52 protein-coding genes (2 of these 52 cut by a window edge) are annotated in these 57671 nt (G+C 63.0%); 18 read left to right on the forward strand and 34 right to left on the reverse strand.

The window, feature by feature from the left end; genetic code table 11:
* From AC0L3D_RS10075 to AC0L3D_RS10085, 3 genes are all read right to left on the reverse strand, one after another.
* On the reverse strand, nucleotides 1-276 hold the start of the coding sequence (locus AC0L3D_RS10075) for a 3-hydroxyacyl-CoA dehydrogenase (protein ID WP_419696068.1). Its footprint begins 672 nt before the window's first position; the window shows 276 of its 948 coding nt (coding positions 1-276); the start codon lies at nucleotides 274-276; its stop codon lies off the left edge, out of view.
* Nucleotides 277-287: 11 nt separating this feature from the next.
* A complete protein-coding gene (locus tag AC0L3D_RS10080) occupies nucleotides 288-1094 on the reverse strand; it encodes an SDR family oxidoreductase (RefSeq protein ID WP_473644103.1) in 807 nt (268 codons plus the stop codon).
* Between the two features lie 150 nt (nucleotides 1095-1244).
* Entirely contained in the window at nucleotides 1245-1916 is a 672-nt protein-coding gene (locus AC0L3D_RS10085; RefSeq protein ID WP_091597522.1) for a GntR family transcriptional regulator, read from the reverse strand.
* A gap of 146 nt (nucleotides 1917-2062) precedes the next feature.
* Between AC0L3D_RS10085 and AC0L3D_RS10090 the strand changes: the two genes are divergently transcribed.
* The 8 genes from AC0L3D_RS10090 to AC0L3D_RS10125 all read left to right on the forward strand — a co-directional run bounded on the left by AC0L3D_RS10090 (nucleotide 2063) and on the right by AC0L3D_RS10125 (nucleotide 10838).
* On the forward strand, nucleotides 2063-2650 hold the full coding sequence (locus AC0L3D_RS10090; protein ID WP_473644105.1) for an amino acid synthesis family protein: 588 nt from the start codon (nucleotides 2063-2065) through the stop codon (nucleotides 2648-2650).
* Nucleotides 2643-4451 (forward strand): alpha/beta fold hydrolase, encoded by a 1809-nt coding sequence (locus AC0L3D_RS10095; RefSeq protein ID WP_473644107.1) that lies wholly within the window; start codon nucleotides 2643-2645, stop codon nucleotides 4449-4451. Before AC0L3D_RS10090 ends, AC0L3D_RS10095 begins: the two co-directional genes overlap by 8 nt.
* Complete coding sequence (locus tag AC0L3D_RS10100) at nucleotides 4448-5500, forward strand: LLM class flavin-dependent oxidoreductase (RefSeq protein ID WP_128245437.1); 1053 nt, start codon at nucleotides 4448-4450, stop codon at nucleotides 5498-5500. Before AC0L3D_RS10095 ends, AC0L3D_RS10100 begins: the two co-directional genes overlap by 4 nt.
* Nucleotides 5497-6972: an aldehyde dehydrogenase gene (locus AC0L3D_RS10105; protein WP_473644109.1), complete on the forward strand. Its 1476-nt coding sequence runs from the start codon at nucleotides 5497-5499 to the stop codon at nucleotides 6970-6972. Before AC0L3D_RS10100 ends, AC0L3D_RS10105 begins: the two co-directional genes overlap by 4 nt.
* 56 nt (nucleotides 6973-7028) lie before the next feature.
* Nucleotides 7029-8033, forward strand: a complete 1005-nt coding sequence (locus tag AC0L3D_RS10110) for an ABC transporter substrate-binding protein (protein WP_473644111.1) — start codon at nucleotides 7029-7031, stop codon at nucleotides 8031-8033.
* Between the two features lie 69 nt (nucleotides 8034-8102).
* Nucleotides 8103-8963 carry an ABC transporter permease gene (locus tag AC0L3D_RS10115; RefSeq protein ID WP_473644113.1) on the forward strand — a complete coding sequence of 287 codons (861 nt, stop codon included), beginning with the start codon at nucleotides 8103-8105 and terminating at the stop codon, nucleotides 8961-8963.
* A 1-nt stretch (nucleotide 8964) separates the two neighbouring features.
* The gene (locus AC0L3D_RS10120; RefSeq protein ID WP_473644115.1) at nucleotides 8965-9765 is read left to right on the forward strand and encodes an ABC transporter permease; all 801 of its coding nucleotides are present in this window, start codon (nucleotides 8965-8967) and stop codon (nucleotides 9763-9765) included.
* Nucleotides 9762-10838, forward strand: coding sequence for an ABC transporter ATP-binding protein (locus tag AC0L3D_RS10125; RefSeq protein ID WP_023800441.1), 1077 nt, complete (start codon nucleotides 9762-9764; stop codon nucleotides 10836-10838). Before AC0L3D_RS10120 ends, AC0L3D_RS10125 begins: the two co-directional genes overlap by 4 nt.
* A 17-nt stretch (nucleotides 10839-10855) precedes the next feature.
* On the opposite strand, the gene AC0L3D_RS10130 is transcribed toward AC0L3D_RS10125, so the two are convergent.
* Nucleotides 10856-11344 carry a cupin domain-containing protein gene (locus tag AC0L3D_RS10130; protein ID WP_128171848.1) on the reverse strand — a complete coding sequence of 163 codons (489 nt, stop codon included), beginning with the start codon at nucleotides 11342-11344 and terminating at the stop codon, nucleotides 10856-10858.
* An 80-nt stretch (nucleotides 11345-11424) separates the two neighbouring features.
* On the opposite strand from AC0L3D_RS10130, the gene AC0L3D_RS10135 reads away from it, so the two are divergent.
* Both AC0L3D_RS10135 and AC0L3D_RS10140 read left to right on the forward strand, forming a co-directional pair.
* A complete protein-coding gene (locus tag AC0L3D_RS10135) occupies nucleotides 11425-12363 on the forward strand; it encodes a LysR family transcriptional regulator (RefSeq protein ID WP_473644117.1) in 939 nt (312 codons plus the stop codon).
* A 283-nt stretch (nucleotides 12364-12646) separates the two neighbouring features.
* The gene (locus AC0L3D_RS10140; RefSeq protein WP_473644119.1) at nucleotides 12647-13543 is read left to right on the forward strand and encodes an arginase family protein; all 897 of its coding nucleotides are present in this window, start codon (nucleotides 12647-12649) and stop codon (nucleotides 13541-13543) included.
* 87 nt (nucleotides 13544-13630) lie between these two features.
* Here the strand turns inward: AC0L3D_RS10140 and AC0L3D_RS10145 are convergent, their stop codons facing one another.
* From AC0L3D_RS10145 to AC0L3D_RS10165, 5 genes are all read right to left on the reverse strand, one after another.
* On the reverse strand, nucleotides 13631-14623 hold the full coding sequence (locus tag AC0L3D_RS10145; protein ID WP_473644121.1) for an ABC transporter ATP-binding protein: 993 nt from the start codon (nucleotides 14621-14623) through the stop codon (nucleotides 13631-13633).
* Nucleotides 14620-15642 (reverse strand): ABC transporter ATP-binding protein, encoded by a 1023-nt coding sequence (locus AC0L3D_RS10150; RefSeq protein ID WP_473644123.1) that lies wholly within the window; start codon nucleotides 15640-15642, stop codon nucleotides 14620-14622. The genes AC0L3D_RS10145 and AC0L3D_RS10150 overlap by 4 nt, the downstream gene beginning before the upstream one ends.
* Nucleotides 15632-16606, reverse strand: coding sequence for an ABC transporter permease (locus AC0L3D_RS10155; RefSeq protein WP_128171845.1), 975 nt, complete (start codon nucleotides 16604-16606; stop codon nucleotides 15632-15634). Before AC0L3D_RS10155 ends, AC0L3D_RS10150 begins: the two co-directional genes overlap by 11 nt.
* Entirely contained in the window at nucleotides 16606-17634 is a 1029-nt protein-coding gene (locus tag AC0L3D_RS10160) for an ABC transporter permease (protein WP_287226308.1), read from the reverse strand. Before AC0L3D_RS10160 ends, AC0L3D_RS10155 begins: the two co-directional genes overlap by 1 nt.
* 121 nt (nucleotides 17635-17755) lie before the next feature.
* Entirely contained in the window at nucleotides 17756-19429 is a 1674-nt protein-coding gene (locus AC0L3D_RS10165) for an ABC transporter substrate-binding protein (RefSeq protein ID WP_473644125.1), read from the reverse strand.
* 299 nt (nucleotides 19430-19728) lie between these two features.
* Between AC0L3D_RS10165 and AC0L3D_RS10170 the strand changes: the two genes are divergently transcribed.
* The 3 genes from AC0L3D_RS10170 (at nucleotide 19729) to AC0L3D_RS10180 (ending at nucleotide 22587) form a co-directional block, all read left to right on the forward strand.
* On the forward strand, nucleotides 19729-20454 hold the full coding sequence (locus tag AC0L3D_RS10170) for a LuxR family transcriptional regulator (RefSeq protein ID WP_287171679.1): 726 nt from the start codon (nucleotides 19729-19731) through the stop codon (nucleotides 20452-20454).
* A 153-nt stretch (nucleotides 20455-20607) separates the two neighbouring features.
* On the forward strand, nucleotides 20608-21507 hold the full coding sequence (locus tag AC0L3D_RS10175) for a proline iminopeptidase-family hydrolase (protein ID WP_023800432.1): 900 nt from the start codon (nucleotides 20608-20610) through the stop codon (nucleotides 21505-21507).
* Nucleotides 21508-21657: 150 nt separating this feature from the next.
* Nucleotides 21658-22587, forward strand: coding sequence for a LysR substrate-binding domain-containing protein (locus AC0L3D_RS10180; RefSeq protein ID WP_023800431.1), 930 nt, complete (start codon nucleotides 21658-21660; stop codon nucleotides 22585-22587).
* On the opposite strand, the gene AC0L3D_RS10185 is transcribed toward AC0L3D_RS10180, so the two are convergent.
* The 16 genes from AC0L3D_RS10185 to AC0L3D_RS10260 form a co-directional block, all read right to left on the reverse strand.
* On the reverse strand, nucleotides 22574-24037 hold the full coding sequence (locus AC0L3D_RS10185; protein WP_023800430.1) for an amidase: 1464 nt from the start codon (nucleotides 24035-24037) through the stop codon (nucleotides 22574-22576). The genes AC0L3D_RS10180 and AC0L3D_RS10185 overlap by 14 nt on opposite strands.
* Nucleotides 24038-24085: 48 nt before the next feature.
* Nucleotides 24086-24907, reverse strand: a complete 822-nt coding sequence (locus AC0L3D_RS10190; RefSeq protein ID WP_473644127.1) for an FAD binding domain-containing protein — start codon at nucleotides 24905-24907, stop codon at nucleotides 24086-24088.
* A 10-nt stretch (nucleotides 24908-24917) separates the two neighbouring features.
* Nucleotides 24918-27305, reverse strand: a complete 2388-nt coding sequence (locus AC0L3D_RS10195) for a xanthine dehydrogenase family protein molybdopterin-binding subunit (RefSeq protein ID WP_473644156.1) — start codon at nucleotides 27303-27305, stop codon at nucleotides 24918-24920.
* Nucleotides 27306-27307: 2 nt separating this feature from the next.
* Entirely contained in the window at nucleotides 27308-27796 is a 489-nt protein-coding gene (locus AC0L3D_RS10200; protein WP_023800427.1) for a (2Fe-2S)-binding protein, read from the reverse strand.
* A 13-nt stretch (nucleotides 27797-27809) separates the two neighbouring features.
* On the reverse strand, nucleotides 27810-28916 hold the full coding sequence (locus AC0L3D_RS10205; RefSeq protein ID WP_128167576.1) for an ABC transporter ATP-binding protein: 1107 nt from the start codon (nucleotides 28914-28916) through the stop codon (nucleotides 27810-27812).
* The gene (locus AC0L3D_RS10210) at nucleotides 28913-29812 is read right to left on the reverse strand and encodes an ABC transporter permease (protein WP_023800425.1); all 900 of its coding nucleotides are present in this window, start codon (nucleotides 29810-29812) and stop codon (nucleotides 28913-28915) included. Before AC0L3D_RS10210 ends, AC0L3D_RS10205 begins: the two co-directional genes overlap by 4 nt.
* 2 nt (nucleotides 29813-29814) lie before the next feature.
* The gene (locus AC0L3D_RS10215) at nucleotides 29815-30690 is read right to left on the reverse strand and encodes an ABC transporter permease (RefSeq protein ID WP_473644129.1); all 876 of its coding nucleotides are present in this window, start codon (nucleotides 30688-30690) and stop codon (nucleotides 29815-29817) included.
* A gap of 72 nt (nucleotides 30691-30762) precedes the next feature.
* A complete protein-coding gene (locus tag AC0L3D_RS10220; protein ID WP_473644158.1) occupies nucleotides 30763-32073 on the reverse strand; it encodes an ABC transporter substrate-binding protein in 1311 nt (436 codons plus the stop codon).
* A 365-nt stretch (nucleotides 32074-32438) separates the two neighbouring features.
* Nucleotides 32439-34349, reverse strand: coding sequence for a CocE/NonD family hydrolase (locus AC0L3D_RS10225; protein WP_473644131.1), 1911 nt, complete (start codon nucleotides 34347-34349; stop codon nucleotides 32439-32441).
* A gap of 20 nt (nucleotides 34350-34369) precedes the next feature.
* Entirely contained in the window at nucleotides 34370-35365 is a 996-nt protein-coding gene (locus AC0L3D_RS10230; RefSeq protein WP_091597380.1) for an ABC transporter ATP-binding protein, read from the reverse strand.
* A gap of 56 nt (nucleotides 35366-35421) precedes the next feature.
* Nucleotides 35422-36384 carry an ABC transporter ATP-binding protein gene (locus AC0L3D_RS10235; RefSeq protein WP_091597382.1) on the reverse strand — a complete coding sequence of 321 codons (963 nt, stop codon included), beginning with the start codon at nucleotides 36382-36384 and terminating at the stop codon, nucleotides 35422-35424.
* Nucleotides 36381-37304, reverse strand: coding sequence for an ABC transporter permease (locus AC0L3D_RS10240; RefSeq protein ID WP_413468470.1), 924 nt, complete (start codon nucleotides 37302-37304; stop codon nucleotides 36381-36383). The genes AC0L3D_RS10235 and AC0L3D_RS10240 overlap by 4 nt, the downstream gene beginning before the upstream one ends.
* Before the next feature lies 1 nt (nucleotide 37305).
* Complete coding sequence (locus AC0L3D_RS10245) at nucleotides 37306-38283, reverse strand: ABC transporter permease (protein ID WP_091597385.1); 978 nt, start codon at nucleotides 38281-38283, stop codon at nucleotides 37306-37308.
* Between the two features lie 58 nt (nucleotides 38284-38341).
* The gene (gene ggt / locus AC0L3D_RS10250) at nucleotides 38342-39952 is read right to left on the reverse strand and encodes a gamma-glutamyltransferase (RefSeq protein ID WP_023800417.1); all 1611 of its coding nucleotides are present in this window, start codon (nucleotides 39950-39952) and stop codon (nucleotides 38342-38344) included.
* Nucleotides 39949-40809: an alpha/beta hydrolase gene (locus AC0L3D_RS10255; RefSeq protein ID WP_473644132.1), complete on the reverse strand. Its 861-nt coding sequence runs from the start codon at nucleotides 40807-40809 to the stop codon at nucleotides 39949-39951. The genes ggt and AC0L3D_RS10255 overlap by 4 nt, the downstream gene beginning before the upstream one ends.
* 12 nt (nucleotides 40810-40821) lie before the next feature.
* Nucleotides 40822-42423: an ABC transporter substrate-binding protein gene (locus AC0L3D_RS10260; RefSeq protein WP_473644134.1), complete on the reverse strand. Its 1602-nt coding sequence runs from the start codon at nucleotides 42421-42423 to the stop codon at nucleotides 40822-40824.
* 232 nt (nucleotides 42424-42655) lie between these two features.
* On the opposite strand from AC0L3D_RS10260, the gene AC0L3D_RS10265 reads away from it, so the two are divergent.
* On the forward strand, nucleotides 42656-43450 hold the full coding sequence (locus tag AC0L3D_RS10265; RefSeq protein ID WP_473644136.1) for an IclR family transcriptional regulator: 795 nt from the start codon (nucleotides 42656-42658) through the stop codon (nucleotides 43448-43450).
* A 14-nt stretch (nucleotides 43451-43464) separates the two neighbouring features.
* Here AC0L3D_RS10265 and AC0L3D_RS10270 read toward each other — a convergent pair whose 3' ends face one another.
* From AC0L3D_RS10270 to AC0L3D_RS10300, 7 genes are all read right to left on the reverse strand, one after another.
* Nucleotides 43465-45318, reverse strand: coding sequence for a CHASE2 domain-containing protein (locus AC0L3D_RS10270; protein WP_473644138.1), 1854 nt, complete (start codon nucleotides 45316-45318; stop codon nucleotides 43465-43467).
* 81 nt (nucleotides 45319-45399) lie between these two features.
* Nucleotides 45400-46116: a FecR domain-containing protein gene (locus AC0L3D_RS10275; protein ID WP_027152473.1), complete on the reverse strand. Its 717-nt coding sequence runs from the start codon at nucleotides 46114-46116 to the stop codon at nucleotides 45400-45402.
* A gap of 95 nt (nucleotides 46117-46211) precedes the next feature.
* Entirely contained in the window at nucleotides 46212-47426 is a 1215-nt protein-coding gene (locus AC0L3D_RS10280; protein ID WP_473644140.1) for a tetratricopeptide repeat protein, read from the reverse strand.
* A 371-nt stretch (nucleotides 47427-47797) separates the two neighbouring features.
* Nucleotides 47798-47965 carry a hypothetical protein gene (locus AC0L3D_RS10285; RefSeq protein ID WP_023800410.1) on the reverse strand — a complete coding sequence of 56 codons (168 nt, stop codon included), beginning with the start codon at nucleotides 47963-47965 and terminating at the stop codon, nucleotides 47798-47800.
* A 15-nt stretch (nucleotides 47966-47980) separates the two neighbouring features.
* Nucleotides 47981-49168 carry a magnesium transporter gene (locus AC0L3D_RS10290; RefSeq protein WP_023800409.1) on the reverse strand — a complete coding sequence of 396 codons (1188 nt, stop codon included), beginning with the start codon at nucleotides 49166-49168 and terminating at the stop codon, nucleotides 47981-47983.
* A 346-nt stretch (nucleotides 49169-49514) separates the two neighbouring features.
* Complete coding sequence (locus AC0L3D_RS10295; protein ID WP_023800408.1) at nucleotides 49515-50327, reverse strand: SDR family NAD(P)-dependent oxidoreductase; 813 nt, start codon at nucleotides 50325-50327, stop codon at nucleotides 49515-49517.
* A complete protein-coding gene (locus tag AC0L3D_RS10300) occupies nucleotides 50324-51220 on the reverse strand; it encodes a sugar phosphate isomerase/epimerase family protein (protein ID WP_473644142.1) in 897 nt (298 codons plus the stop codon). Before AC0L3D_RS10300 ends, AC0L3D_RS10295 begins: the two co-directional genes overlap by 4 nt.
* Before the next feature lie 121 nt (nucleotides 51221-51341).
* Here AC0L3D_RS10300 and AC0L3D_RS10305 point away from each other — a divergent pair, with 121 nt between their 5' ends.
* The 4 genes from AC0L3D_RS10305 to AC0L3D_RS10320 all read left to right on the forward strand — a co-directional run bounded on the left by AC0L3D_RS10305 (nucleotide 51342) and on the right by AC0L3D_RS10320 (nucleotide 54383).
* Nucleotides 51342-51713, forward strand: a complete 372-nt coding sequence (locus AC0L3D_RS10305; RefSeq protein ID WP_473644144.1) for a hypothetical protein — start codon at nucleotides 51342-51344, stop codon at nucleotides 51711-51713.
* A 613-nt stretch (nucleotides 51714-52326) separates the two neighbouring features.
* Complete coding sequence (nuoH, locus tag AC0L3D_RS10310) at nucleotides 52327-53313, forward strand: NADH-quinone oxidoreductase subunit NuoH (RefSeq protein ID WP_023800393.1); 987 nt, start codon at nucleotides 52327-52329, stop codon at nucleotides 53311-53313.
* A 23-nt stretch (nucleotides 53314-53336) separates the two neighbouring features.
* A complete protein-coding gene (locus AC0L3D_RS10315) occupies nucleotides 53337-53903 on the forward strand; it encodes an NADH-quinone oxidoreductase subunit I (protein ID WP_023800392.1) in 567 nt (188 codons plus the stop codon).
* 39 nt (nucleotides 53904-53942) lie between these two features.
* Nucleotides 53943-54383, forward strand: a complete 441-nt coding sequence (locus tag AC0L3D_RS10320) for a CBS domain-containing protein (protein WP_023800391.1) — start codon at nucleotides 53943-53945, stop codon at nucleotides 54381-54383.
* A 23-nt stretch (nucleotides 54384-54406) separates the two neighbouring features.
* Here AC0L3D_RS10320 and nuoG read toward each other — a convergent pair whose 3' ends face one another.
* Both nuoG and nuoF read right to left on the reverse strand, forming a co-directional pair.
* Entirely contained in the window at nucleotides 54407-57016 is a 2610-nt protein-coding gene (nuoG, locus tag AC0L3D_RS10325) for an NADH-quinone oxidoreductase subunit NuoG (protein ID WP_473644146.1), read from the reverse strand.
* A gap of 31 nt (nucleotides 57017-57047) precedes the next feature.
* Nucleotides 57048-57671, reverse strand: partial view of an NADH-quinone oxidoreductase subunit NuoF gene (nuoF, locus tag AC0L3D_RS10330; protein ID WP_473644148.1) — the 3' portion only. It continues 642 nt past the right edge of the window; 624 of the gene's 1266 nt are visible here — the last part of the coding sequence; its start codon lies beyond the right edge, outside the window; the stop codon is at nucleotides 57048-57050.

Raw genomic sequence — 57671 nt, forward strand, 5'->3', positions numbered from 1 at the left:
GTTTTCGGGCGTGTTCTCCTGGATATGGACCGCATCGGCCAGCGCTTCTTCGAGTTCCGCAACGACGGCAATGCGACCAAGCACGACGTCGATTGCCTGCCCCCGCAGCAGATCATTCGCAGCGAGGTCGCCGAGCACGCCGGCGATGTAATCGTGCGCACCTTCGGTCGCGGCCGGCGACTGGTCCCACATCCGCACATCGTGGCCGGCGCGGGCAAAACTGATCGCCCAGGCCCGCCCGATGAACCCGCTGCCGACAATCGCTACTTTCATCATGGTCGGGCTCCTCAAAGGGTTTCGACATTACCGTCGACGCCGAGCGACTGGCCGGAGATGTTGATCGCCGCATCGGACAACAGGAAAGCGACCATCGCGGCGACGTCATAGGGGCTGGTCATGCGGCGCAGCGAGATGTTGTGGAGATAACGCTCCGTCATCTCCTCGTTCGACACACCGAGCTGTCTGGCCCGGTCGGCGATAACCTTGTCGATGCGTGGTCCCTCGATGATGCCGGGCAGGATGGCGTTGACCCTTATGCCGTGCGGCCCGAGTTCCTTGGCAAGGCTTTGCGTGAAACCGATGACGCCGAACTTGGCCGCCGAATAGGGGGTGCGGAAAGCGTAGCCATGGCGGCCGGCGGCGGACGACATCGAGACGATCGAGCCGCCGCCCGCCGCCTTGATCAGCGGCACGGCACGCCTGGCGCAGAGGAACTGGCCGGTCAGGCAGATGTCGATGCAGCGCCGCCACTCCGCCGGATCGATTTCGTCGACGCCGCCGGTCGGCCCGGCGATGCCGGCATTGTTGATCAGCGCGTCGAGGCCGCCGAGCTTTTCCTTCACCGTCTCGAACAGCCGGTCGACGTCGTCGTGGCGCGAGACATCGGCCTTGACCGCGGCGACCAGGGCGATCCTGTCCGGAGCGGCGGCCAGCGCCTCGTCGGAGACGTCGCAAACGACGATGCGCGCGCCGAGCCGCGACAGCGTTTCTGCAATGGCCAGGCCGATGCCGCCGGCGCCTGCCGTCACCAGCACGCGCTGCCCCTTCAGCCCGGTCAGAAAATCATCCGCCGATGTTGGCGCCCCTTTGCTCATCGTGTACCCCTTCTCATTGCAGCCGCCGTTCGCGCAGCGCCATGACAGCGCCCAGAACGACCAAGCCGTACAATATTGCCCCTGAAATTGTGACGAAAGCACTGCCCTCTGCGAGGACGACGGACGATTCCGTAATGTGAAATTTCTGCTTCAGCTGTTGCGAAGGGTCTGTTGCGCAATTCGCCAGGCCTGCTCCACATGCCGCCGGGCCGCGGCTTCGGCGGCATCGCCGTTGCGCGACTTGATCGCGTTCATAATGTCGGTCATTTCGGCAATTGCGGCATCGCGGCGATTCTCCGAAGCGATGGTCATGGAACGCAGCTGGTTGATGCGGACGTTCAGACCCTGGACGATCTCCCAGGCGATGCGCTTGTCGGCGGCATCGAAAAGCACCTCGTAGAATTTTGTGGTCGCCCGCATCACCTCGATCGGATTGGCTGATGCCCACGCCTTGAGCAGCACATCGAACGCGCGCTCAAGCGCGGCGATCTGGCCCTCAGTCGCCGTCAGCGCGCAGGCGCGCGCCGCGATGCCCTCCATCAGAGCGCGCAGTTCGTAAATCTCGTCGGTGCGGCTGAGATCCGGCCTGGCCACCGCGGGTCCATGGCCAGGTATCATCTGGACGAGGCCCTCGGTCTCCAACTGCCGCAGGACCTCGCGCACCACCGAGCGACTGACGCCGAGCTGGTCGCAAAGCGGCCGCTCGACCAACCGTTCGCCAGGCTGGAAGTGAAACCCCATGATCGCGTCGCGCATGCGCTCCAGCGCCAGCGTTCTCAGCGTCTTGGCGGATCGTTCGATCCTCAGTGTGTCATCGGCCAATTCATATACTCCCAGCATCCGCAAGAAACAGATTCGACGATCCGTTGACAAGGTATTTGGTCTTCAATAGTATGGTATACCATAAGACAGCCAGGCAAAAGCGGAACTTTTCCGGATGCCTCAGCCGACCCGACACCGAGGATTCGATGAAGCCGGCCATTCGAAAGATCGTCACCCATGTCGAGAACACGCTAATCGAAGGCGGTAAGGCGGCCCCCCGGCCGCTGCGCCTGATCGGCGTGGCGGCGGTGCTCGACAACCCTTGGGCCGGGCGCGGTTTCACCGAGGACCTTTCGCCCGAGATCCGCGCCTATGCGCCGGTTCTGGGGGAGATTCTGACCCATGAAATCCTCGCAGTTGCCGGATCCGGCGAAGCGATCGAAGGCTACGGCAAGGCCGCAATCTGCGGCACATCAGGCGAGATCGAGCATGCCTCGGCGCTCATCCACACGCTGCATTTCGGCAACCACTATCGGCGTGCCGTCGGCGCCAAGACCTATCTTGCCTTCACCAACCTGCGCGGCGGGCCGAACACGCCGATCATGATCCCGCTCATGGACAAGAACGATGAAGGCCGACGTTCGCACTACCTGACGGTGCACTTCCAGATCGGCGACGCGCCGGCGCCGGACGAGTTGGTGGTGGCGCTTGGCGCCTCGATCGGCGGACGACCGCATCATCGCATCGGCGACCGCTACCAGGATCTCAAGGAGGTCGGCGACCTGCATGGCTGAGCTGACGGACCGTGGCTGGCATCGCGGAACGGCGCCTGACGGCACCGGTTTCATCCGTGCCGGATCCGGCGCGCCGGTCCTTCTCATCCACGGTGTCGGCATGAACGCGGCGATCTGGGCACCCCAGATCGAGCTGATGAAAAACAGATGGGATGTGATCGCCATCGACATCCTGGGACACGGCCGGTCGCCGTTGCCGCCCGAGGACGCCAGCCTTGCCGATTATGCCGGACAGGCAATTCGGCTTCTCGATCACCTTGGCCTGGATGCCGTCTCGATCGTTGGCCATTCAATGGGGGCGCTGGTCGGGCAGGAAATCGCTCTCAATGCACCCGAACGGGTTCGTAGCCTCGTCTCGCTCAATGCGGTTTTTCGCCGCCCGGCGGAGCTTGCGCAGGCAGTGCGCGAGCGCGCCGCCGAACTGAATGGCGCGGAAAACCCGTCGGGGACGGACGCAACGATCGCGCGCTGGTTCGGCAACCCGGTCCCCGACAGCCTGGCCGAGGCGGCAAGGATGACGCGCGTGGCACTGCAAAGCGTCAACTCCGAGGGCTATGCGCGCACCTATCGACTTTTCGCCCATGCCGATGCGGCGCAGGGCGATCGTCTTTCCGGTCTCGCAATGCCGGCCCTGTTCATGACCGGCTCGCAGGACAGGAATTCCTCGCCTGCGATGTCGGCGGCGATGGCACGCCTCGCGCCGCGCGGTCGCTGCGTCGTTCTGGAGGGCGAACGACATATGATGGCCGTAGCCTCGCCTGACGTGGTCACACGGCGCATTGTCGATTTTCTCGAGAGCAACGACGGCGCAAGCACATCGGCGCGACCGGCAATGGACACAGCCTTCGACGCGGGCGAATTCAGGCGGGCGCTCGGTTCCTTCCTGACCGGCGTTACAATCGTCACCGCGATCGGGCCGGAAGGAGAGCCTCGAGGCTTCACCGCCAATTCGTTTACATCCGTTTCGCTCGATCCGCCGCTTGTGCTGGTCTGCATCGCCAAGAAAGCGCTGGGTCATCCGGTGTTTTCGACCTCGAAATGCTTTGCCGTCAACGTGCTCTCGGAGGAACAGCGAGCCGCGTCCGGCGTCTTCGCTTCGAAATCGCAGGACAAGTTCTCGGCTGTCGAGTGGCGCTTCGGCCCGACCGGCAGCCCGCTGCTCGCTGGATCGGTGGCGACGTTCGACTGTGACATGGAGCAATTGGTCGACGCCGGCGACCATTCGATCCTCATCGGCCGCGTTCGCGAATTCTCCCACAATTCATCGCAGCCCCTCGGCTATTGCCGTGGCGCCTACGTCTCGCCCGGCCTCAGCCAGGAAGCACTGGCGGCCGCGCCGCCCGACATGGAGGTCGGCGCCATCCTCGAAGATGAAGGCCGCGTGCTGTTCCTCGAAACCGCCGACGGCTTTTTCGAACTGCCGGCGGGCCGAGGGCTCGGGGCACCCGGCGACACGCGAAGCCTTAGGGGACGCCTCGCTGCGAAAGCCATCGAGGCTCATCTCGGATTCCTGTTTGCGGTCTGGGACGACGCCGCAAGCCCATCGCGAACGCACGTCTACTACCGCGGCACGGTAGCCGCGCCCCACTCCAGCGATCGCCAGGTCCGGCTCGTCGACATCGACAGGATTGCCGGACTGAACATCGCCGACGCTGCCGTGCGCTCGATGCTCGCCCGCTATGTTCGCGAATGTCGGGAGGATGCGTTTGGAGTCTATGTCGGCAACGCGGTCGAAGGTGAAGTCCGTCCGCTCGCCAAGCCGGTAGCAATCAACACTTCCAGTCCGGGTCAACAGATATGAAGTTCTCGCTCTTCGTCCATATGGAACGCTCGGACCCGGCAAAGCCGCATGCCGACCTCATCGATGAGCTTGAGGAACTGGTCGTGATGGCCGAGGCGGCAGGCTTCGAGACGGCCTGGATCGGCGAACACCACGGCATGGAGTTCACCATCTCGCCAAACCCGTTCATCAACATCGCCTATCTCGGCGCCAAGACGAAGCGCATCCGGCTCGGCACAGGAACCGTCATCGCGCCGTTCTGGCATCCGATCAAGCTCGCCGGCGAGGCAGCCATGACCGATGTCGTCACCGGCGGCCGGCTCGACATCGGCATCGCCCGCGGCGCCTACAGCTACGAGTACCAACGCCTGTTCCCTGGGCTCGACGCCTGGGGCGCGGGCCAGCGCATGCGCGAGATCATCCCGGCCATCAAGGGCCTCTGGGAAGGCGATTTCGAGATGTCCGGCGAATTCTGGTCGTTTCCCTCGACCACCTCGTCGCCCAAGCCGGTGCAAAAGCCGCACCCGCCGATCTGGGTGGCGGCGCGCGATCCGAACTCGCACGACTTCGCCGTCTCCAACGGCTGCAACGTCCAGGTGACGCCGCTCGCCTCCGGCGACGACGAAGTAACCAGCCTGATGGAGCGCTTCAACGCGGCGTGCGCGGCGCATCCCGACATGGCCCGCCCCGAGATCATGCTGCTGATGCACACATTCGTTGCCGAAGACGCCGCCGATGCGGAGCAACTGACGAGGGACCTGTCGCTGTTCTACTGCCAGTTCGGCGCGTGGTTCCAGAACAAGAAGCCGGTTCGCCAAGGCATATTGGAAGCGCTCTCCGGCGACGAGATCGCAGCCATGCCGCAATATGCGCCGGACAAAATCCGACAGAACCTGGTCATCGGCGAAGCCGAAGAGGTGATCACCCGGCTTAAGGCATATGAGGCGCTCGGCTATGACCAGTACTCGATCTGGATCGACAGCGGTCTGCCGCACGAGCGCAAGAAGAAGTCGCTGCAGCTGTTCGTCGACAAGGTGATGCCGGCCTTCGGGCATGGGAGGCCGCAATGACCCTTGTGGCCTTCAGCAACTTCATAGATGGGGCGTTCGATACGCCGACAGCCACCTTCGAAAGCATCGATCCATCAACCGGAGCGCCCTGGGCGACGATGCCCGCCGCAACCGAGGCCGATGTCGACCGCGCCGTCGAGGCGGCGCACCGGACGCTGCACTCGGCCGCGTGGGCCTCGCTGACGGCGACGGCGCGCGGCAAGCTGCTGGTGCGCCTCGGCGACCTGGTCGTCGCCAATGCCGGCCGCCTGGCCGAACTGGAAACGCGCGACACCGGCAAGATCATCCGCGAGACCCGCGCCCAGATCGCCTATGTCGGCGACTATTATCGCTACTATGGCGGGCTTGCCGACAAGCATGAAGGCTCGCATGTGCCGATCGACAAGGCCGATATGGACGTCACCATCCGACGCGAGCCGATCGGCGTCGTCGCTGCCGTCGTGCCGTGGAATTCGCAGCTCTTCCTTTCGGCCGTCAAGCTCGGCCCGGCGCTGGCCGCCGGCTGCACGGTCGTCCTGAAAGCCTCGGAGGACGGTCCGGCGCCGCTGCTGGCCTTCGCCGAACTCGTTCATGAGGCCGGATTTCCCGCCGGAAGCGTCAACATACTGACCGGGTTCGGACACGATTGCGGCCGACGCCTGACAAGTCACCCGCTGGTTTCACGCGTCGCCTTCACCGGCGGGCCTTCGACCGCTCGCGCGATTGTCCGCAACACGGCGGAAAATCTCGCCTACACGACGCTGGAGCTGGGCGGGAAAAGCCCGGTTGTGGTTTTCGCCGACGCCGACCTGGACAGCGCGGCCAACGCGGTGGTGGCCGGGATTTTCGCAGCGTCTGGACAAAGCTGCGTCGCCGGCTCCCGACTGCTTGTCGAGCGTTCGATAAAGGCCGAGTTCCTGCACAGGCTGAAGCACAAGGCCGAGGCCATCAAAATTGGTGATCCGCATGATCCGGCCACCGAAATGGGACCACTGGCAACGCCACGCCAGCGGGAATGGATCGAGAAGATCGTTGCCGAAAGCCTCGCCAATGGCGGGACGCTGGTCACCGGCGGGAAAAGGCCCGAGGAGCATCCGCACGGCTTCTACTACGCACCGACCATCATCGATGCCGAGGATTCAGCGCTGCCCTGCGTGCGCGAGGAATTGTTCGGTCCGGTGCTCAGCGTTCTCACCTTCGACACGGAAGCCGAAGCCCTGGCGCTTGCCAACGACACGCCGTTCGGCCTCGCTTCGGGCGTGTTCACCACCAATCTCGCCAAAGCGCACCGCATGGCGCGCGACATCCATGCCGGCATCGTCTGGGTCAACACATACCGCGCCGTTTCGCCGCTCGTGCCGTTCGGCGGCTATGGTCAGTCGGGGTTCGGCCGCGAGGGCGGGCTCGACGCCATCCGCGACTACACGCGCCCGAAATCCGTCTGGATACGGATATCCGACGAGCCGATCCCGGACCCGTTCGTCATGCGATGAGGCAATCGCGCAATTCATAAAAACAAGAAACCAAGCAACCAACAGAGGAGAATGACATGAAACTGATTTTGACCGGCATTTTGGCCGGACTCCTGGCAGCCACTGCCGCACACGCCGATGAAATGGTGTTCACCAGCTGGGGCGGAACCACCCAGGAGGCGCAGACCAAATCCTGGGCTGCTCCGTTCGAAGGCAGTTCCGGCATCAAGGTCCTGCAGGACGGCCCGACCGACTACGGCAAGCTGAAGGCCATGGTGGAAGGCGGCAGCGTCGCCTGGGATGTCGTCGATGTCGAGATGGATTTCGCCATCAAAGCGGCCAAGGACGGCCTGCTCGAGCCGATCGATTTCAACGTCGTGCCGAAAGCCGATCTCGATCCTCGCTTCACCACCGAGCATGCGGTCGGCAGCTTCTACTACTCCTTCGTTCTTGCCTGGAACAAAGGGGCGGTGTCGGCCGAGCCAACCGGCTGGGCCGACATGTTCGACCTGACGAAATTTCCCGGCAAACGCACGTTTTACAAATGGTCGGCACCGGGCGTCATCGAGATTGCGCTGTTGGCCGACGGCGTGCCGGCGGACAAGCTCTATCCGCTCGACCTCGACAGGGCGTTCAAGAAACTCGACACGATCAAATCGGAAATCGTCTGGTGGGACAGCGGCGCGCAGTCGCAGCAGCTGATCGCCTCCGGTGAAGCAGCCTTCGGGCAGCTCTGGAATGGACGGGTCTTCGCCCTCGAGCAGGACGGCGCCGATGTCGGCGCATCCTGGAAACAGAACATGACTGCCGCCGACGTGCTCGTTATCCCCAAGGGTTCGAAGAACAAGGCGAGCGCCATGAAATTCCTGGCCGCTGCGACAAGCCCGAAAAGCCAGGCCATGTTTGCTGAAGCAAGCGGCTACGCCCCCATCAACACGGCAGCCAAGGCCGAAATGCCGGCCGATGTCGTCAAGTCGCTGCCGGACGCCTATGTCGACGGGCAGATCAACCTCGACATGAACTACTGGGCTGAAAACCGCGATAAGATCGCGGAGCGCTGGTACGCCTGGCAGGCCAAATAGCCGCCGACCTCACCCATTAACCGGCGGGGCGTCGCTAGGCGTCCCGCCTGAGCTGCCGGGATCATCGCCATGTCGGGCAATTTGCTTCATCGACAGCCAATCCTCCGAAGGCCAGATGGCGTCGGCGGCGCCTTGCCGGCGCTGACCCTCATCACCCTGTTCTTCGTGGTGCCGGTTGTTGCGTTGCTGTTGCGCAGTGTAACCGAACCCGTGCCGGGCCTGCAGAACTACGCCACCCTGTTTGGCGACGGCACCTATGCGCGGGTCTTCTTCAACACCTTTCTGGTCGCCACCGTCGTCACCGCCGTAACCGTGATCGTGGCGTTTCCAGTCGCCTGGATGCTGGCGATCATGCCGCCTGCCCTCGGCTCGATCATCTTCGGCATCATCATCCTGTCGATGTGGACCAATCTGCTCACCCGCACCTATGCCTGGATGGTGCTGCTCCAACGCACCGGCGTCATCAATCGGACGCTGATGGATATCGGCCTGATCAGCGAGCCGCTGCCGCTGATCAACAACCTGACCGGCGTCACCATCGGCATGGTCTACATCATGCTGCCCTTCATGATACTGCCACTGGTCGGAACGCTGCGCGCCATCGATCCGATGACGCTGCGCGCCGCCGCTCTGTGCGGTGCGAGCCCCTTCGACGCCTTCCGCCGCATTCTGCTGCCCTTGTCGCTTCCCGGAATCGCTGCAGGCGGCCTGATGGTTTTCGTCATGTCGCTCGGCTATTTCGTGACACCGACGCTGCTCGGCGGCACCTCCAACATGATGCTCGCCGCAATGATTGCCCAGATGATCCAGTCCTTGCTCAACTGGGGGCTCGGAAGCGCGGCGGCTTTCATCCTACTTTTGGTGACCATGGCGCTCTACGCGCTGCAGCTGCGCCTCGTCGGCGCCAAGCGCATGACAGGAGGCATTTGAGATGCTGCTCGACTACGACCGGCTGGGCTGGCTGCGCGCAGCACTTCTGGGTTTCACCGGCCTGGTTGCCGCGTTTCTGCTGCTGCCGGTGGTTTTCATCGTGCTTTTGTCGTTCGGGTCGTCGCGGTGGCTGGCTTTTCCGCCACCAAGCTGGACGTTGAAATGGTATGAGGAGCTCTTCGCCGATCCGGCCTGGCTCGAAGCGGCGCTGACCAGCGGGCGCATTGCCACCATGGCCGCGATTCTTGCCGTCGTCATCGGGCTGCTGGCTTCTTTCGCGCTGGTCAGGGGACAGTTTCGCGGGCGCAATACGCTTCGCGGCCTGCTGCTGACGCCAATGGTGCTGCCGGTTGTCGTCTTCGCCATCGCCATCTATGCATTCTTCCTGCGGATCGGGCTCGGCGGCACCACGGTAGGCTTCGTCATCGCCCATACGGTCCTGGCACTGCCCTTCGCCATCATTCCGATCACTGCGGCACTCGAAGGTTTCGACAAATCCATCGAGGATGCGGCGATCGTCTGCGGCGCGAGCCCCTTCGAGGCAAAACTCCGGGTCACCTTGCCGGCGATCAAGATCGGGATTTTTTCGGCGGCGATCTTTGCCTTCCTCGCCTCATGGGACGAGGTGGTGGTCGCAATCTTCATGGCAAGCCCCACCTTGCAGACCTTGCCGGTCAAGATCTGGGGCAGCCTGCGCCAGGATCTCAGCCCGGTCATCGCTGCGGCCTCCAGCCTTCTCGTTCTTCTGACGCTGAGCCTGATGATCGTAACCGCACTCATTCGGCGGAAATTGTCGAAATGACCGAACCGTTCCTCTCCATTCGCGACCTGCGCAAGGCGTTCGGCAGCTTCGTCGCCGTACACGATGTCACCATCGACATACCCAAGGGCGAGTTCCTGACCTTTCTCGGCCCTTCCGGTTCTGGCAAATCGACGACACTTTATGCGATCGCCGGCTTTCAGCACCCGACATCCGGCGACGTTCTTCTCGAAGGCAGGTCGCTGCTGTCGGTGCCGTCGCACAAGCGCAATATCGGCATGGTGTTCCAGCGCTACACGCTGTTCCAGCATCTCACCGTCGCCGAGAACGTTGCCTTTCCGTTGCGCGTGCGCCGCCGTCCGGACGCAGAGGTGAACCGAAAAGTCGCCGAGATGCTGTCGCTGGTACGGCTCGAGAGTTTCGGCGGCCGATATCCTGGCGCGCTTTCCGGCGGACAGCAGCAGCGCGTGGCGCTTGCCAGGGCGCTGGCCTACGATCCGCCGATCCTTTTGATGGACGAGCCGCTTTCGGCGCTCGACAAGAAGCTGCGCGAGGAAATCCAGGCCGAGATACGGCGCATCCATCGCGAAACCGGCGTAACGATCCTTTACGTCACCCACGATCAGGACGAGGCGCTGCATCTTTCGGATCGCATCGCCCTGTTTCGTGACGGGCGCATCGAGCAGATCGGCAGCGGTGAGGACCTCTATCTGAGACCTGCGAGCGAATTCGTCGCCAGCTTCATCGGAAATTCCAATTTCCTGCCGGCCGAGCATCTTGAAACCGTCGACGGCGCCGCCACGATCCGCCTCGCCGATGGCTCGGTCGTCTCCGGCGTCAGGAACGATCGGGAGTTCAGCCAAGGCCAGAAGACCCGGCTGATGGTGCGGCCGGAAGCGTTTCGGCTGAGACCCGGCGCGGCCACGGCCGGGCTTGCGGTCGAATTCATCGACACCGCCTTCTTCGGCGAGCGGCGGCGCGTCATCGCACGCACCGCCGCCGGCCAGGAGATCGACGTCAGGCCGACATCCGACATGGCGCGAGCACAGGAGGGCATCGCCTCGAGCAGACAGATTTATTTCGATCCCGCCGCCGCATTTCTGTTTCCGGCCTGACAGACGATCGTTCGACCTCAGTGCGGCGGATCAGCCGGCGCCTCGATGGTGACGCCGTATTTGGCGGTGATGGCCACGACCTTTGCCATCTCCGGCGTGCCGGCGGCAGTCGCGGCGTCCAATTCCGCGAACATCTGATCAAGGCCGCAACTCGGTGCGCAGAAGACGAGCACGCGAGCTGGCTTGTCGCCGACATTGCGGATGGCATGGCGCCGGCCGCGTGCGCCGAAGAAGAAGCCGCCTGGCGCAACGCGATGGGGCGCGGATTGGCCCTCGAATTCGATGACGAGTTCGCCGCTCAGCACATAAAAGCCTTCATCCTCTCGGGCATGGATGTGCGGTGGCACTCCCGCGCCCGGCGGAACCACGGACTCCCAGAGCGAGAAGGACCCGGCGGTCTCGGCGCCGGTGGCCTTGTAGATATGGGTGATGCCCAAAACGTTGAGCGTCGAGCCGGCCGCCGGCTCGCGCACGAACGCTTCAGCCGCTGTAGCTTTGGCATCCATCGTCGATCTCCTTCGTGGTTCAGGTCGTTCACCAGGAGATAGGCCGTTCTCGTCCGTCGATTAGCCGGAATTGTATGGACATGCTGTCCGGATTTCAGGACAATCCGATGATGGACCCGCTCAATGGCATCGCGGCGTTCGCTCGCGTCGTGGACAGCGGCAGTTTCTCGGCTGCGGCTCACCGGCTCGGACTCTCCAAATCGGCAGTCAGCGCCCATGTCCAGCGGCTCGAACAGCGCCTGGGCATTCGCCTCCTCAACCGCACCACGCGTCGGCTCACGATGACCGAAGCGGGCGCAGCCTACTACCGCCACTGCGCCCGGATTCTCGCCGAAGCTGAAGCGGCGGAACAAGAGGCGAGCGCGTTGCAGCGCGAACCGCGCGGCACGCTTCGCATATCGGCGCCCGACAGCTTCGGCTGGATGCATGTGGCGCCGGCCGTCCCGGAATTCCTGAGGCGCTATCCGGACCTTTCCGTCGACATTGCCTTGAGCCCAACGCATGTGAGCCTGGTCGATGAGGGGCTGGATCTGGCGATCCGTATCGGCGCGCTCGAGGATTCGCCGCTTGTCGTGCGCAAGCTCGCGCCATCCCGGCTCGTCGCCTGTGCTGCGCCCGCCTATCTCACCAAGCATGAAGCGCCGCGCGAGCCGGGCGACCTCGCCAAGCACAACTGCCTCTGCACCAGCCTTTTGCCTTGGGGCGATGAATGGCGCCTTACCGGCAAAATTGGCGAGGTGCGGGTGACCGTGGGCGGCAGCTTTCGCAGCAACAATGCGGAGATGCTGCGCGTTGCCGCACTCGACGGCATCGGCATCGCCCTATTGCCCACATGGGCGGTGGCGGAGCCGCTGCGTACCGGCGCGCTGCGCCGCGTGCTGGATGCCTGGGAGCATCCAGCCAGCACGATTTATGCCGTCTATCTCAGCAACAGGCTCATGTCGATGAAGGTCCGTGCCTTCGTCGACCACCTTGCTCGATGCATAGGACGCGCACCGTATTGGGATGAGGGCCTTTGAGAAGAGCGCCCCGTTTTGGCCGCGCATCGTCCTCTCTGAATGCGCTCAAAAACGGTCTCCCACCGGTCGGAAAACTTGCGATCCTGCCTTCAACAGGGAAGTTGGGCGGCGGCTTGAAATCTCCTCGGTTTCGCCCACGTACTGGGTTACGCCGGCTGCGAGGCGAGTTTTTTGGCTGCAAAAGCGTCGCTTATGGGCCGTCAAACCGGCAGCCGCGCAGCGCTCAGTAGCGGAAACCGCTGGCGTTGCGCCGGTTCTCACTCGCGATACCTGGGAGCACCTGATGCCGACCCGCCCCTGTGCCATCCTTGAAGCGCCGTCCTCGCTGGGTCTGGCGACCGACGGCGTTGAAGCCTTGCCCGGTCGGCTGCTGGAACTGGGCCTCGCCGAACGCATCCATGCGCGCCGCGCCGGGCGGCTGGCCGTCCCGCCGAAAGACCCGAAGCCCGACCCTGCCACCCTGACGCTGAATGCCAAGGCGATCGCGGCGTGGTCACCCAAGCTCGCCGACGCCGTGGAGGAGGTGCTGCACGCCCGCGAATTCCCGGTGGTGCTGGGCGGCGACTGTACGATCCTGCTGGGTCCGATGCTCGCGCTGCGCCGGTGCGGCCGCTACGGCCTGTCCTTCATCGACGGCCACGCCGATTTCTTCCAGCCGGAAGCGGAGCCCAACAGCGAAGGCGCGTCGATGGAGCTGGCCTTCGTCACCGGCTACGGGCCGGCGCTGCTGACCGACCTGGAGGGCCGCCGCCCGTTGGTGCGCTCCGGGGACGTCGTCGCCTTCGCATTTCGCGACCACGAGGACCAGGCCGAATTCGGCAGCCAGCCTTTGCCAGCCGAGTTCATGGCCTACGATCTGCACGCCATCCGCCGCCTGGGCGTCGAAACCGCCGCCCGGGCCGCCGTTGGCCACCTGACGCGGGCGGAACTCGACGGCTTCTTCATCCATCTCGACGCTGATTGTCTCGACGATGCGATCATGCCGGCGGTCGATTTCCGCATACCGGGCGGGCTGTCTTGGGACGAACTGTCGGCGGCACTCCGCATCATCCTGGCGAGCGGCAAGGCGGTCGGGATCGAGGTCACCATCTACAATCCGCGCCTCGACGAGGACGGCAGCGCCGGCCGTGGCCTCGCTGATGTCCTGGCCGCAGCTCTCGGCACAGCCGCGCCCGCTTGAGCGGACGGGAGCAATCTAGACCGTTGTGCTTCGACTTCGCCGCCGCACGCAACGACCTGTCCCCTCCCCCAACGAGAATCCCGCGCCTTACCCGCCGCCCGGATGATGGCAAGCAACCAGGCGACCGTCGCCCGTGCTCTGCAGCAGCGGACGTTCGTTGCGGCACATGGAAGTGGCAGCCGGGCAGCGGGTGTGAAACCGGCAGCCGGAGGGTGGGTTCATCGGGCTCGGCAAGTCACCCTTCAGGACAAGCCGCTCGCGTCGTGCCCGATCGATACTGGGTATCGGCACCGCGGAACGGAGTGCCGTGGTGTAGTGGTGCCTGGGCGCCGCAAAGACCAGATCGGTCGGCCCGCTCTCCACGACCGATCCCAGATACATGACGGCCACGCGCGTCGAAATCTGGCGCACCACGGATAGATCATGGGCGATGAATACATAGGTCAGGTTGAACTCCTCGCGCAGATCGGCCAGCAGATTGACGATCTGGGCCTGGATCGAAACGTCGAGCGCCGAGACCGGCTCGTCGGCCACGATCAGCCTTGGCCGGAGCGCCAGCGCGCGAGCAATGCCGATCCGCTGCCGCTGGCCGCCCGAGAATTCGTGGGGATAGCGCGACGCGTGCTCGGGGGACAATTCGACCCGGCGCAGAAGCTCGGCGACGCGGTCCGTCATTTCCGATGCCGAGATGCGCTCATGGATGCGGAACGGATCGGCCAGCAGATCGCCGACCCGCCGACGTGGATTGAGCGAGGCGCTCGGATCCTGAAAGACCATCTGCATCTGTCGCCGCAACGGACGGAGCTGACGCTGGGACGCGTCGGTAATGTCGCGGCCCTCGAACTCCAGAGAACCGGAGGTGATATCGGTCAGACGCACCAGGCATCGGCCAAGAGTGGATTTACCGCAACCTGACTCCCCGACGATGCCAAGCGTTTCCCCGGGCCAGATGTCGAGCGATACCGTGTCGACCGCCTGGACCGTCCGGCGCTGCGCCGGTAAAATCGATCGGCCGACGTGATAGTGTTTCGACAAGTCGCTGGTCCGGAGCAGCGGGCGCTCCCGCAGCACGCCGCTCATACTGGCGACTCGATGCTGGCAACCTCGCGGATATGGAACTGTTTGCGGCTGGTTTCCGGCAACGCGCAAGCAGCACGATGGCCGTTCCCGCCGACAAGCGGGGGCTGGACAATGCAGGCATCGTGGCGGAACGCACAGCGCGGACCGAAGGCGCAGCCTTTCGGCAGGTCGGAGAGGGAAGGCGGAGCTCCCGGAATCGCGGCGAGGCGTACCGGACGCTCACCATCCATCGGCGGGATCGAGCCGAACAGTCCCCATGTGTAGGGATGCAGCGGCGTTCGGAACACGCTGCTCTTGCGGCCCTCCTCGACGAAGCGTCCGCCATACATGACCAAGACCCGATCCGCGACCTGGGCGACGACGCCAAGATCGTGTGTGACCAGGATCACCGCCGAGCCGAACTGATCGCGCAGCCGTCCGATCAGTTCGAGGATCTGCGCCTGCACGGTCACGTCCAGGGCCGTGGTCGGTTCATCCGCGACAAGCAGCGCCGGGTTGCACGAGAGCGCCATCGCAATCACCGCACGCTGGCGCATGCCGCCGGAGAGCTGGTGCGGATAGCCGTCGACGACCCGATCAGGATTGGCAATGCCGACCGCATCCAGCAACTGCACCGCCCTCGCCCGCGCCGCCCGCGCCGACACTTTCTCATGCGCACGCACCTGCTCGCCGATCTGGTTGCCGATCGTATGCACCGGGGTGAGCGCCGACATCGGATCCTGGAAGATCATCGCGACCTGGCGGCCGCGAATGGCATCGAGCGCACGCCGGTTGAGCCCGACGAGCTCCTGCCCCATGAAGCGGATTGAACCGGAGACGACGGCATTGGGGCTGTCGATCAGCCCCATGATGGCCAGCAAGGTCTGGCTTTTGCCGGAACCGGACTCACCGACGACACCGACGATCTCCCGCTGCTCGACGGCAAACGAGACGCCTGCCACAGCCCGCACCAGCCCCGCGTCGCTGCGGAAGGATACGGTGAGACCCTCGACGACGAGAAGGGGAGCGTTAACGGACATCGCGAGCCCTCGGGTCGATAAAGACGAAGACGACGTCGACGACGAAGTTTGCCATCACCACGAAAAACGAGGCGTAGATCACCGTGGCAAGGATCATCGGCAGGTCGAGGGTCTGCAGTGCCTCATAGGTCAATTTCCCGACGCCCTGCAGCCCGAAGACCACTTCGGTCAACAGCGCGCCGCCGCCGACCAAGGCACCGAAATCGAGACCGAACATGGTGACGAATGCCACCAGTGACGTCCTGAGGCCGTGATGCAGCAAAACCCGCCGCTCGCCGATCCCCTTGGCCCGCGCGGTGCGGATAAAATCCTCCTGCATCATCTCGATCAGACTTGCCCTCAGCACCCGTCCGTAAAGGCCGACATAAAGCGTCGCCAGCGTGAACCACGGAATGACGAGCGCCTTGAACCAGCCCCAGGGGTCCTGTGTCAGGGGGATGTAGCCGAGCGGAGGAACCCAAGAAAACAGCCAGGTGTCATGCCAGCGGCTCTGTGTCAGCAGATTGGCGACCTCGCCGAGCCAGAAGACCGGAACGGACACTCCAATCAGGCTCAGGATCATCAGCGCCCGGTCGATGAACGTGCCGCGCGTCGCCCCGGCGATCACCCCGACGATCAGTCCGCCCAACACCCACAGCACCGCCGCGCCGCCGACCAGCGACAGCGTAACCGGAATGGCGGCTGTCACCGCGGGAATTACGCGCTGCCCACGATTGACGAAGGAGGTGAGGTCGCGGCTGACGAAAAGCCGGTTCATCATCAGCCCGTATTGCACCGGCAATGGCCGATCGAGACCGAAATCGTGGCGGACCTGGACCAATGTCTCCTGGGACGCGTTGCGGCCGGCAATGCGCGCCGAGGGATCGGCACCGGGCGTTGCGAAGAAGATCAGGAAAGCGACGACGCTGATGCCGAACATGACCAGCACCATCTGGCCGAGCCGAAAACTCATGGCGGCAAGCACTAGATGCCCCTCGGCGAGGATTTCGGATCGAGCGCATCGCGCACGCCGTCGCCGAGAATGTTGAGAGCCAGCACGGTGATGACAATGGCAAGCCCGGGCGCCAGCGCCACGATCGGCCTGGAATAGAGCAGGCCCTGACCGTCCTGGATGATCGTGCCCCAACTGGCGTCCGGCGGTTGCACGCCGATCGACAGAAACGACAGTGAGGATTCGGTCATCATGTTGAGTGCCAGGATCAACGGCACGAAAACGATGATGCGCGTCACCACATTTGGCATGATGTCGCGCAGCAGGATGCGCCAGGGCGACGCGCCAAGCCCGATCGCCGCGGTGACGAATTCGGCCTGCATCAAGGTCAGGACATGGCCACGGATCGGCCGTGCCACATAGGGCACATAGACGATGCCGATGATGAAGATCGGCAGCCACAGGCTGCCGGAGCGGATTTCGAACGGACCGATCTGGATGCTCTGCGCGATCAGCACGATCGACAGGGAAATCGCCAGCAGGAAAACCGGGAACGCCCAGAGCACGTCGAGAATGCGCGACAGGCCGACATCGACAATGCCGCCGAAGAACCCGGAAACAACCCCCAGAAAGGTCGCCAGGACGAGGCACAGCACAGCTGCAGCGCCCGAGATCAGCAGCGAATCCCGCCCGCCATAAAGCAGTCGCGCCGCGACGTCACGGCCCTGATTGTCGGCGCCGAGCAGATACGGCCCGATCCGCCAGGTCGGCCCAATCGGCGTCATGCCGAGGCCAAGGCCTTCGGTGGAAGCCTGCAGTACCGGCTGGGTCACCCCATCGATGACGATCTCGCCGTTGAGATTGGTTACGAAAGGATCCGTGTGGGCGATGTATTGCGCATAAAGCGGCGCCGCCAGCGAAGCGATGACGATGACGACGAGCACACCGAACGCCGCTATTGCCGAACGATCGGCTTTAAGCTTGCGCCATGCCGTGCGCCATGGGCCAGCGGCGGCCTGGCGGACCGGGGCGGCAGGCTGGTCCGCAATGACATTGACCATGAACGGGGGACCATAAACGGGATTGCCTGGCAAAAATCTCGACCTGGAAGATGCGCTGATCCGGCGGAAAAGGAAATGCGACGGAGCGCCGGTGGCACTCCGTCGCATTGGCTCGAGGGGATCATTCGACCCAGGACTGGCTGACGATCCAGTAGAATTGCGGGCTGAAGGTGAAGTTCTTCAGCCTGGAAGAGACGACATCGACCCGCTTGGGTGTGAACAAAACAGCGACCGGGGCCTTGTCCGTCACCGCCTTGTCGATGGCCGTCCAGAGTGTTGCGCCCTTGGCTGGGTCGGCGATGGTGGCTGTCTCTGCTTCGGCCATCGACGCGTCGATCGATTTGTCGCAGAACCCGGAAATGTTGACCGAGGCGTCCGAGCCCGGCGTGAATGAGGCACAGCTGAACAGCACTTCCAGAAAATTGGATGGCGCCGGGTAATCCTGGAACCATTGCGAGACCGAGATCTGCACCTTGTTGTTGGTGTTCTGGATATAGGTGAACTGGATGTTCTGCGAGATCGGCTTGACCGATGTCTTGTAGCCGAGCTGGTTGAGCACGTCCTGCAGATAGACCCCGATCGACTTCGAGACGCTGCTGTCCTCGGTGATGATCGTCACCTCCTGACCAGCAGTTCCCGATTCAGCAACCAGTTGTTTGGCCTTGTCCATATCCGGCGCCGACCACTTTTCGCCCGGATTGGCGGTGAATGGGCAATAAGGCGCGAATGACGGGAAGCCCGGCGGCAGGATCTGGCAAGCCGGCTGTGCCAGATTGCTGCCGCCAAAGAGCTTGATGATCGCGGCGCGGTCGATGGCGAAGTTCACCGCCTGGCGAACACGGATGTCGTTGAACGGCGCCAGATTGTTGTTCATCGGCGCATACCACATCGCCATCAGCGGATGCACCGTGACCTGCTTGGCATATTTGGTGCCGAGTTCGCCAAGACGGTCCGCCGGCGGCGGATCGAACATCCAGTCCGCCTGCCCGTTCTCGACCGCCGTCACCGCCGCTTCGTCGGTGAGGCCGAATTCATAGTCGATCTCATCGGGATACCCTGCCGGCTGGGCTTCCTTGCTCCATTCCTTGAAGTGAGGATTGCGCACCATTTTCATCAGCTTGTTCGGATCATAGCTCGCGATCATGTAGGGCCCAGTGCCCGGGATCGGATCAGTGCCGGCATCCTTGAGCGGCGCGCCCGCCGGCAGGATCGCCGCGTGCGGAATGGCGATCTTCTGCAGGAACTCGGCATCCGGCTGGACCAGGTTGAAGGTGATCGTTCCGGCTGCGTCGTCAACCGACAGGCCGCCATCGAGGGTGCATGTCGCCGGGGTTTTCAAACACGCATCGGCGCCGACGATGCCGTTGTAGAAGGTCCCGGCCGTCGGCCCGCTGATCTTGAAGATGCGCTGGAACGAAGCCACCACATCCTTGCTGGTGACGTCCGAGCCGTCGGCGAACTTGATGCCTTTGCGCAGCTTGAAGATGTAGGTCTTGCCGCCGTTTTCGACCTTCGGCAGGGTTTCGGCAAGGTCCGCGACCACCTCGAAGCCGGTCTTGTCCCCGGCCTTTTTGTAGGTCACCAGACCATCGTAGAGAATATAGTTCATCTGGAAAAACTGCAGCGTGTAATTGATATGCGGATCGGCGGTGCCGGCAGCGGCGTTGGCCAGCAAGCGGAGCGTGCCGCCAAGCTTGCCTTCCGCGGCCAAGGCACTGCTCGGCGGCGACACGATCGTCATGCCGAGCAGAGCCAGGCCGGGTATCAACGCTGCAAGTGCCTTTTGGGGTCGCATGGCTGTGTTTCCTCGTGGAAAGCGTGTCGACTGGCCACGCTATACGCAATCGACGACCGCGGCGTGGCTGGAAATGATCTGGGTCGCGGGTGGTCTCCGCACCTTCGCCCAATCGCAAAAGACTACGACCAGCGAAGCCGAGCAGGATAGCTATTAAGATAGATAGGTCGGAGAGGCCAGCCTTAAGCCTATTTATTGGGCACGCGGGTGACATGGCTATTTGACAAGCAATGGCCAGCGGGTAAGCTTGTCGCATGCAGGGCTTTTCAGGCGATCTAGAGAGCCGGTTCCGAACGGGAATGAGCATCGACGCCGCCATGGCGGTGGCGACCGATGTGCTGGAGCCCGTCGGTTTCACCTCATTCATCTATGACTATACGCCCGTGCCGGTCAGCCATGAGGGCGACCTGATCACCCCGTCGCTGATGGCTCTGCACAACGTGCCGCGCGACATGCAGGATCTCTGGTGCAAAGGCGGCTATTATCAGCTTGACCCGGTGCAGGAAGCCGCGCTCGCAGTATCGAGGCCGTTCCTCTGGTCGCACAAGGGCGTTCAGAGCACCGTCATGCAGCATGTGCTTCGGTCCAGGCATGATCCGGTGATCAGCTATCTGCTCGATACCAGGATGACCTGCGGCGTCACCGTGCCCATCCGTCTTGCCGGTGGGGATCTGGCCACCTTCACCGCGATCCGCGCCGACCCAGAGCCAGGGTTCGAGGCCGAAGCAAGGCAGTTAATCGCCGAAATCGGCGATCTGGGCCATCTCTTGCACGACTCCGTCTACGCCGGTTTCGATGCCGGCATCCGCACCTGCCCATACGTCCACCTGACGTCGCGCGAGCGCCAGTGCCTGCGCCTCGCCGCCGCCGGACTGACGGCCAAGCAGGTCGCGCGCGAGATTGGCCGCGCGGTGCCGACAGCAACGCTGCATCTCAACGCGGCGACACGCAAGCTTGGCGCGCGCAACCGCTTCCACGCCATCGCGCTGGCTGCCCACTACCGGCTGCTCGAGCCGGAGCATTGAGGCTCTCCGCCTGAGGGCTCCTCCCGCCAGGGCAAACCTATAAATAGTGCTAGCTGTAAATGCGCCGGGCCGCTTAGTACCGTCGGCCGCAAACAAGGCTTGGGAGGGTCCGTCACTTTGGTTCCTGCCAGCCAGGACCCGGAGCTTGGAACTGTGACGGCACATGCGACCACCGAAGGATTCAGCGACTACAGGGGCTACCGCACCTGGTATCGCGTGATCGGAGATCTCAACTCGGGCAAGCTGCCATTGGTCGTCGCTCACGGCGGGCCGGGCTGCACCCACGACTACGTCGATTCATTCAGGGAGCTTGCCGATACCGGGCGGGCCGTCATCCACTACGATCAGATCGGCAACGGCAAGTCGACCCATCTGCCCGACAAGGGCGGCGACTTCTGGACCGTCGATTTCTTTTTGGGCGAACTCGATGCGCTGCTCGCTCACATTGGCATTGCCGAGCGTTACGCCCTGCTCGGCCAGTCCTGGGGCGGCATACTTTCGGCCGAACATGCCGTGCGACGCCCTGCCGGGCTCAAGGCGTTGATCCTGGCCAATTCGCTGGCCTCAATGGCGCTATGGATGGAAGGCGCGCTGCAATTGCGGGCCGGGCTGCCGGCCGATGTGCAACTCGCGCTTGACCGGCACGAGGCAGCCGGGACCACCGATCACCCGGATTATGTTGCGGCAACCAAAGCCTTCTATGACCGCCACGTCTGCCGTGTCCTTCCAACGCCGCGGGAGGTCGCCCGGACATTCGCGGCAATCGACGCGGATCCGACGGTTTATCACACCATGAACGGACCCAATGAATTCCACGTCATCGGCACGATGCGGAACTGGACCATCGTCGAGCGCCTGCATCTGATCGAGGCGCCGACGCTGGCGTTCCGCGGATTTTACGACGAAGCGACCGAAGCCTGCGTCCAGCCCTTTCTCGATCATATTCCCGACGTCGAAGGCATGGTCTTCCCAAATTCCAGCCACATGCCGCATGTCGAGGAGAAGGACGATTGCCTCGCCGCCGTTGGACGCTTTGTGGCCAAATACGATTGAGGCCTGCCCCACAGCAGCCTGTCTTTGCACAAGCTTATCGTGCCGGGCTTAGCCAATCGAGTTGCGCGACGGAGCACAAAACTGCGCCGAAGGTCGGCTGGAATGAATCTTGCGTAGTTAGACCGGCCGCATCGGATCTGGCTCGAACATATGAACCTCATCAGCGTCGACATAAGAATGCTCCGATCGCTGCAGTGCGTCGCGGAAACCGGCAGCATTACTGAGACGGCGCGGCGCCTCAGCCGCTCGCAGCCCGCCATTACCCTGCAGCTACAGCGGCTCGACGTGATCTGCGGCTGCAATCTGTTCCGTCACGATGGGCGCAAAATGGTGCTCACTTCCGATGGCAGACTGGTGCTTTCTTATGCAAATTCGATCCTGCGTCTGCACGACGAACTGCTCTCGCGCCTCTCATCGCCCGATATCGAAGGTCAGGTGATCCTCGGCACCCCCGACCTCTACGCGGCCTATTTGTTGCCGTCGATCCTTGCGGTATTCCAGCGTGCCTTCCCGCGCGTCCAGGTCCAGCTTCACTGCTCGCTGTCGACGCCGCTGGTCGGACAGGTCCATCGCGGCGAAATCGACATCGCGCTGGTCACGCGGATGAACGACTTCATCGGCGGGCGAGTGGTGCGTCAGGAACAGCTCGTCTGGATCACCGGAGAACACTCGACGGCGCATACCGAGACACCTCTGCCTCTGGCGCTGCTTCCGCCGGGCAACATCTATCGCGATCATGCGATAGAGCACCTCGAAGTGGCGGGCCGCTCATGGCGGATCGCCTGCGTGAGCGAGAGTGTCAGCGGGCTCCAGGCGGCGGTGTTTTCAGGCATGGCCGTAACCGTGCTCGGCCGCAGCGCACTCGTTTCGGGCATGCGCGAGATCGTGGCTAGCGGCGACTTTCCCACGCTGCCCAAAGTTGACCTGCTGCTTTACAAGGCGCAGGGCACGACCAAGCCGGCGGCCAAGGCGCTCTATGACTACCTGTCGCACTACCTCGATATTAACCGGGAGATCGGCGCTGTGGTGATGCCGGACATGCGCGAACCCGAATCCGAAAGGCCGCTCAACGAAGGTTGAGCGGCGGCCATTCCTCCGTCCAGGGTCGCACTTCCTCAAAGGCTCCCGCGAGAGCGATGATGGAAGTCTCGCGCATCCATGGTGCGATCATCTGAACGCCGATCGGCAGGCCCGAAGAATCACGTCCGCACGGGACCGTCGCGGCCGGCAGGCCGCACAGATTGACCGGCCACGTGAAAGGCGACCAGCCCAGATGCGCGTCGACCGGATGCCCGTCGATGCAGGACGTGCCGAGCGTGCCGGCCGCGAAGGCGGTAACCGCAACTGTCGGCGTAAGCATCACGTCGACGGTGCGGAACAGTTCGACGAATTGGTTCCGGAGCCGGGAGCGCAGATGCGTCGCCTCCATGTAATCAGCGCCGCTGTAGGTGAGGCCTTTGTCAAGAACGGCGCGGAACTCCTCGTCCGAGTCGAGAAATGCTTCCGCGCCGCGATCACCAACCGATGCCGCTTGTTCAGTGAAGGCGATCGGATTGAGCACCCTGTCGAGAATATCCGGGTCGAGGGCGAAGGGAACCTCGACGAGGTTGGCGCCGGCGGAGGCCAGAATGTCGAGTGCGGTGGCGAACGCCGCACGCACTTGCGGATCGACCGGCGCATACCCGAAATCGACCGAAAAAGCGACGCGCAGACCCATGACCGATGGCGGAATCCTGGAGTACTCCTGCGGCTTCAGGGCGAGCGAGGCGGCGTCGCGCACATCATAGCCCGCTATTGTCTCGAGCAGCAGAGCAGCGTCCGCAACCGTGCGCGCTATTGGACCGGTGTGCGCGAGCGATCCCCATGATGGCGGAAAGAAGCCGGGCGCGCGCGAAACGAGGCCGTAAGTCGGTTTAAGGCCGAAGACCCCGCAGAAGGAAGCAGGTACGCGGATCGAGCCGACGCCATCGGTTCCAATTGCCAGCGGACCGCAGCCGGCGGCGACGCCCGCAGCAGCACCTCCGCTGGAGCCGCCGCTGGTTCGCTCCAGCGACCAGGGATTGCGGGTTATGCCGCTGACGGGACTGTCGGCAGTGAGCTTGTAACCGGATTCGCAGGTGGTCGTTTTGCAGGTTACGATGGCGCCGGCGTCGCGTAGACGGCGCACGACATGGGCATCGACTGGCGGCACGAAGCCGGCAAATGAGGGCGCGCCCGCCTTCGCCGGCTTGCCGGCGACGAAGATGAGATCCTTGACGGTGACGGGAACCCCTGCCAGCGGGCGGGTTTCGGCGCTTTTTCGGTAACGCTGCGCGATCACCTTGGCTGCGGAAACAGCCTCTTCGTAGAGATCAGTCACAACGATATTGCAGACCGCATCCGTGCGGCGGAGCGCACACACCGTGTCTTCGATCACATCAACGGGGTCGAAACGGCCCGCCCTGTAGCCGGCGACCATGTCGACGGCAGAGAGACGCGCAAGATCGCCCGGCGCACTGGCTACGCCGACATTGACTGGAATCATGGTCATGAGCCCTCCCGGGCCGGACTCGCGCGGCCGAACCACGCCGGCCGACCGCTATTTTGTTGCACTTTCGTCGGCATTCCGGAGCGCTGCGGCGACCGCGCGTCGCGCCATGACCATTACGAGATTGGCGCGATATTCCCGATCCGCATGGATGTCCGAATTCAATCCCGACGGATCCAATGACACGCGGCTCAGCGCATCCGGATCGAACCGCTCCTGCAGCGCCGTTTCGATGTCGGTTGCCCTGAACACCGACGAGGCTGCACCGGTGACCGCGACGCGCACCTTTCCGGCCGTTCGTGCGACGAACACGCCGACAATCGCATAGCGCGATGCCGGACTGCGGAATTTCGCATACGCCGCCATGTCGGGAACCGGGACGCGGAAACCGGTGACGATTTCGCCAGCTTCGAGCGCAGTCTCGAACATATCGACGAAGAACGCGTCGGCGGGGATCGTCCGTTCGATCGTGATCACGGTTGCATCAAGAGCGAGGATCGCCGCAGGATAGTCGGCGGCTGGATCGTTGTTGGCGGCCGAGCCGCCGATCGTGCCACGATGGCGGACTTGCGGATCGCCGATGTGCGCGGCGAGCGAAGCCAGTCCAGGTATATGTGTCCGCACCAGCGCTGAGGAGGCGACGTCGCAATGGCGAGCCATCGCGTCGATGACCAGAACGCCTTCATCGAACGCTATCTCGCGAAGTGCTGCGACCGCCGAAAGATCGATGATCGCGACGGGCGCGGCTAGGCTTTGCTTCATGGTGGGCAGCAAGGTCATGCCGCCAGCTAGGATCTTGGCGTCGTCATGCTCGGCAAGCAGGGCAGCCGCTGCCACGGTCGTTGCAGGCTTCAGATAGTCGAAGGATTTCATCGAAGCCCCCTTATTCGGCTGCGAGCGCGGCGCGCGAATTGCGGATGATGTTCCAAATCTTGTTTGGCGTCGCAGGCATGTCGACATGGGTGACGCCCAGGGGCTGCAGGGCGTCGACCACGGCGTTGATAACGGCAGCCGGCGAACCGATAGTGCCGCATTCGCCACATCCCTTCACGCCCATCGGCGTGTGGGTGCATGTCGTTGAATGCGGGGCAACGACTATCGCCGGAAAATTGTCGGCACGCGGCATACAGTAGTCCATGAAGGACCCGGAGAGCAGTTGTCCGGAGCTTTCATCGTAGACACCGTGCTCGAACAGCGCCTGGCCGACACCCTGTACGATACCGCCCTGCAACTGGCCCTCGACGATCATCGGATTGATGATCGTGCCGACATCATCGACGGCGGTGTAGCGCTCCAGCGTCACCATGCCGGTATCGGGATCGATTTCGACCTCGGCGAAATGCGCGCCACCAGGATAGGTGAAGTTGACCGGGTCGTAGTAGGACTGCTCCTCGAGGCCGGGCTCAAGGGTTTCCAGCGGATAGTCGAAGGGCACATAGGCCGCGCCGGCGATCTCCGTGAACGTTTTCTTGCGATCGGTTCCGGCGACCGAAAACTCTCCCGCGTCGAACATGATATCCTCAAGATCGGCCTCGAGTTGGTGCGCGGCGATCTTGCGCCCCTTCAGGACCACCTTGTCGGCGGCTTTCGAGAGCGCCGCTCCGCCGACCACAAGCGAGCGCGAGCCGTAGGTGCCCATCCCGAACTGCACCTTGGCGGTGTCGCCGCAGACGATGTTGATGTCTTCGAACGGCACGCCGAGACGATCCGAGACGATCTGCGCGAACGTCGTTTCGTGGCCCTGGCCATGATTGTGGGTGCCGATCAGCACAGTGACCGCGCCGGTCGGGTGCACGCGCACCGTCGCGCTTTCGTAAAGCCCGCCACGTGCGCCGAGGCTACCGGCCAATCGCGATGGCGCCAATCCGCAAGCCTCGACATAGGTGGACAGGCCGAGGCCGCGATATTTGCCGCGGCCCGCCGATTCCAGCCGCCTCTGCTCGAAGCCATCCGCATCGGCGAGCTTCTCGGCCCTGTCGAGGCAGCCCAGCGGATCGCCGCTGTCATATTCGACGATGACCGGCGTCTGGTAGGGATAGGCCTCGGTCGGGATCATGTTGCGGCGGCGGATCGCGCGCTTGTCGATGCCCATCTCGATCGCCGCGAGGTCGACCAGTCGTTCCAGCACGAAGGTCGCCTCTGGCCGTCCGGCGCCGCGATAGGCATCCACAGGAACGGTGTTGGTGAAGACCACCTTCACCGAGCAATGTATAGCCGGCATACGATAGACGCCCGATAGCAGCGGTGCGTAAAGGTTGGTCGGGATGTTTGGTCCGAAGGTCGAGAGATAGCCACCCATGTTGGCGAGTGTGCGCACCCTGAGTCCGAGAAACTTGCCACTCTCGTCGAGTGCCAGCTCGGCCTCGGTGAAATGATCGCGGCCTTGGGCGTCTGAGACGAAGCCTTCCGATCTCTCGCAAACCCACTTGACGGGTTGCCCGAGCTTTGCGGCGGCCCAGGTGACGACGGCTTCCTCGGCATAGTGGAACTGCTTGACACCGAAGCCGCCGCCGACATCGGGCGCCACGACACGCAATTTGTGCTGAGGAATGTGGAGCACCAATTCACCCATCAGGAAGCGGACCACGTGCGGAAATTGGCTCGTCGTCCACAGCGTGTGCTGGCCGGTCGCGAAATCATATTCCCCGATCGCCGCACGCGGCTCCATCGGATTGCCGATTAGGCGGTTGTTGACGAGTTCGATGCTGGCGACATGTGCCGCGTCGGCGAACGCGACCTCCACGGCAGCGGCATCGCCCAGCTCCCAGTCGCAGCACAGATTGTCGGGAATGTCGTCGTAGACGGCGGGCGCACCCGGCTGCAACGCGTCGACCACGCCGACCACGGCAGGCAGGATCTCGTACTCGACCTCGATCGCCTCGACCGCGGCGCGCGCCTGCTCCAGTGATTGCGCCACGACGAAGGCGACGGCATCGCCGACGTGCCGCACCTTGCCATGAGCGATCGGCGGGTGCGGCGGCTCCTTCATCGGCATGCCGTCCTTGCCGTGGATGCCCCAGCCGACCGGCAGCCCGCCGACATTGTCGGCTTTCAGGTCTTCGCCGGTATAGATCGCCGCCACGCCCGGCATGGCGCGGGCGGCAGTTGCATCGATCTCTCCAAGCCGGGCGTGCGCATGCGGCGAGCGCAGGAACGCGCCAAAAAGCATGCCCGGCCGCTTGATATCGGCGACATAGTTTCCGCGCCCGGTGACGAAGCGCAGATCCTCCTTGCGCTTCGGCGCCGCGCCGATGCCAACCACTTTTGACATGTTCATGAGCCCCTCACTTTGCCCGCGCGCATGGCGGCGGCGCCGGCGATCACCGATTTGACGATGTTGTGGTAGCCCGTGCAGCGGCAGAGATTGCCCTCCAGCCAATCGCGCACCTCCGTTTCGGTTGGGTCGGGATTGCGTCCGACAAGGTCGACCGCGCTCATCAACATCCCCGGCGTGCAGAAGCCGCATTGCAGCCCGTGGTTTTCATGGAAGGCCTGCTGCATCGGATGCAGCTTCGCCTGTCCGGCGCCCGCCAGGCCTTCAACCGTCGCTACTGAACCGCCATCTGCCGAGACTGCCAGCATGGTACAGCTTTTCACCGACTCGCCGTTGAGATGCACCACGCAGGCACCGCATTGGCTGGTGTCGCAGCCAATGTGAGTTCCGGTGAGCGAGAGCTGCTCGCGCAGGAGATCGACCAGCAGCATCGCCGGATCGATCGATACGCTGACCGGGCGTGCATTGAGCGTGAGATTGATTTCCATGGTGTGCTCCGGGCTAGGCAAGCAAATGCGCGCGGTCGATCAGCCATGCGGCAAGGACGCTATCGCCGACGTCGAATGGATTCTCGAAAAAGCGGCGTTCCGGCACATAGGCGACGAATTCCTCCTCGCCCGCAGCGTCCAGCATCACCTTGACGAAATTGCCCTGGTATTCGATGCCGAGGATCGTCGCCGGCACCGAAGCCATGTCCTGCTCGGAGAGCGTTGTGCCCGTGCGGAACAGTTCGACGTCGTCGCGCCGCACCGCGATGTCGATCGCCTGGCCGGCCTCCAGCCGGACGCCGGCGCGCATCGGAATCGTAATGCCGTTGATTTCAGGGCTCGCGATCATAGCGCGCGTGCCATTAATCCTGCCGACCTTGCCACTGAGCACATTCTGCCCACCAAGGAATTCCGCGACGTAGCGATCCTTCGGCGCAGCATAGATTTCACGCGCCGGACCAGACTGCTTGATCTTGCCGTTTTCCATGACGACGACCATGTCGGCGAGCGCGATGGCCTCGAGCTGCGTATGCGTGACATGGACGAAGGTGATGCCGAGTTCGCGCTGCATGCGTCTCAGCTCGGCGCGCATCCTGATGCGGAGATGCTCGTCGAGCGCCGAAAGCGGCTCATCGAGCAGCAACACCCGTGGTTCGGTAATGGCAGCGCGGGCGAGCGCCACGCGCTGCTGCTGACCGCCGGAAAGCTGCGCCGGGAGACGGTTGGCAAACTCGGCCAGCCGTACCTTCTCGATCATGGCGTCAGTCCTGGCGTAGCGCTCGGTCTTCGAGAGCCCACGGACCCTGGGCGCGAAGGCTATGTTGTCGCGAACCGTCAGATGCGGAAACAGCGCGTAGGACTGGAACATCATCGCCGTACGGCGCTCGACCGGTGGCAGGCCGACGACACTTTCGCCGCCAATCAGGATCTCGCCAACGGTCGGATCCTCGTGGCCGGCGATCATACGCAGGATCGTGGTCTTGCCGCAGCCCGAAGGGCCGAGAATGCAGCAATAGGCGCCGTCCGGAATTTTCAGATTGACGCCGTCGACCGCATAGCTGAAGCCGTCATAGCTCTTGGCGACGCCGGCGATCTCAATATGACCCATGCCGACCGTCATGCGCCGGCTCCCACGAGAACGGGCGGGCGGCTCCTGCGCCGCTTCTGGATGAAGGCGATCGTGCCCAGACTTGCCCCGATGACGAGAAAAGAGACGATCGTGGTGACGGTGCCAAGCGCATAGAGTGCCGGCGAAGTGATGTTCAGCGTCATGCTCCAGATCTCCAGGGGCAGTGTATTGAGCGAGCCGGCGGTCTGCAGCGTCCGGGCAAATTCGTCATAGGAGAGCGTGAAGCCGAACAGCGCGACGGCGACAAGGCCGGGCGCCAGCACCGGGATCACGACGAGCCGGATCGCCTGCCAGGGCGAGGCGCCAAGGTCGCGCGCCGCTTCTTCCCAGGCATGGTCGAAGCGCGACATGACGGCGAACATGACGAGCACGCCAAAAGGCAACGTCCATGAAAGCTGCGCACCAAGCGCCGAGGTGAACAGGCTTGCCTCGATACCGACCGCGTTGAAGATGAGTCCCACGCCGATGCCGAGCACCAGGCCGGGAGCGACCAGGCTGCCGATCATCAAATAGAAGACGGTCGTGTCACCGGCGAAGCGTTTGCGAAAGCCAAGTCCGGCCAGGAAGGATACGACCACGGTCAGCACCGTGACCACGATCGCAAGCTCGAACGAGCGCTCGAAGGAGCCCTTGACGTCGCCGGTGCGGACCTGCGTGAACAGGTCGACGAACCAGTGCAGCGAGAGACCCTTGATCGGGAAGACCAGCCCGCCGCGCAGATCCTGGAAGGAAAGAATATAGATGCAGGCCATCGGACCGTAGAGCGCCACCAGGTAGAGCGTGAACAGGGTGGCAAGCACATAGAAGGTCCACGGCCGGCGTCCACTGGCCGGGGCAATCGCCCGGCTCCTGTGCGCCGGCACGCTTGCGGCGATGGTCGGGGCCATGCTCATCGCGTGATCTCCTTGCGGATGTCGACGAAGCGCAGGATCAAGCCGACAGTCAGCACGAGAACGACGGTGAGCAGCACTGCACTGGCCGCGGCGGTCGGATATTGCAGCACCGAGATGTCCTCATAAAAGGCGCCGGCGACAGAGGCAGAGCCGCCGCCCGACATTACCTTGACCACGAAGAAGTCGCCCATGACGATCGAAATCACGAAGATCGAACCGAGCGCGATACCGTTCTTGGACAGCGGCACGATGATCAGCCGCATGATATCAAAGCGGCTGGCGCCAGCGTCGAGCGCCGCCTCGACGACGCGCTTGTCGATCCGGCCCATGGCGTTGAAAATCGGCACGATCATGAAGATGGTGAGCTGGTGGACATAGGCGACGACCACCGCGAAGCTGGAAAACAGCAGGAATTCGAGCGGTTGGTCTATCAGACCGATCTTGAGCAAGGCCTCATTGACCAGCCCCTCCTTGCCCAGCAAGGGGATCCAGGAAATCATCCGGATAATGTTGGAGGTCCAGAACGGCACTGTGCAGAGCAGGAACAGCCCGAGCGCAAGCAGCGGGTTCCTGACATGGAAGACAAGGAAATAAGCGACGAGGAAGCCGATCGCCAGGCTGAAAAACCACGTCAGCACGGTGAACTTGATGGTCTCGTAATAGAGATTGAACGTCAGTTCCGAGGTCAGTATCTGCGTGTAGTTTTCGAGATTGAACGCCGGGAACAATCCGCCGAAGCCATCGGTTTCGAAGAAGCTCGCTGCCACCACTGCAACCAGCGGTAGCACGAAGAACGGGATCAGCACGACGACCAGCGGGGCAACATAGGCCCACCCGGCCAGATTTCGCTTGAACGCAACGCTTTGTGTCATCGCCGGACTCCGAGGATTTTCGGATGAAGGTGTGATCGGGCAAGGCGCCCGATCCGGTTGCGGCGACGCCGGTCACGCAACCTTGAAGTCGTTCCAGCGCTTGTTCATGTAGGCCGCCTCGTCCATCAGCGTGTTCCAGCACGAGATGTTCTTGACCCGCTCGAGGAAGGAGCCGCCATCGCGCACCGTACCCGTCTTCTCCATCGGAGTGCCGTAGGGGTCCTTGACTTCATCCGGCGCCGGCTTGCCGTCGTACCAGTAGTCCCATTCGGCGGCGGTGAGGAACGGCTTGGCGGTGGACGGCACCGGGCTGTAGTAGCCGTAGCGGGCGACGAAAGCGCCCTGCCAGCCGGTGTAGTACCAATTCATATACTCGTAGGCCGCTTCAAGCTTCTTGCCGGTGAGGTGCTTCATCAAGCCCATCCCGTTGCACCAGCCGCGATAGCCTTCCTTGTCGCCCTTTTTGTTGACCGGCGCGTAGACGCAAGGGATCTCCTTGACGCGAACCGCGGCAACCGCTGGCGACCACATCGACTGGATGATCACCTCGCCGGCCGCCATGAGCTGCACGGATTGGTCGAATGTGGTCCAGGTGGCGCGGAAATGCCCCGACTTCTTCAGCTCGATCAGCTTGTCGATAGTGAAGTCGATCTCTTCCTTGGTCATGTTTCCCTTGTTGCCGTACTTGATCAGGTCGGCACTCTCGAAACACAGGGCGGCGTCCATGATCCCGATCGCCGGCACGTCGAGGATCGCCGCCTTGCCCTTGAACTTCGGGTCGATCAGTTCCTTCCACTCGGTAACCGGATGGCCGATCAGATCAGGACGGTAGCCGATCGAATCCGCATTGTAGACTTGCGGCAGGAATGTCGCCCATTCGGTGACGCCGTCGTGGAGATCGGTCGCGTCGGGCGTCTCGATATACATCGCTTCGTACGGCGAAATGCCCTGGCGCGACACCACTGCGCCGTCGATCTCACCCTTGGTGAAGATCGGCAGGATATTATCGAACTCCTTGGTCTTGTTGATTTCGATGCCTTGGATCACGCCGCGTTTGGCGGCGAGCTTGGCCTGCCAGCCTTCGAGGTCGGCGATATCGACCGAATTCGGCTGGGTGATGAAGCGGTTGATGGCAGCGGAGGTGTCGAGATTCTGCATCGTCACTTTCAAGCCGAGATCCTTGGCCGCCTGGTCGCCGATCGCCTTGACGACCGAGTACGAAACGCCGACGTGGCGCAGTTCGATGTCCTTGATCTCCTGGGCCCAGATCGTCGGAAAACCGCCGATCGCTCCGGACCCTACGGCGGCCCCGGCAGCAGCCGCGCTGCCTTTGAGAAACTTTCTTCTTGTCAGTGTATTCGTCGGCTCTTTCACCTGTTTCATGGTCAAACCCTTCCCCTGCATGCCGAGCCTGTTGTCGGCAATCCACATTCTTCGATGTCCGGCTTTATGCTGGAGGGTAGGATATATTTTTTGCGCAGCCCGCCAAATTAGAAGTGAAAATTCCAATTATAAGCAGGGCAAATCTGCCGCCGATATGCGCACCGGCAAGCGCCGTTCTCCCAAAACATATGCAAAAGCGCAGATTCCCTACTCTTTCCTGCCAGAATATTCAGCAAGTTGGCAATTCCCGTAGCGCGCAGACTCGCAGCCACCGGGCGAAAAATAATTTCAAGGCACGTTCACCGTGATCTGGACGAACGGAGGGGACCGTGAGGGAGCCGCAATATCAAAGAGAGGATGTCCGCTCAAGCGAGCTCTGCCGAAAAGGAGCCGCCCGATTGTGCCCCCAATCTCTCCGCGATTAGCCTCGATGGCCGCGCTCTATCGAGAAAAACCGTGTTGCGCGCCACTTGCCGGCTACGGCCGAGGCCCGCCGGCGCGCCGGTATTCGGATTGACATCGAACTTCGGAAAATTGCTCGAAGAGATATCCAGCCGCAGCCGATGGCCGGCACGGAACAGATTGGCAGTCGCAAACAGCTCGATGCGAAGCCGCATGATCTCTCCAGGCTTCACGAGTTCGGCTCTTTCGAATGAACGCCGGAAGCGGCAGCGGAAAATCCCGTCGGTCAGGTTCAGGGCAAAGCCCGTCGGATAGTCGGCGCTCGGTGGATAGACGTCGATCAGTTTCGCCGTGAAGTCGGTGTCGGGTGCATCGGTCGCCGCCCAGAGCTCCACCTCTACCCGTCCGAGCACGGTCAAATCGTCGGCAAGCGGCTCGGTCTCGAAGGAGAGGACATCGAGACGGGCGGAAAGCGGCAAGCCGAAATTGCGGCAGCCGAAGAACCTCTTGTCCTCTCTCTGGTCGAAGCCGCCGCCGGCGAAGATCGGCTGACCGCTGGTCAGCGCGCCGCCGATGGTCGGGACCGGATCGGCGGGATCGAAATCATAGCTCAGCGCGACGGCGTCGGGCGCAGGAAAGACCTCCGAGAGCCTGCCGTTGGGGTGCAGATAATAGCTTTGCTCCGTCACGTTCGGCAGCGGCCACCGCTTGCCTTTGATCCAGCGCCCGCCGTGATCGAGACGGCCCGTTTCATTTTTCGTGCCCTTTCCCCCGCCCATGACAAAAAGACGGATCGGCTCCTCGTCGAGATCGTCCTCCAACCCGCTCTTCAGCCAGCGATCGAACCAACGGCGACGAAACTCCAGCCAGCTTGCCGCCACATTGCCGCCGAGCGGAGCGTTCGGTCCGAAATCGACGTCGCCGGCAAAGGTCAGATTGCGGTCGCCGTGCAAGCCCGGACCCATGATCAAGGCGAGCGGCCGTTTCGCGTTTCGGGCAAGGCCAGCCAAATTCTCGAACGTCGTCGGGACATAGACGTCGAACCAGCTCGACATCAGGGCGATCGGAATGTTGGGAATATCGTCGTAGAAGCCCGCCGCATGAATGCCGACCTGCTTCCAGAAACCGTCGAATGTCTCGTGCCGCCACTGCTCGAGCAGATAGGCCTCGTATTCAGGAGCCCAGCGGAGCGGCGAACGGCCCTCCGACCACGGCATTTTGCCGAACCAGCGATGCAGGTTTTCCGCTTCGAGCGCCTTTAGGGCAAGCTCGTCGCCGGCGGCAACGGCGCTCTCGCGAGCTTCCCGATAGGCCCAAGTCGCCTGTTTCAGCTCGAATGCGCCGCCTTGGCGAATGCCGCAGGTGAATGCGTTAGAGAACCCGCCGGAATCGAGGATCATGGTTGCAAGAGCGGGCGGCGCAAGGCACGCCGCCGCCATTTGGGTATGCGCAGCATAGGAAAGGCCCATGGTGCCGATCCGGCCATTGCACCAGGGCTGGGCTGCGATCCATGCAAGCGTGTCGTAGCCGTCCGGACCTTCGGAGCGATATTTGACGAACTCGCCTTCCGAGCCGTAGCGGCCGCGGCAGTCCTGGTAGACGACGATGTAGCCATGGCGCACGAATTGCTCGGCGACCGTCGCGCGAGCCATCGGTTCGGTCATGCCGACCTCGAGCTCAGCGCGCGACGCCATCGCCTTGCCATAAGGCGTCCGCTCAACGATGACGGGAGCTGGCCGGTCCAGCGCGCGGCCTCCCCTTGCCGGTCGGTAGACGTCGGTCGCCAGTCTTACCCCATCGCGCATCGTCACCATGATATCGCGGCAGAGGACCATGTCATCGGTCACGGACTGGAACGCCTGGAGGTCGGTCATCTCTAAAAATTCCAAGGCGTTCAGGCGGCGGCGTCATTGAGGTGGCATGCGCTCTTGTGTCCGGCAGCAACCACCTTCAGTCGGGGCGCTTCGGTGCGGCAACGAGGCATCGCGTGCGGGCAGCGCGGGTGGAAATGACATCCGCTCGGCGGCGAGAGCGGGCTCGGCAATTCACCCTTGATCGCGGCAAAGCCGCGTTTGGTGGTTTCGATCCGCGGCACCTCGGCGAGAAGCGCTTGCGTGTAGGGGTGGTTGGCCCGTGCAAAGATCTCCTCGGCCGGAGCCTCTTCGACAATGCGGCCGAGATACATGATCGCCACCCGATCGGAGATGTGCTCGACCACTCCGAGATCGTGGCTGATGAACAAGTAAGTGAGGTTCAGCCTCTCGCGCAGGTCCATGAAGAGATTGAGGATTTGCGCTTGGATCGAGACGTCCAAAGCGGCAACGGCCTCATCGCAGACGAGAAATTCCGGCTGCACGGCGAGCGCGCGCGCAATGCCGATCCGCTGCCGCTGGCCGCCGCTGAACTGATGCGGAAAGCGGTGTTTTAGCGCCGGATCGAGACCGGCACGCCGGAACTGTTGATCGACAAAAGTACCGAGATCGCCCTCAACCAGCCCGTGTACGCGCGGCGCCTCGCTGACGATATCGGCCGCTTTGCGGCGCGGATTGAGCGAGGCGTAGGGATTCTGGAATATCATCTGCACGCGCAGCTTGGCCTCACGCCGTTCGAGCGGCGGAAGCGCCTTCAAGTCCTTGCCGCGCCATGATACCGATCCCTTGCTGGGCGCCACGATGCCGGCGACGATCCGGCCCAGTGTGGACTTGCCGCATCCCGACTCGCCAACGAGGCCCAGAACCTCGCCCCTGCGAACGGCGAGGCTGACACCGTCGATCGCCTGCACGCTTGCCGTCGGTTTGGCGAGTTTGAATGAGATCGCCAAACGGGCCGCGAGATCCGGCCGCGTGCCGAAGCTGTGAGAAATCTCGTTCAGCTCGATCAGCGGCGCCATCCCGCTAGAACCCGCTGAGGAGCTTTGAATGTCTGCCGCAACCGGAGTGGAGGGGATCATACGCGGAACTCCGGCAAGGGATGAACGCAGCGGTGCTCGCGCGGGCCAGCAGTGAGCAGAGGCACCGCCTGGGCACACGCCGCGTCGGCGCGCGCGCAGCGCGGGGCGAAAGCGCATCCGGCCGGCAGCCGCGCAACACTGGGCGCCATTCCCGGGATCTGCCGAAGCCGCTCGCCACGCCGGTTGCGGCTGGGAACGGAGTCGATCAGACCGGCGGTATAAGGGTGCAACGGACGGGCGAGAACGTCCGACACCGGGCCGGATTCGACGATGCGGCCCGCATACATCACGGCGATCCGGTCGGCGAGCCGCGAGACGACGGCGAGATCATGCGTGATCCAGATCAGCGACGTGTTGTTCTGCGCCACGAGCTTTTGCATCTCGGCGAGAATCTGTGCCTGGATCGTCACATCGAGCGCGGTGGTTGGCTCGTCGGCGATGATGAAGTCCGGCCGGTGCAGCAGCGCAATAGCGATAACGACGCGCTGGCGCATGCCGCCGGAAAACTGATGCGGATAGGCCTGCAGCCGCTCATCCGGACTCGGGATCCCGACCATGCCGAGCGCGTCGCGCGCCCGCGCCCTGGCGTCCATGCGCGAGACGTTTTCATGCGCCTGCACCGCCTCGATCATCTGCGTGTCGATGCGCAGGACCGGGTTCAGCGTCATCATCGGATCCTGGAAGATCATCGCCATGCGGCGCCCGCGCAGCGCTCGCATCTCCTCGCGGCTGGAGCGGGTGATGTCGCGGCCGTCGAAGACGATCTGGCCGCCGACGATCGTGCCTGGCGGATCGACAAGGCCGATGATGGAAAAGCCGGTGACCGATTTGCCGGACCCGCTTTCACCGACGAGACCCAGAACCTCGCCGCGCGCGACGCTGAACGAGACGCCGTCGACGGCTTTTGCTTGTCCGAAATGGGTCCTGAGATCGCGGACTTCGAGCACGGTCGCATTCATTCGCGCCCCCGCGGGTTGAGCACGTCGCGGAGCCGATCACCTACGAGGTTGATCGCAACCACGGTAATCAGCAGCGCCACGCCGGGATAGAAACTGATCCACGTCATGCCGGAGAGCATGTACTGATAGCCGTTGGCGACCAGCAGGCCGAGACTGGGCTCGGTGATCGGCACACCGAGGCCAAGGAAGGACAAGGTCGCCTCCAGCGAGATGGCGCGCGCCACCTGTACCGTCGCGATCACGATCAGCGGCGGCAGGCAGTTGGGCAGAAGATGGACGAACAGGATGCGCCATCGCGGAATGGCGAGCGACTCTGCCGCCTCCATGTATTCCTTGCGCCGCTCCACCAGCGCCGTGCCGCGCGCGGCACGTGCATAAGTCGCCCATTCGACGATCACCAGCGCGAGTACGACGTTGAGGATTCCCTTGCCGAGAAAGGCGAGGATCATCAGTGCAACGAGAATGGAGGGGAAGGAGAGTTGCAAATCGACGATGCGCATGATCGCCGTCTCGGTCCGACCGCCGACATAGGCGGCGAGCAGGCCTAAAGAGGCGCCGAACAGCGCGGCGAAAAGCGCCGAGCTGACGCCGACGCCGAGCGATATGCGCAGGCCGTAGATGATGCCGGAAAGCATGTCACGACCCTGGTCGTCGGTGCCGAGCCAGAAAATCATGCCCGTCATCGATTGCGAGCCGGGCGGCAGGCGGCTGTCCATGATGTCGAGCTGGTTGAGGTCGTAGGGATTTTGCGGCGCTATAAGCGGCGCGAGCAGCGCCAGCCCGATGATCGCGGTCAGCAGCACGAAACCGGCAATGGCGGCAGGCGAGCGGAAGAACGCCCGCACGAGCACTCGAAACGGCGCCTCTTCACCCTTCTCGGCCTCGGTAGGCATCGGTGGCGGCAAGGTGTCGACGCTCATGTCACGGTCCCTCGCCCTGGAGCCGCACCCGCGGGTCGAGTGCCGTATAGGTCAGGTCGACGACGAGATTGATGATGACGAAGAAGGCGACGATCGCCATCAGGTATGCGGTGATGATCGGACGGTCGAGCACGTTGATGCTGTCGATGATCAACTTGCCCATGCCAGGCCAGCTGAACACGCTTTCGGTGACGACCGAGAAGGCGACGATAGAGCCGAATTCCAGGCCGATGATGGTCACCACCGGGATCATGATGTTCTTCGAGACGTGGACGCCGATCACGCGCGTTTCCCTGAGGCCCTTGGCCCGCGCGAACTTGACGAAATCGAGCGGCAGGACTTCGGCGACGCCGGCGCGCGTCAGGCGCAGAATGAGGCAGGCGTCAAACAAGGCGAGGTTCACCGCCGGCAGGATCAGGTGGGCAAGGCCGTCTTTGGTCAGGAACGCCCATTGGACACCGAACAGTTCGGCGGTCTGGCCGCGCCCGCCGCTCGGCAACCAGCCGAGCTGCACGCCGAAAAACATGATCAGCACCAGCCCGACCCAGAAGGTCGGCAACGAGAAGCCGAGGATGCTGACGGTCATGATGACGCGGCTCAAGATGCCATCCGGCCGCAGTCCGGCATAAAGCCCGAGCGGCACGCCGACGACGATGGCAATGAGGATGGCAGAGACGGCCAGTTCGAGTGTTGCCGGCAGTCGCTGCAGGATCACCCTGATCGCCGGCTCGTTGTAGACGTAACTCTCGCCAAGGTCCCCATGCAGCGCTGCCCAGAGGAAGCGGAGGTACTGCTGCCAAAGCGGCAGGTCGAGCCCGAGTGCCTGGACGACGCGCGCGCGCTCGATCTGATCGGCGTCGGGCGAGATCAAAATGTCGACGGGGTCGCCGATGACGTTGATCGCGATGAAGACGATAACCGTCATGGCGAACATGACCATCACAGCCTGGAGCAGCCGGCGCGCGACGGCTGCGGTCATGGCATCGCTCCGCAGCCTGATTGCCGGAAAGGGTCGCCGGTCGTCTGTGCGCGGCACATCACGCCGGCACCGCCATCGCCATGCCGTCGCGCTGCGGATCGGCGCCGCCGCGGCAAATTCCGTCTTCGATCTGGATGCCGTGGAGGGCGGCAAAAGCGTAACTTTGCCAGGAGCGCTTCACCTCGTAGCCCCGGCCCTCGATTTCTTCAGTGACATAGCGCGGAATGCGATTGGAGACGTCGATTGTGTTCGACACCGCCACGATCCTCGGGGCGGCCACCGCTTCCGACATGCTCATATCGAAATCAATGAGATTCATCAGCCCCTGCGCCATGGACGGCGCGATATAGCTGCCGCCGGGCGCTCCCATGACGATCACCGGCCGGTCGTCCTTGAATACGATTGTGGGAGCCGCAGAGCTGGCGCGCCGCTTGCCGGGAGCCAGCGATCCGGCCCGGCCCGGCCTTGGGTCGAAGCGGCTCATCGTTCCGTTGTACATGAATCCCAGGCCATCGGTGATCGCCCCCGAGGGACTGCCCAGCGTGTGGGTCAAGGCGACGGCATTGCCCTCACGGTCGACCACCGAAATATGGGTCGTGTCGCGCGGCGACCGGTCATCGACGCGCTCGATCCTGGCGCGCAGCCCGGCCTTGATCTCGGCGGCGAGCCCGCTGCAATAGTCGCGGGACAGCAGCCGCGCGACCGGCACGTCGACATAGGCAGGATCGCCGAGATGGCGGTCCTTGTCGATGGTCATGCGCTTCATCGCCTCCGCCAGCAGGACGATGTGCTCGGCACCGTCATGCTCCATGGCTCCGACATCAAAATGCTCGAGGATGTGGAGCAATTGCAGCATGGATATGCCGCTGGCGGGCGGCGGGCTGGTCGCGATATCGTAGCCACGATACTCGCCCCAGAGCGGTTGCGCGGTGGATAGCTCATAGCGCGCCAGATCATCCTTCCCGATAAGGCCGCCGTTGGCGGCCATGTCGGCGGCGATTTCTTCGGCGATCTCGCCCTTGTAGAAAATGTCCGGACCGGCGGCCGCGATGCGCTCGAGCGTTTGGGCGAGGTCGGTGTTGACGACGACGTCGCCTGGCAGCTTGACCGCGCCGTCCGGGCGAAAATAGATGGCGCGCCCCGTGTTGCTGAAGCGCAGCTTGTCAAGGGTCCGCACTTCGCCGGTATCTACGCCGTCCTGGGCCCAGTACCAATGGACATGCGGGCGGACCATAAAGCCGCGCCTCGCCTGCTTGGCGGCGGGTGCGACGACGTCGGCCCATTCAAAAGTGCCGTATCTCGCCAGCGCCTCGGCATAGCCCTTGACACTGCCCGGCGTGCAGACGGCGAGATAGCCGATCTCGCTGATGCCGCCTTCCAGCAGAAAGGCGAAGCCGTCGCGCGACTGGCCGACCAGAAGGTCGCTCCACATTTCAGGCGACGCTTTGAGCGGCGCCCTGGCGTAGAATTCTAGCACCTCGTGCACGCCGCGTCGCGGCATATAGACCTGCATCGAGCCAAAGCCCCCGATGCCGGCCATTTGAGGGTCGACGACGCCTTGCATGAAAGCGCAGGCGATCGCCGCATCGACGGCGTTGCCGCCGCGTTTGAGCACCAGAGCGCCCGCCTCGACCGCCTCCGGCTGCGGCGCAACGATCATTGCATTCATCTTGATGCGTTCCGTCGTTCCTTGAGCGCCTGGGCCAGGAAATCCTTGACCCGATCGAGAACCGCGTCGCGTTCGTGGGCTACCCCGGGCAGCAAATCAAAGCGTACGCGCACACCCGCTTCCTCGAACGATCGACACAACGTCCTGAGGCGCTCCGGCCTCGTTTGTCCTGCATCGTTGGCGCCTGGCATCCAATGGGTGCTGCCCTGGGCGTGCGTGATTTCCCAGGTCTCCAGGTCGGCATCGCCGACGATCATCTGGACAGGCACTTTTGCCAGCGCGGCGGCGTCGAAGGTGATGCCGAACTTCTCCGGCAGGTCGCGAATGCCCACCCACCAGTCCCGCGTGCGATCGAGCAGGGTCACCGATCCCGGTGCGCCGATCGACGCCGCCCATAGCCTGTCGGGATGAAGGATGGCGAAGCGATGGGTGAAATGCCCGCCGCCGGAAAATCCGAACATAGCGAAGCGGGTCCAGTCCTGACGGTATTTCGCGACGACTTCTTCGACTATCGCGAGCAGCACCTGATCGTAGCGGATGTCGCCCTCGATCATGTATTTGTATCCGCTGCGGGCATCGTCGCCGAGAACGCCCATTGGAAACACCGGGCACAAAATGGCGCAGTCGTTCCAGCGTCCGAACTCGGCGAACGCATCACGGAAACCCAGGAACGAGGTGCGGCCGGTACCATGGACGGCCACCAGCAGGTCGACTTGGGTGCCTTCCCCAACCGCGGGCGGTACATACAGGCAATAGTGGAAACGTGGGTCCGATTTGGAAGCAAAGATGGCGGTCGCGCCAAGATCGTATGTAGCGCGACCGCGATCCGCAACAGATCCCGTGGCGATGCTCGTCAAGTCTACACCTCCTCAGACAATCTTGGCGTTCATGGCCAGCGTATACTGGTCGGCCCGCGTCGTGAACTGAAGGTCCTTTCGGGCAGCCACGACGAGAACCTCATGGTGCAGCGGAATCAGGGCGACGTCGTTGAAGACGATGTCGCTGAGCTCCGAGAGCATCATTTCGCGTTTGGTGTCGTCCAGCGTCCGCTTCGCCACAGCCAGTTTGGCATCGAGATCGGGATTGGAGTAGCGGCCCGAATTGGCGATGCCCATACCGGCGTCCGGATTCTGCGTCCCGACCAGAGCTGTCATTGGGTTCGAGGTTTCGCCTGTGTTGACGCCCCAGGAGTCCAGATTGACGCTGAACTCATGGGCATCCGCCTTGTCGGCATAAACCGACCAGGGCATGACCTCGACGCTGACTTCCAGGCCGATGCGAGAGAACATCTGGGCCACGGCCTGCACGATCTTCGAATCGTTGACGATACGATCATTGGGCCCGTGGATCGTCAGGCGGAAGCCATCGGGGTAGCCGGCCTCGGCAAGCAGGGCCGTGGCTTTTGCAGCGTCGAATGGAACGGGTTTGATAGCAGCCGAGGTGCCCGGGGCGCCGGCGGGCAGAAACTGTGAAGCGACAATGGCATTGCCCTGCATCAAGCGCTCGACAATGGCGCTGCGGTCGATCGCCATGGACAGCGCCTGCCGCACACGCAGATCCTTCAGCGGGTTGCGGTCGAGCGGCTTGCCATCCTTGCCGCTGATGAAGGGCGTCACGTCCCTGAACGTGTCCAGCGAGAAGAAGACCACCCGGCTCGATACGCCGCGGATGATGTGAAAGCGCTCGTCTTGTTCGACGCGGGCAACACCCTCGTAGGGCACCTGTTCGACGAGATCGAGATCGCCGGCGAGCAGGTTGGCAAGCCGCGCGCCGGCATCGGTGACGATGCGGAGCTCGACGTCCGGCAAAGCAGGCCTCGGTCCCCAGTAGTTGGGATTGGCGGAAAGCGCGACACCGTTGCCGGAAACATATTCCTTCAGCACATAGGGGCCAGTTCCGATCGCCGCGGTGCCGTTGTTGAACTGATCGCTCGGGGTATCCTTGAACTTGGCGCGGATGATGCGAATGCGACTGAGCGAATTGGGCAGAAGCGGCTCCGGCTGCTTGGTTTCGATGAGAAGCTTGCCGGTTTGGGGCGAGGTGATCGACTTGATGTTGCGCGTGTAGGTCCGGAACGACGCCGTGCTGTCGATGGTGTTGGCCCGGTCGAATGAAACGACGATGTCGTCTACGGTGAGCGGCTCACCGTCGCTGAAGCGCACGTCTGGGCGCAGGTCGAACTCCCAATGGGTGTCGTCGACCGCGCGCCAAGCCGTCGCCAGCCCCGGTCTGGAGATCGACTTTTCGTCGTTGGTGACAAGCGTGTCGTAGACATGGGTGGCGAGCGCGTTGTTCGGCGCATTGCTCTTCAGATGCGGGTCTAGCGTCGTCGGCGGAGCAGCCATGCCGATCCGCAATTGGCCGGTTGCCGCTGCCTGGACCAGCCCCGTCCAGCTAATGCCTTGCAAGACGGCGGCACCGCCGAGCGCCCATTGCATCAGCGCACGGCGCGATATTGTCCGGTTCATCATTGGTTTTCTCCGTGTCCACTCTGGATAGTTCCATCGGAGGAGTTCTTTTCCGCTGCCGCTTGCCATGATCGAGCCCAGCTTGGGATCCGCTGATGGTGCCGGCCTCCTTCCTGACAGCGAGTGAAACGAAAGCTTCACTATTTGTCAACACAGATAAACCATCGTTTCACTAGACGATACAAATTTTCTCGTTTAACCTCCTGCACGAGACGCTTTGCCGAGGAAGTGAGAAATGACCGATCAAGCAGATACCCGGTACACGGTCGATTCCGTCGATCGCGCGATCAGTTTGTTGCAGACAGTGGCCGGCGAGGCAGATCTTGGCGTTTCCGAAATCGCGCGGCGTTCCGGCGACAGCAAGGCGCGCGCTTTCCGGCTTTTGCAGACGCTGGTGCGGCGCGGCTTGCTGGCGCGATCATTGGATGGAAAAGGCTATCGCCTCGGCCTCGCTGCATTGATGCTGGGCCACGCCGCCAGCGAACAGATGGACCTGATCCGCATAGCAAACCCTGTTCTGGAAGAACTCGGTCAGAAGATCGGCGAAACCACCCAGTTGCGGATCCGCGATGACCAGGAAAGCCTTTGCGTCGCCAAATGGGAGCCGAAGCGGGACCTTCGCGTCAATGCGATTGTCGGCCGGCGGCGTCCGCTACATGCCGGTTCGAGCAAGGCGTTCCTGGCCCATATGGGTGATGAGGAGCGCGAGGCCATTCTTTCCGGCTCGTTGAAGCGCTTCACCAAGAAAACGGTGACCGATCCTCGGCTTCTTAGGGGCGGGCTCGAGCAAATCCGCAAGGCGAAGTTTTTCGTCAGTCGCGGCGAGATCAACGACGATCTGATTTCGATCACCGCACCGGTGTTCGTGGCGCCGGGTAAGATAATCGCGGCGCTGAACATCGCTGCCCCGGAAAACCGGGTGCCGGAAGAGCGTATAAGCGAACTGGGCGACATGGTGGCCCGGGCCGCCCATCGTATTTCCGCCGCCCTTGGCTTCCGCTCGCCGGCTGCCAATGACATAGCGAGTTGAACTGGTGCCAAGCATCACACTGCCTCGGCAGATTGCGACGAGGGGTGTATCTCCGGAACGGTGAAAACCGACACCTCGCCCTTGAAGCCTTGCAGTTCAAACACGCCCGCCTGGACAACCGGCATCGACGCTCCCTCCGCAAATCCGGGACCAAGCACCAGAGGGATGCTCAGCTTTTTGGTCGTTGACTCGAGCCGTGCCGCGCGGTTCACCGGCGAGCCGATCGCGGTGTAATCGAAGCGCCGTTCGGAGCCGAAATTCCCTACGGAGCAGACGCCAGTCTCGATGGCGACGCCGATTTCGATGGAGGGATGCCCGCGCGCGACGAAACCGGCATTTTCGCGCTTCACCCGTTCGATCAGGGCAAGCCCCGCCTCGAGCGCGCGCTCGCGATGATCTGGCTGATCAAGCGGCGCGTTCCAGAAGGCTAGCACGGCATCGCCCATGAACTTGTCGATCGTCCCGTCGCGCTTGAGTATCTCATCGGTCGCAAGGCCGAGAAAGTGATTGACCACCTTTCCGATTTCCTGGGCACCGAGTTGTTCGCTCATCGTCGTGAAGCCGCGTATGTCACTCAGCAGGATTGTGATCTCGCGCTTCTCGCCGGACAGGATCGCTTCGGTGTCCGAATTTGCGAGGCGCTGCACCACGGAGGGCGACAGATATTGGGAAAACTGCCGTGCCAGGGTGGACCGGCGCTGCTCGCTGCGCCTGTAGAGGGCATAGCCTTCGAAGCCAGCTACGAGGATCGTCGCAAGCGCCGGCTGCAGTGGGTCATAGAGCTTACCCTGCAGGCTGTATTCGAGAGCGCCGAACGCGAAGGGCGTGGCAGCCAGGAGCGCCAGAGCGAGGGCGCCAAGCATGACACGCTGGGCGAGCACTCCGGAAAGCCCGATGAAAACGATGCCACTGAGGACCAACCACAGCCGCTCCAGCGTACGCGCTTGCGTTGGCTCTACAAGATAGCGCTCGGCAAGCATCTGGCCGATTGCATCAGCGTGGATGTCCACGCCTGGTCGCGCCGGACGCGCCGGGGTGGGCAGATACTGCGTCAATCCCACGGCTGACAGATCAACAATGGCGATCGCGTTCCGCAGCAGCGGATCGCCGCGACCCGAAAGGATATTACTGGCAGATATGCGCGGCGTATTGGTGTCGGTTTCCCAGAGGCGGATGCTGCCCTGCGGCTCAAGTGGCACAATGGTCCCGGCCATCCTGAGCGCGTCAAACCCGGCGACATTCATCCGGGCTACGTAGCCGTTCTCTCCGGCGTAGAGGCGCAGGAGTTCGAGCGCGAACGACGGCCAGAGCTGCACGCCTTGAGCCGTATTTCGGAGCCAGAGCAGCGGCACGTGGCGTAGTACGCCGTCGGGATCGGGCAAAGTGCGAATTACGCCGAGGCCTGCAGCGGCGCTCGAGAAATCAGGAAGGGAGCCTGTCAGACCGGTGAAGCCAGGAAGCGTCTCGGGTACCTGCCCGACGATCGACCAGCCGGCTTTGGGCTCTGCTTCTGAAACCGTCACCTCGTTGCCCAGGCTGACGGCGAGCGCCGTTCCATTTTTCGCCAGTGCGCTGGCGAGGCGCTTGTCTCCGGCGATGCCATCAGGAGAGATATCAGCCTCGGGCAGCACCAGCGCAAGCCCGATCACCGCGGCACCGGACTCGGCGACACCATCGACCAGATCGGCCAAAAGGCCACGGTTCCAAGGCCATCGCCCATATGCCTTAAGGCTCGCGTCGTCTATCGAGACAATGACAACAGGATTGCTCGTCGCCTGGCGCGGGGCGAGGGACTGGTAGAGGTCGTACGTGCGCTCGCGCAGGCGCGACAGCGGCCCGTCGAAAGCAAAATGGCAAGCGAGCAGCAAGAGTACGACCGCAAGACCAGGTATTTTCCGCCTGGCAGCCCGCCGCCAATCAAGCGAGGGGCTCATGCCGCTCGGCCAGCGTTACCGGCAGTCGGGAAAGCAGTCATCATCCTCATCATCCACCCCGCTGCCTACAGGGGGCGTTGGGCTGTCAGGGAACTCCATGGCCACGCCGGGCAATGCGCCGTCGGTGGACTTGCAGGCTTTGAGCGAATTGCCGAGTGCTGACGCACAAATCGCGCTTACGTTCAGCCCCGGACCCGGTTCGCCTGGCAGGCCGGTGCCGGCTATTCGATCGATGCTGTCCAAAATCGGGAACGCGTCGATACCGCCGTAGCCGGTCAGCAGTTTGTCATTGTCCGACGTGCAGGCGTGGCCCGGGTTTGTGATCACGAGCTTGCGACCATTCATCATGCAGGTCATGCGGCCGGCGCGCAGTATGCCGACGGTCTGACCAGCAATCACAAGCACCTCAATGATGCCACCTCTGGCTCCGAGCACCATGTGTGGCGTCGCAACTTGCATGTCGCCGCCTTTCGAAACCTGGCCGCCGTAGAAACGGGCCAGGCCGCTGTTCATCCTGATGTCGATCTTTCCTGATCGGGACCCCGGATTGTAGACGAATTCATCGATCGTCAGGCTGGTGTTCGGACCAATCTTGGCGCTCGACTCGTCCCGGAACACGAGCATTCCGAGACCGGTGATATTGCTGCGCAGCTGGTCGCCGAGTTCGACGCCAGCGCCGACGTTCATCGCCTCGCCGTGATTGCGGATAATGTTGGTCTGGTAGGCCGTCATGGACCCAACCGTTTCAGCGCCAGATGGTGCCGCAAAGGCAAGGCAGGCGATACAAGTGGCTATCTGACGATACAGGGTCCTCATCGCGGCCTCTTTCAGTTGAGTGTCAACGTGTAGCTCACGAGCAATTCGAATGAATCTCGGTCGCCGCTGGCGATCTCGAAGTCGGTTTCGCGATAGGCGAGATCGACACTGACCTTCTGCCATTCAGTGAGCTGAAAATCGCTTTCCGAGGCAATGCGCCAGAAGTCGCTCTGGATGTTCGCGCCGATGCCGACGGACAAGTTGGGAGTGTCGCTGTGGCCGGCCGAGACGGCGACCTGGTGAGACCATGCGAAAAGGTCCGGTACTTCCATCACCACGCCGCCGTAGCGGACCTCTCCCATGTAGCTGCGGCCGATTTCGCCAGCTCCGGAGGCGAAGTCAGTCGAGCCGACCAGGCGCAGTCCGAGCGCCTGGCCATTGCGGAAGCGGTAGCTGCCGCCTGCCTCATAGAAGACCCTGCTATCGGCGAAGATGCCTTTCGAGCTGCTTAGATCGATGTAGCCGGCACCTGCAAAAAGCGTCGTCTCGACGGTGGGGCGCACGAGGAAGCGCCCACTTAGACCGACGCCGGTCTCGTGAACGTCGCTGTCGAAGCGATCTGTGACGGCGAACGCGGAAAGCAGCAGCCGTAGCGAATCGATCCCGCTGTTGGGCAGTCCCTTGTCCAAGGTAATGGCGGCGTTCCCGTGGATAAAAGTCTCCTCGGCACCGGGAACCGACAGGTCTTTGGTGAAAAAGCGCTCTGTCGCTGCCAGCGAGCCCGAGAGGACAAGTGCATCAGCACTTGGCGTCCCGAGATCCCATCGGATAAAGCCTTCCGCCCGCCCATAGGGCGAGACCAAGGTGCGGTCGTCTTCGGCCCCGCCCGGCTCAAAATCGGTGGATGCGCTGAACATGCCGCCAGTCAGAGCGATTTCCCAAGTGACGCCACGTAACGCGCGCTCGATGCGGGCGAGCAGGCGAACGGCTTCCTGCTGCTCATCCGCGGACAGGTCCCCGACCTCGAGGCCGTACTGCGCCTGCCGCCGGGCCAATTCATAGGAGCCGACATGATAATACAACCGGCTGGCCGAGAGCCGGGCACGCGCATCGCGAGGATGTTTGATGAGATACTGCTCGATCGACGAGATCGCCTGATCGTACTGCCCTGCGTTGACGGCAACTGTGACGAATTGAGCTAGCGCTCCGTTGTCGGTCGGATTGGCAATGCGGGCCGAAAACGCATCGTCATAGGCCGGATAGAGACCTTGTGCGCCGGCCGGCAATATGCCGGTACAAAGCAGCGCCGCGGCGAAGCCGAGGATCATTGAAAACGAGGAATGCATGCCGAGAACCCACCCCAACCCGACTAGTGCAGCGGATCTAGCACGCCTGCACAAAAAAAAGCGACAGAACTGTCAGGAAACCTCCGAGTTTTCAGCAGCTGTTGCAGCTGCGCAACAAACTATCGCGTTCATTCGCATTTCGCCTACGCTTGTTGGTCAAACATCTTCTCAGCGTTGCTTGGCTTCCAGCAAGTATTCGCTACAAACGGCAACTAAGACGAATCATAATCAGCGGTGGATTGCGCAGCCGACAAGATCAATATTGTTTGCGCGATTCTCCACGTATCTGGTCGCCGCACGACGCATCAGGGTCACATGGAGCTCATCCGAAGGTCTTCCGCCGCGTTGCGCAAGCGCTCGGAGAGCTGGCGGGCGATGCTTCTCAGGACGGCCTGCGCGATGTGCGGCTTAGCCTTTGTTATCTTGTTGAACGCCGACGAGGTCACTTCATAGGCAACAACGTCCTCGTCCGCGATCACGTCCGTCGAGCGCGCCTACAGCACGAGCATGGTGGCCAGTCCCAGCATCAGGCCCATGCCTACAATATCGGTCACCGTCGTGAGGAAGATCGCGGAAGCCACGGCCGGATCGGCGCCGACCCGCCGCAGGCCCAACGGGATCAGCACGCCGGAGATCCCGGACATGAGGCACGATCCGGACATGGCAAGCAGGATCACAAGCGCCAGCATGGGGGCCTGGGATGCCGACTCCGGCTGCCGTGAAGCGTAGAACCACATGGCCGCAGCCGCCACCAGACCGACGAGCAAGCCGTTGGCGATCCCGAGCGCTCCCTCCCTCAGCACCAAGTGCAGCTTCGGTCGTTTGTCCACATCCCCTAAGGCGAGGCCACGCAGCGTAATAGCCAGCGCCTGACAGCCGGTGTTTCCGCTCTGTCCGGCCAACACCGGGAGGAACGCCGCCAACGCGACGATCTTCTCGATCGTGCCTGTGAACGAGCCGACCACGAAAGCGGCTATGAAGGCCGTCAGCAGGTTGAGCTGCAGCCACGGATGACGTTTCAAGAAGGCTGAAAACAGCGGAGTGAAAGAACGCTCCTCCTTCTGGACACCCACCATCTGGCCAGGCTGGGCAGAAATCTCGATGATTTGCTGCTCGAACAGCCGCCAGCCGCGAACCTGCCCGAGCAGCCGGTTCTCCGCGTCCACCACGGGATAGACAGGGTAGTGACGGCGTACCGCGGCCTTGCAGGCTTCGCTCAAAGGCATATCGACGTGAAGGGCGAACGGACTTGCCAGCATAATTTGATCCACCGTCGCGTCGGCCTCGCTCAGCATCAGATCGCGCAAGACCACTAGGCCAACCAGTCTATCGCCCTCGTCCGTGATATAGAGGTAAGTCAACTCGGTCGGCACCTGCGCGCGCCTGACGGCCTCGACCGCGGCGGCTACCGTGGTCCCGACAGCAACGCTGGCGGGGATCGGATCCATCAGCTCGACGATGGCCTCGGGGATCGCGAGATCCTTGCCGTCGGTATGAGATTTGATGGGCCTCCTTTGCGAGGGAAAATGCTCCGCCACCTTCCGGGCGTGCTTATCCGGTAACAACTTTAGTGCGTCGCGGATGAACTCGGGAGACTCTCGGGCTAGCAATTCAGCCGCGTCGTCAGGGGCTCGAGCACGCAGCGTGCGCACCAACTTCTGAATGTCGTTCTCTTCCCTCATCTGTTCCCCCAAACTCTAATGTTGCGCCTCTGAGCTTATAGACGGAACCGGTTCGCTCTGCCCAGGCGCACGGTGGCCTAAGCGCCTCGATCCGGAATCTTCGCCTTCTCGGGGCGCCGAGTAGACCGACCCAGACAAATCTGAGCCATTGCGTGGGTGCATATAGGCGGGCTGTAACGTCACCGTGTCGCCAAGAGAATTGACGTGTTGCCGAAACGTCACCGTCGATTTCCCGAGCTCTGCGAGCACGTCGCAACTCATCAACGAAGTAAGGTCGGCAAATGGGCCGTCGCGGCCCTGCTCATTGGGGTGCGCTCAGCCCGACAGTTCGCGTGCCGGCCGCGATTCAACCTGGGAAGATGGTGAAGCCGCCATCGACGCGAATGACCTGCCCGTTGATGAAACGCGCGCGCGGACCGGCGAGGAAGGCCACCGCTTCGGCGATCTCTTCAGGCTCGGCATAGCGGTTCAGCGATTTCTTGCTCGAATCCATGCGCTCCGGATCGACGACGCGGCTCGCCTGGAACCGTGCCGTCTTGGTGGCGCCGGGGCTCACCGCATTGATGCGCACGCCATCGTCGATCAGTTCCTTGGCGAGGCAACGCGTATAATGCACGACGGCCGCCTTAAGCGTGGAGTAGACCACCTCCGGCGAGCATCCGATATGCGCTGCCGCCGAGGCAATGTTGATCACCGAGCCTGAGCCGCGCTTGACCATAGGCGGAATGAACGCCTGGCAGACCAGCATCGTGCCGATGAGATTGTTCTCGGTCAGCACCTTGATGTCTTCATAGTCGATGTCGAGCGCGTTGTTGGGACTGGGCTTTACCCCCTTGGCGCCGATGTCGCCGCCGGCGCAGTTGACCAGAACATGCACATCGCCGAGTTCCGCCTCGATCTTCCTCTTCATTTCGGCAACGGCTTGCCTGTCACCGATGTTGCCCGTAACCGCGGTTACCCGTGTCCCATGCTTTTCCAGACCCCTGGCGGATTCGCCGAGGTCTGCGAATTCGCCATATTGCGACGGCCGGGTCCAGTCGAGATCGTGGATGGCGACGTTTGCGCCAAGTTCGGCCAGGCGGTCGGCCATGACGCGACCAAGGCCGCGTCCCGAGCCGGTCACGAAGGCGGTCAGGCCGCTGAGTTCTCGGGCAGTCATGCTGGTTTCTCCATTGCAATGAAATCGAACTTCTTCATGTTGGCGGCGCTGCGCCGGATCATGTCGAGCTCATACGAAACCAGCGCGCCGTCATCGTCGCGCTCCCATGGCGTCCGGTAGTCGGCGTCGTCAGCAAGGCGGTTTACGCGCGCGGCACTCAGGCAGGCCGCGAACTCGCGCGCGGATTTCGGTGCATACTCGTTCCACCAGTCGTCGGTGAGACAGCGAACGTGGCGGGCTTCCAGCGCGCCTGGCTCAAGCACGGCCGTCAGCGTGTCGTGGTGCTTGGCGAGGATGGCTGCCAGTTCGGCGAAAGGCACGGCGCCGTCGCCGATCGCGCAGCGGACCAGACGATAGCCCTCATCGGTGAACTGCACGCGATAGTCCTTGAGGTGGACATGGCGGACGTGCGGTGCGATGCGCCGCGTGAAGGCAAGCGGCGCCTCGCCGACAGGGAAGGTGTTGCCGGTGTCGTAGGTGATGCCGACGCCCGGCCCACCGAGTTCGCAGAACGCGACCAGTTCGTCGCTGCCGAAGTCCTGATGGTTTTCGATGCCGAGCACCCGGCCCTCAGCCGCCGCACGCGGCCCCCATTCCGTCAAGGCAGCGCGGATCGTCGCGTCGAACTCGCTCCATTTCGGGCCCCACAGGTTGCGGTCGCCGCACAGGACGGGGGTCAGTGCGATACGGATCGTTGTCGCCTCGAGCAGGCGCGCCGCCCGAAACGCACTGTCCAACGGACCGGCCACCAGAAGTCCGCCACTGACCACCGGGACGATGTCGAGCGCGATCAGACGCTTGCGTAGGTCGACGATTTCGGGGTCCGGCAAGTCGGTCAACCACGGTTCGTAGATCTCGAGCGTGCGTGCGCCCAGTTCCTGCGCAAGCGCCATGAAGCCTTCCAGCCCGGTCCCGTCCGGATTGTGCCGCGGCGTACCGCGTCCCTGCAGGCCGAGAGTGTAGGTCAGTCCGTATGGGTTGAGGCCGAGACGAAACATCAGCTTGGCAGTTCCGTTGAAGGATTTGGAAGCGATCGCATCAGCGCAGACCGGCATCGACTGCGATGGACTGCTTGGTGATCATGCGGCTGTCATCGGCGGCAAGGAAGAGCACGGTCCGCGCGATCTCCTCGCCCAGCAGGACGCGGCGGATGAGTTGCCGCTGCACCGTTTGGTCGATTGCGTCCTGGGTCTTGAACCACAGCTGGCGCTGGTTCTAATTGGCGTTCCTTCGAATACCGTCAACAATACCGTCACAAAATGGCTTAAATCCAAATCTGCGACGGAGCACCTCGCAGTATCCGAAACACCGCCGATCGCCGCACGGCCGTGCAGTGTCCTGAGATACCATCTTTCTGTTGGCCTCTGCTGTAGGGATGCCTGTTAGATCGTTAGCTCGGGATCGTGCTGCTTGCCAACCGGATTTTTGTGCTCTGACGGATCGATGGGCTGTCGCGCGTCTTTTGTTCCCATCGCGGCTGAGGAAGCGGGTCGTCAGTCAGGAAATGACCGATAGCATTGACAATGCACCAAACCCTCCTCGCCTTTGGTCCGTTGGACCGATGACGCTGCCGAGATTTCCCCATTTCTCGTCTGCGTTGTCGGTCTCTTTTTTGGCCGGGCGGGCGGCAACTCGTTCGGATTGCCCTTTAGTGGGGGAGCGTCACCTGCACCGATTAAGCGGTTCAGTGCCCTGCGTTCTGGCCCTTAGGAATGTGTCTCGTGCAGAATGCCGTTGTTGAACGGTAAAAAGGGGGCTGTTTGTGGAGGCGTTCAGTATTAGGCGCTGGGGCCGTCTGGTCCCGTCATTGCGTGCCATTGCTCGATGTGCGGGCCCGTTTGAGCGCCAAGCGACACACACACCATGGCCAGCAACGGTAAGACTGTGATACCATTGCACAAGTTGCGTCGCCGTCGGCAGACTGCCGTTTCCGCGAAGCCGGACAAGCGCAGTGCTCAGTATCGTAACTCTCAACCCGATGAACAAGTAGCCGCGGATTATGGAACTTGTCGTCGCCCTTGGCCTGATCGCCTTCAAGGTCGCGTTGCTGATTGCGATCCTGCTGCTGCTGCCTTTGCCGCTGACCTGGGTGGAACGCAAGATCGCCGGGCACATCCAGCAGCGGATGGGGCCGATGCGCGTGGGGTGGCACGGGCTGCTGCAGCCGGTGGCGGACGGCATCAAGCTCTTGACCAAAGAGGACCACATCCCGGCCGAAGCCGACCGCTTCCTGTTCAAACTGGCGCCAATCCTGGCGCTCGCCCCGCCCTTTGTGGTGTTCGTCGCGATCCCCTTCGGCGAAAGCATCTCGGTCCTCGGTCACGAGATCACACTCTACGTCTCCAACATGAATGTGGCCCTCCTTTTCGTCTTCGCGGTGATCGGGATCGAGGTCTATGGCGTCATCTTCGGCGGCTGGGCCGCGAACAGCAAATACGCGGTCCTGGGCAGCCTCAGAACCTGCGCGCAGATGATCAGCTACGAGATCCCCATGGGGTTCGCGGTCATCGGCGTGGTCATGCTGGCGCAATCCATGAGCCTGCTCGATATCGTGCGGGCACAGGCCGATGTCTGGAACATCGTCTACCAACCGGTCGGATTTTTCGTATTCTTCGTCGCCGGGCTGGCCGAAGCGCAGCGCATTCCGTTCGACCTGGCGGAGGCGGAAGGCGATCTGGGGGCCGGGTTCCATACCGAATACAGCGGCATCCGCTTTGCGTTCTTCATGGTCAGCGAATACGCCGTCATGCTGCTGGTGTCGGTCCTGTCGGTCATCCTGTTCTTCGGCGGCTGGAACGGCGTGCTGATCCCGTTGCCGCCGCTCCTCTGGTTCGCGCTCAAGGTCGCGTTCTTTCTCTATGTGTTTATGTGGTTCCGCTTCACCTTCCCGCGCTATCGATACGACCAACTGATGGCGATCGGCTGGAAAGTCTTGCTTCCACTGTCACTGGCGAACATAATAGTAACAGGTGTTGCTTTCCTTTGAGGGCCACCCCAAGCGAGGCGGCGATGTCGCGCGCACTGCACATAAGTGGAACATGGATCGGCTGGGCATTCTTCGCCGATCTAGCGGGCGCCTTGGCGCTGACCTTCGGCTACATGTTCTCCAGATCCGTGACCATGCAGTATCCTGACAAGGAAAAATGGTTGCCCTATTCGCGTTACCGCGGGCATCACTTCCTGACGCGCGACGAAGAGGGCGAGATCAAGTGCGTGGCCTGCGAACTCTGCGCGCGGATTTGTCCCTGCGACTGTATCGAAGTCATTCCCTACGAGGACGAGAAGGGCAACCGGCATCCAGCTAAATTCGAGATCGACATGGCCCGCTGCCTGTTCTGCGGGCTGTGCGAGGACGCCTGCCCGGCCGACGCGATCGCGCTTGGCCAACAGTACGAATTCTCGAGTTTTTCCTCGCGTGACCTGGTGGTCGGGCGCGACGACCTGCTCGGCAAACCGGGCAAGGCGACGACCGGCGGCGGCGTGGTCGCCGCGCGCCTGAACACCGAACAGGACGTGCTGGTCGAGACGAGCGAGCCTCAGGGATACAACTGGTGGCGGAATATCCGCCGAACGTGAACGCGCGGCAGCCGTCAAGCCGGAGCACAGGAGGCTCAGATGCTTGTCCGCCAAATCTTGAAGACCAAATCTCCCGAGCTCATCTCGGTCACACCAGATCAGACGGTCGTAGAAGTCCTGCGGCTGTTTCGGGACAACAACATCGGATTCGTGGTCGTCAGCCGTTCGCCCGGGGAATGCCTGGGCACGCTGTCGGAGCGGGACTGCTGCTATGCGGTGGCTGAATACGGAATCGAGGCGCCCACAATGCGGGTCGCCGACATCATGAACCGCAGTGTGGTGACCTGTTCGACACAGGATTTGCTGCCCTTTGTGATGTCGCTCATGACCGACCGACGCACGCGCCATGTGTTGGTCATGGATGGCGACGCTTCTGTCGGCGTGGTGAGCATCGGCGACGTGGTCAAGCACCGGCTCGACGAATTGCTCCGTACCGAGCAAGCGTTGAGCGATTACATTGCCGGCACCCCTTATCACTGAGGATGCAAACCCGGGGGAGCCGATTAGGGTGAACTGCCCGGAAGCTCGGCAATGCCTTGGCCGCGATTTTCAGGGCGCGCCCCGACTCCGGTGGCGAAGGCAGCGTGCGCCTTTTGAACCTCCACCGGACAAGGGTATTCGCCCCGCCGCATAAGGCTGTTGAGACGCAGGTCTCTATAGTTTTCAGGCACGAACACGAGGTCCGGGGGAAAATGCCTGTTGACCTTGAGCTGCGCCCTCAGTTCGCCCTGGGCGGATCGCACGACCACCTGATCGCGATCCGAAAGGCAAAGCTGCGCGGCGTCCCACGCGCTCATCTCAACATATGGGTCATCCGCCACCGTATTCAGGATCTCCGAGCGTTCGGAAAGATATCCATTGTGGAACAGGCAGTTGCCGGTGACCAACATGAGCCGGTCGGCCGCATTCGGGTTAGGCGGAGGGGCGAAGAACTCGCCAGCCGGCGGCGTCGGGTCCGCCGTGGTGAATGCTCCGTCGGCTCCAAGCCCGTCCGTCAGCCCTTGGTAGGCCGGAACCAGCCGGGCAATCTCGCGGAAGATTTCGCCTTGCATCGACGGTTGCAATGCCTGGTTGCGGAGCGCTGCGACGAAGTCGAAGATCGCTAGATTGCCCCGCGCCTCGAAGGCGGGTTCGCGGAACTTGCAGACCTTCTGGATCCGGCCCTCGTTGTTGGTGAAGGTGCCGGTTTCCTCGCCATAACCCGCCGCTGGCAGGACGACATCGGCCACGCCCACCGTATCTGTGAGGAACGTGTCCTGCACGATCAGGAGATCGGTGGCATCAAGCGCCCGCTTGACGAATCCCCGGTCGGGATAGGCCATCAGAGGGTCGCTTCCGGCGATATAAAGCGCGCCTACCCGCCCCTCGTTACAAAGCGCCAGCATGGCGTCGAGATCTGCGCCCGGCTCAGGCGGAATTTCGGCGCCCCAGGCCCGTACGAGAGCGGTGCGCGCCGCATCATCGTTGACCGGGCGCAGCCCCGGCAGTGCCGCCGACAGAACCCCCATGTCCCAGGCGCCCAACTGGTTGGCACGGTCGAAGAGGAACTGCATCGCCAGGTCCTTGCCGAGTATGCGGAGAAGCTGCAACAGGTTTCTGAGTTGCTGCAACGTCGCGCGCGCTTCGGGTGATCTCAGGAGATCGGCGCTGACAAGAACGGTGACGCTGCGGCCTTCCAGCAGCGCGGCGACCAGACGGTCCGGCCCGTTACTCTCTGCGGTCGCTTCCGGCCCACCGCTTGTCGCGCCCCTGTCGGCAAAAACGTCACGCGGCAAGGCCTGACCAGCCGCCGCCACCAGCCCGGCCACTACCGCGGCAAGGCTCGCTGCCTCACCGCCCGGCCGAACGCGAACGACCACCCGGGCATCGGCGTCCAGACGGGATGGCCGCGCCGAGAGCATGAGCAACCCGGTCTGCCGCCGCCGGGCGCTGTCTCGCAGCAGGTATTCAGTGACCGGGTTCTCGTCGGTCACGTTGCCACCGACGACAAGCACGCAGTCGTTGCCGATCACCTCCTCCAGCGGCGCGCGGGTGTAGAAGCCCGCCACCAACGGGCCGAGCGTCTCGAAGGGCGTGGACCAGCGCGACGAGCAGTCGATGTTGTTGGTCCGGAATACCGTCCGCATCAGCTTCTGGAACTGATAAAGCACCTCGTTGGGCAGGCGCGGCGAGGCCAGCCCGCCCGCAGCCTTGCTCTCGACGGCCGACAGGCCTAGGCGCAGGTAGTCCCCGGCTTCGTCCCAGGAAACCGGAACCAAGGCACCATCACGACGGATCATCGGCCGCTTGATCCGGTCCTGGCTCTCTACGAAATCGAGGCCGAAGCGTCCCCGCACGCAGAGCGTTTCGCGGTTGAGCCCCTCGTCCCACTTCGAGCGGACCCGCATGAACTCGCCCTTGCGTGTGCCGACGGTCAGCTGGCAGCCCGTGCCGCAGTGCGGACAGACCGTGTCGGTCTCGACCAGATCCCAGGGCCGCGCCTTGTAGCGATAGGGGAAGCTCATCAGCGCGCCAACCGGGCAGACCTCGACGCAATTGCCGCACTGGTCGCAACTCGCGAGACTGCCCTCGAAGCCGGTGACGGCGGTATCCATGCCTTTTTCGATGGTGCCCAAGGCGACCGCTCCGACCACGTCCTCGCACATCCGGACGCAGCGCTGGCACTGGATGCAGCGGTTGACGTTCATGATGATGACGGGGCTGAGACGGATGTCCTCGGAGTGGAACACACGTTTGGCATCGCGGAACCGGCTTTCGCGGGGCCCGTACGCCATCACCTGGTTCTGAAGCTCACATTCGCCGCCCTTGTCACAGATCGGGCAGTCGAGGGGGTGGTTGGCGAGCAGCATGTCGAGCATGGAAGAACGTGTTTCGTCGACCAGCGGCGTGTTGGTCCGCACCACCATGCCGTCGGTGACCGCGGTGGCGCAGGAAGGCTGCAGCCGCCGCTGCCCTTCGATCTCCACCAGGCACATGCGGCAGGAGGCCAGCGCCGGCAGCCGCTTCAGATAGCAGAAGGTCGGGATTTCGATGCCCAAACGCTCGGCAGCCTGCAGCACCGTAGAGCCTGCCTCCACTTCCAGCGTTTGTTCATCGATCGTGACGCTAACCATGACTTCTTGCGGCCTTCTCCCTGCGCGCTCCTTAGTGAAACGAGCACCTGCCCTCCTCGATATGGGCGACGAATTCATGCTCGAAATGCGCCAGCGCCGCCCGCAGCCCCATAGCCGCGCCGTCGCCCAGAGCGCAGAACGTGTTGCCGAAAATGCCCTTGCAGAGCGCTTCCAGCTGTTCCAGATCGTCCGGCGCGCCCTGCCCTGCCTCGACCCGGCGCAGCACTTTCACCACCCAGTTCAGCCCTTCGCGGCAAGGCGTGCATTTCCCGCAGGACTCGTGGTGGAAGAACTCGATGATCCGGGTGGCGACCTTGACCATGCAGGTCGAGTCGTCGATCACGATCACTCCGGCCGAGCCAAGCATCGAGCCGACCGCAGCCAGCGAGTCGAAGTCCATCCCGACATCCAGCCCGCGCTCCGGGATCAGCGGCGCCGAGACCCCGCCGGGGATCACCGCCTTGATCCTGCGCCCCGGCGGCGGCCCGCCCGCGCGGTCCTCGACCAGTTCACGCAGCGATATGCCCATCGGCAGTTCGTAAAGGCCCGGGTTCCGCACGTGCCCGCTGAGGCAATAAAGCTTCGGACCGGGGCTCTTGTCAGGGCCGATGCCGCGAAACCAGTCCGGCCCCCGCGCCACAATATGCGGCACGCA

This window comes from Mesorhizobium sp. WSM4837 (assembly GCF_055811435.1).

Coding starts and splice junctions, on each gene's coding strand:
- AC0L3D_RS10080 (WP_473644103.1), bottom strand. CDS start 1,094: ATGAGCAAAGGGGCGCCAACATCGGCGGATGATTTTCTGACCGGGCTG.
- AC0L3D_RS10090 (WP_473644105.1), top strand. CDS start 2,063: ATGAAGCCGGCCATTCGAAAGATCGTCACCCATGTCGAGAACACGCTA.
- AC0L3D_RS10095 (WP_473644107.1), top strand. CDS start 2,643: ATGGCTGAGCTGACGGACCGTGGCTGGCATCGCGGAACGGCGCCTGAC.
- AC0L3D_RS10100 (WP_128245437.1), top strand. CDS start 4,448: ATGAAGTTCTCGCTCTTCGTCCATATGGAACGCTCGGACCCGGCAAAG.
- AC0L3D_RS10105 (WP_473644109.1), top strand. CDS start 5,497: ATGACCCTTGTGGCCTTCAGCAACTTCATAGATGGGGCGTTCGATACG.
- AC0L3D_RS10110 (WP_473644111.1), top strand. CDS start 7,029: ATGAAACTGATTTTGACCGGCATTTTGGCCGGACTCCTGGCAGCCACT.
- AC0L3D_RS10115 (WP_473644113.1), top strand. CDS start 8,103: ATGTCGGGCAATTTGCTTCATCGACAGCCAATCCTCCGAAGGCCAGAT.
- AC0L3D_RS10120 (WP_473644115.1), top strand. CDS start 8,965: ATGCTGCTCGACTACGACCGGCTGGGCTGGCTGCGCGCAGCACTTCTG.
- AC0L3D_RS10125 (WP_023800441.1), top strand. CDS start 9,762: ATGACCGAACCGTTCCTCTCCATTCGCGACCTGCGCAAGGCGTTCGGC.
- AC0L3D_RS10130 (WP_128171848.1), bottom strand. CDS start 11,344: ATGGATGCCAAAGCTACAGCGGCTGAAGCGTTCGTGCGCGAGCCGGCG.
- AC0L3D_RS10135 (WP_473644117.1), top strand. CDS start 11,425: ATGCTGTCCGGATTTCAGGACAATCCGATGATGGACCCGCTCAATGGC.
- AC0L3D_RS10140 (WP_473644119.1), top strand. CDS start 12,647: ATGCCGACCCGCCCCTGTGCCATCCTTGAAGCGCCGTCCTCGCTGGGT.
- AC0L3D_RS10145 (WP_473644121.1), bottom strand. CDS start 14,623: ATGAGCGGCGTGCTGCGGGAGCGCCCGCTGCTCCGGACCAGCGACTTG.
- AC0L3D_RS10150 (WP_473644123.1), bottom strand. CDS start 15,642: ATGTCCGTTAACGCTCCCCTTCTCGTCGTCGAGGGTCTCACCGTATCC.
- AC0L3D_RS10160 (WP_287226308.1), bottom strand. CDS start 17,634: ATGGTCAATGTCATTGCGGACCAGCCTGCCGCCCCGGTCCGCCAGGCC.
- AC0L3D_RS10165 (WP_473644125.1), bottom strand. CDS start 19,429: ATGCGACCCCAAAAGGCACTTGCAGCGTTGATACCCGGCCTGGCTCTG.
- AC0L3D_RS10170 (WP_287171679.1), top strand. CDS start 19,729: ATGAGCATCGACGCCGCCATGGCGGTGGCGACCGATGTGCTGGAGCCC.
- AC0L3D_RS10180 (WP_023800431.1), top strand. CDS start 21,658: ATGAACCTCATCAGCGTCGACATAAGAATGCTCCGATCGCTGCAGTGC.
- AC0L3D_RS10185 (WP_023800430.1), bottom strand. CDS start 24,037: ATGACCATGATTCCAGTCAATGTCGGCGTAGCCAGTGCGCCGGGCGAT.
- AC0L3D_RS10190 (WP_473644127.1), bottom strand. CDS start 24,907: ATGAAATCCTTCGACTATCTGAAGCCTGCAACGACCGTGGCAGCGGCT.
- AC0L3D_RS10195 (WP_473644156.1), bottom strand. CDS start 27,305: ATGTCAAAAGTGGTTGGCATCGGCGCGGCGCCGAAGCGCAAGGAGGAT.
- AC0L3D_RS10200 (WP_023800427.1), bottom strand. CDS start 27,796: ATGGAAATCAATCTCACGCTCAATGCACGCCCGGTCAGCGTATCGATC.
- AC0L3D_RS10205 (WP_128167576.1), bottom strand. CDS start 28,916: ATGACGGTCGGCATGGGTCATATTGAGATCGCCGGCGTCGCCAAGAGC.
- AC0L3D_RS10210 (WP_023800425.1), bottom strand. CDS start 29,812: ATGGCCCCGACCATCGCCGCAAGCGTGCCGGCGCACAGGAGCCGGGCG.
- AC0L3D_RS10215 (WP_473644129.1), bottom strand. CDS start 30,690: ATGACACAAAGCGTTGCGTTCAAGCGAAATCTGGCCGGGTGGGCCTAT.
- AC0L3D_RS10220 (WP_473644158.1), bottom strand. CDS start 32,073: ATGAAACAGGTGAAAGAGCCGACGAATACACTGACAAGAAGAAAGTTT.
- AC0L3D_RS10225 (WP_473644131.1), bottom strand. CDS start 34,349: ATGACCGACCTCCAGGCGTTCCAGTCCGTGACCGATGACATGGTCCTC.
- AC0L3D_RS10230 (WP_091597380.1), bottom strand. CDS start 35,365: ATGGCGCCGCTGATCGAGCTGAACGAGATTTCTCACAGCTTCGGCACG.
- AC0L3D_RS10235 (WP_091597382.1), bottom strand. CDS start 36,384: ATGAATGCGACCGTGCTCGAAGTCCGCGATCTCAGGACCCATTTCGGA.
- AC0L3D_RS10240 (WP_413468470.1), bottom strand. CDS start 37,304: ATGAGCGTCGACACCTTGCCGCCACCGATGCCTACCGAGGCCGAGAAG.
- AC0L3D_RS10245 (WP_091597385.1), bottom strand. CDS start 38,283: ATGACCGCAGCCGTCGCGCGCCGGCTGCTCCAGGCTGTGATGGTCATG.
- ggt (WP_023800417.1), bottom strand. CDS start 39,952: ATGAATGCAATGATCGTTGCGCCGCAGCCGGAGGCGGTCGAGGCGGGC.
- AC0L3D_RS10260 (WP_473644134.1), bottom strand. CDS start 42,423: ATGATGAACCGGACAATATCGCGCCGTGCGCTGATGCAATGGGCGCTC.
- AC0L3D_RS10265 (WP_473644136.1), top strand. CDS start 42,656: ATGACCGATCAAGCAGATACCCGGTACACGGTCGATTCCGTCGATCGC.
- AC0L3D_RS10275 (WP_027152473.1), bottom strand. CDS start 46,116: ATGACGGCCTACCAGACCAACATTATCCGCAATCACGGCGAGGCGATG.
- AC0L3D_RS10290 (WP_023800409.1), bottom strand. CDS start 49,168: ATGAGGGAAGAGAACGACATTCAGAAGTTGGTGCGCACGCTGCGTGCT.
- AC0L3D_RS10295 (WP_023800408.1), bottom strand. CDS start 50,327: ATGACTGCCCGAGAACTCAGCGGCCTGACCGCCTTCGTGACCGGCTCG.
- AC0L3D_RS10300 (WP_473644142.1), bottom strand. CDS start 51,220: ATGGCGCTTGCGCAGGAACTGGGCGCACGCACGCTCGAGATCTACGAA.
- nuoH (WP_023800393.1), top strand. CDS start 52,327: ATGGAACTTGTCGTCGCCCTTGGCCTGATCGCCTTCAAGGTCGCGTTG.
- AC0L3D_RS10315 (WP_023800392.1), top strand. CDS start 53,337: ATGTCGCGCGCACTGCACATAAGTGGAACATGGATCGGCTGGGCATTC.
- AC0L3D_RS10320 (WP_023800391.1), top strand. CDS start 53,943: ATGCTTGTCCGCCAAATCTTGAAGACCAAATCTCCCGAGCTCATCTCG.
- nuoG (WP_473644146.1), bottom strand. CDS start 57,016: ATGGTTAGCGTCACGATCGATGAACAAACGCTGGAAGTGGAGGCAGGC.